The sequence below is a fragment of the Paraburkholderia sp. GAS32 genome, assembly GCF_050434225.1.
Classification (GTDB): domain Bacteria; phylum Pseudomonadota; class Gammaproteobacteria; order Burkholderiales; family Burkholderiaceae; genus Paraburkholderia; species Paraburkholderia madseniana.
Window position 1 is genome coordinate 114,283 of sequence record NZ_JBNPVS010000001.1, and the last position, 57,530, is coordinate 171,812.

Genomic DNA, 57,530 nt, shown 5'->3' on the forward strand with positions numbered 1-57,530 from the left:
GCGTGCGTGGCTCGTCCAGTTGCATGTGGAACTGCAGGGACGTCACTGCATCGATTGATTGCATCAGCGTGACACTGCACGGCACACGCTTGTGCGCGATGCAGCGACACGCCTTCGCTCGTTAGAACCGCAACAGCACCTTGCCCTTGCGCGCGCTCTTCCCGCTCACCGCTGCCGCTTGCGCCACGTCCTCGACATCGAAGACGGCTTCGACCGGCAGCTTCAACTCGCCCGACGCAGCGAGCCTCAGCAATTCGCCGATCATTCGCGCTTTATCCGCGCCCGAAGTGACCTCGAAAATCTTGCTCGCCCAGAAACCCTTGACGGTCGCCTGCTTGAAGATCGCATCGCCGGAGCTGAGGCGCATCGGCTCATTGGACATCGCGCCGAACGACACCAGGGTGCCGTTTTCGCCAAGCAGACCGAAGATGTCACCGCTAGCGTCGCCTCCCACGGAATCGACACCTGCCATGACCGGTGCATCGCCGACGATCTCACGAACCCGCTTCTTCCAGCCCTCGCTTTCGGTCGACACTGCATTGCCGATGCCGACCTCGGCCAATTCCGCAATGCCCGCCTCGCGCCGGACCAGATTGACCCCATTGATGCCGCGCGCGTTGGCGAGCATCGCCAGAGTCTTACCGACCGCACCGTTCGCCGTGTTCTGGATGAACCACTGACCGGGTTCGAGGTGCAGATATTCGAGCAACATGACCGCGCTCAACGGCATGGCGATCAATTGGCAACCTGTTTCGTCGCTGATCGCGTCAGGCAGCGGGACCACCGCTGCCGCCGGCGCCAGAACGTAATCGGCCCAGCCCTCGTAGATGCCGGCCACCACTACGCGTTGACCGGGCTTCAAGTGTTCGACACCTTCGCCGATCGCGTCGATCACGCCGGCGACTTCAGTGCCACCCACGGCCGGCAGTTTCGGCTTGTAGCCGTATTGACCGCGAATCGTCCAGATGTCGTGATTGTGAATCGGCGACAAGGTCGATTTGATGCGCACCTGACCCGCACCGGGATTCGGCGTGGGACGTTCCGCGACCTGCAGCACCTCGGCGGGATTGCCGAAAGAGGAATAGATAACGCTACGCACAGTCTGTCTCCTGAAATGTGCAACGATGAGGACTCCGTTCTGCGCGGAGTGAGGGGTTCTGCGAGTGCTTCTCTGGGTGCTTCTGCAAATGGTTTTCTGAGTGCTTCTGTTCGACGAGTCTCATCAGTACCAAGACCTCAGCCGCAGCCATGTCATGCCGCGCGCAGGACGCTCTGTGTGACCGCCATGGCTTGCGCCATCGCGCTTCCATCCTGTCGCAGCTTGGTGATGAGCGCCGCGCCGAGCCACATGTGGTACAGGAGTTCGGCCGCCTCCCTGGACCTGATCTCCGGCGAAAGCGAGCCGTCTGCCTGGCCTTCTTCGATCACAGAAGCAAGACGCACCATCAAGCGGTCGACGCCGTCGCGCAACACCACGCGCATCTCATCGGACAGGTCGCCGACTTCCGCGCTCAGCTTCACCACCAGACACTTTTCGTCGCCGTCCTGATCGAGCTGCTCCTGCTGCCAGGCAGCCCAATAGCTCAGCAGCTTGTCCCGGCCGTTGACACCGGGCCGACCGAACAGTTCGTCGAGACGGACCGCGTAGTCGGCGACGTACTGCTGCAGCAACTCGCTGCCGAACGATTCCTTCGAGCCGAAGTAGTGATAGAACGAGCCCTTCGGGATCTCGGCGGTCGTCAGAATCTCGTTCAGCCCGACCGCGACAAAGCCCTTGCGTGCGATCAGCGCGCGCCCGGCGTCGAGGATGTGCCGGCGAATGTGGGGATGGCTAGCTCTCATAGGAAGCGGATTATGGCCTCAATTAGACCAGTCGTCTAGAGCGCATTCTGGCGACTCGATCGTGGCCGCTTTGCGGGACGGACACACTGCTGTCATGCCCACGCCATAACAACGCGTCACCCTGAGCATGAGCTGTTCCGTCCTCACCCAGGAGACATGCCATGTTGACCGCCCGCGTTGGAATCGTGTCGCAATCCGCCGCCGTACCTTACACCGATGTCGTCCGTGTCGCGCAGGCACTCAACCTGCAGCTCAGCCGCGATCTCGCCCCGATCTGGAACGTGTCGGGCACCGTCGTCGCGCTCGAGTCCATCGACCATCTCGACCCAGGCGTCTGGCCGGTTTACGTGGTGGACGAGGTTCAAGCGGGGGCCGCCGGCTTTCACCTGACCGAGCACAACCAGCCGTTCGCGGTTGTCCTGGCCGGCAATACGTGGTCGCTGTCGGCGAGTCACGAGATACTCGAAATGCTGGTCGATCCGGGCGGCAACCGCCTCACCGCGGCCAATGCGGTGACGATCGTCGACAACGAAGTGCAGGACGGTGACGGCAAAGTCGAATATCTGGTCGAGATATGCGATCCGCCCGAAGACGCAACCTGCGCCTATCTGATCGACGACGTGCTGGTCTCGGACTTCTACACGCCTAACTATTTCGACCCTGCCGGCACGTCGGGCGCACGCTACAGTTTCAGTGGCAAGATCACGCGGCCCCGTCAGGTGCTGCCTAATGGCTACCTCACCTGGTTCAACCCGCAGAACAACAAGTTGCAGCAGGTCAGGCATTTCGGCGCACCCGAAATTATCGATCTCGCATCCGGGCAACCCGGTGGCGGATCGCTGACGGGCGGACGGTCGCTGCGCAGCTTCGTCGACGGCCTAACGCAGTTGCCTCAGCCGCTCTCGCAATTGAAAGCCAGCGCGCCGGCGGTGGAACGGCGAGACGCGCGCCGCATGATATTCGCCAGTGCGTTGCCAACCGGCGCGGCCCTTTTCTCGGCGGCGCTCGCCCGCCTCAAGACGGACTCTGCCGACACCACCGGTTCAGCACGGGAAACCCCGGCGATCGATATCCGGACCATGCTCGACACGCACGCCGAGTCGTTCCGGCAAGAGGGCGTGCTCTCCGTGCGTAGCGGCTTGCAATGGCCGGCGCCTGGACGCGCTGTCATGCGTGCCATTGTCGTCACCGTGGTGGCGGACAGGCTCACAGCACTGCAAGCGGCGCTGCCGAAGCAGATCGACGGCGTACCCGTCGATGTACGCGCTGCCGACGCCATGGAATCGATGCAGGCGCTAGACCCCTCGCGATATTGCGCACTGGCTGAAGCTCGCCATGAACTGCGGCAGCCCGATTTCGCGGACCAGGTGTTTTTCGATAGACAAGGCAACGTACTCGCGAGTCCGCCTGCGCCGCTCCAGATGTTCCTCGCTGCCCGTGCGCGCAAAGAGGAGATTCCGTACACACCGGCGCCCGGCGCGAGTCTCGATGCGGTGACGGAACAGGTCTCTCTGGTACTGCACGTGAGTCCCGATGCCGGATGGGCGGAGCTATCGAATTTCATCGCCGGCGTTCGCGAAGAACTGGTGGTGGGAATGTACGACTTCACCTCCGAGCACATTCTCACCGCAGTCGAGTCCGCGTTTTCCGGAGGCCAGAAGCTGACGCTTACGCTCGACCATCCCGCGAAGAATCCCACGGCCGACCAGACCGACGAGCAAACCCAAGCCGATCTCTCGACCGCGCTCGGCGAGCGCTTCGCCGGCACCTGGGCGCTCACCAATGCCGACCCGAAAGCCCCTGTCTGGATCTATCCGAACGCGTATCACATCAAGGTCGCCGTGCGCGAAGACGATACCTTCTGGCTCTCTTCGGGCAACTGGAACAACAGCAACCAGCCGGAGATCGATCTCTCGGACGTGGCTGCCGCGCGCAAGCTTGCCGAGAAGAGCGATCGGGACTGGCATGTGATTGTCACGAGCAAGGCGTTGGCGAGCACGTTTCGCTCGTTCCTGCAGAACGACTATGCGGTCTCTCGCGACGCGATAACTCAAGCCAAGGCAATGGGGATGGATATTCCGGGAGCCGGGACCGCCGCTCTCGACGTTCCGATCGAAGCGTTTGCAGCCGGCAAAGCCCCGCGCCAGTTCTTCGCGCCCAGGACTTTGAGCGATACCGTACAAATCCAGCCGCTACTGACGCCCGATAACTATCAGCCGCATGTCCAGGCGCTCATCGAGTCCACCCAGCAGCGCTTCTACATGCAGACCCAATATATCCATCCGAGCGGACGCCCGGACGATGCACAACACGACGCGTTGATTGCGGCGGTGAAGGCGCTCATCGACCGCAAACTCGACGTGCGCCTGATCACCAGTCAGTTTCAGAACGACGCATGGGTCGAAAAGCTGGTCGCGGCGGGCGTGCCGTCGTCGGTACTGCGCCGGCAGGCGAACGTTCACAACAAAGGAATCGTGGTCGACGGAAACGTCGTCATGGTCAGCAGTCAGAACTGGTCGGCGGACGGCACGCTGCGCAATCGCGATGCGGGGCTGATTATTCATAGCGCCGATGCCGCCGCTTACTTCGAGCAGATTTTCCTGCACGACTGGAATTATCTGGCTTCGCCGGTGGGGAGCTGAGGAGGCTGGCGAAGCTCGCCTGTCAGGTTCTGGAAACCTGCTCTGCAAAAACGGAAGCGGCACAACGTGCCAGGCGGATCGGGTGGGAAGCGGCTGGCGGTTCGACGTAATTTGTCCGTCACCTGCCAGCAATATGGCGATGTCATGATGATGCTTCGTACCCGCCCCGACGGCTCGAGAACTTGCAGCCGGATGCGCTGCAGTCCGACACCGCCCGGGCGGGCACGCCTTCCTCTAAACCCTGCATCGGCCGGGTTTAGCCCTTCGCGGGACGCCCCGTCTTCACCGTCTCGAGCGACGACACCGCGGCCAGCAGGCGCTGCGGCGCAGCCGATTCCAGCATCATCAGGCCTGCTCGCAACAGCTCGCTCTTCTTCACCGGCACGCCGGCGTCGAGACACTTTTGCTTGAGAGACGCGATCATGTCGTAGTCCGATTTCGGCATCGTGAAGCTGTCGCGCACGACTTTCTCTTTCTTCGGCTGCTTGGCTTTCCTGGCTTCCGGAGCGCTGGCAGGCGCGGCTTCCGCAGTTGCGGAACGCTTCGGCTTGGCTGCTTTCTTGGTGGTTTGCGCCGCTTCGGTAGTGGCCGCGGGCTTGGCTTTGGCTGCTTTCTCGACGACAGGCTTTGCTTCCGCCGCTGCCGAGGGCTTCGCTTTAGCTGCCTTTTTGACGACAGGGGCCGCTTCCGCTGTTGCCGAGCGCTTCGCTTTGGCTGGTTTCTTGACGGCGGCCTTCGCTTCCGCAGTCGCCGCGCGCTTCACTTTTTTAGCGGCTTTCTTGACGACCGGCGTTGCTTCCGCGGCGGCCGCGCGCTTCGCTTTGGACGCCTTTTCGACGGCAGGTGCCGCTTCCGCCGGCTGGTCCGCCGCGACTACCGGCTCGGCGCCATCTACTGCGTGCTTGGACGAACTCTTGGGGAAGTGGAACGCCTTCTTGGTGTGCTCTTTCGTAACGGGTGTTGTCATGTGGTCTCTCCGTGTTGATAACCGTATAAACAGTATATACCGTTTATTTTGCTATCGGACACGGAGCGGCATAGGCTGCCGTTTCAGTAATCGACTTACATAACAAGGGAAATAAAACTGTTCCGTGCCGGAACACGGACAACGCCTTGCATCAACGTAAAGTCGAACGCTCCGGTAACCGCGGCACGATGCTGTTACGCAATTGCGCCGCGGCCAGGGTTTTACGGCTTACTTCAGACGCGCCTGCAACTCGTTGGCAAGCTGCCTGGTTGCGGCTTTGGTCGGCGCGTCGCCGGCGAGTGCATTAAGCAAGCCAAAGTCGTGGATCGTGCCGTTGTAGCGAACCGTCGTGACTTCATCGCCCGCGGCGTCGAGCTTGCGACCATAGGCCTCGCCTTCATCGCGCAGTACGTCGGACTGCGCTACCTGGATCAGCGCCGGCGGCAAGCCCTTCAACTGATCACCTGAAGCACGCAGCGGCGAAGCGTAAATCTCATTGCGCTGCTTCGGATCCTTTGTGTACGCGTCCCAGAACCACTTCATCATCGGCCGGGTCAGGAAGTGGCCTTCCGGATAGGCGTTGTACGAACCGTCGCTGAAATTGTTGTCCGTCACCGGCCACATCAGGCCTTGAAAGCGGATTGCAGGGCCCTGCTTGTTCTTCGCCATCAGGGACACAACCGCGGCCATGTTGCCGCCGACGCTGTTGCCCACTACTGCGAGGCGGCTGCCGTCCACACCGATTTCATTGCCATGCTCCGCGACCCATCTGGTGGCCGCGTATGCCTGATTGATCGCCACCGGGTAACGCGCTTCGGGCGACGGCGTGTAATTGACAAACACCGCCACTGCTCCGGATTGCACGACGAGGTCGCGCACCAGCCTCTCGTGCGTCTGGAAGTCCCCAAGGATCCAACCGCCGCCGTGGAAGAACATGAAGACCGGCAGCGTGCCCGTGGCGCCTTGCGGCCGTACGATCGTGATCGGCACGCTGATGCCGTCCTGCTCGATGGTCTTGTTCGACACATCGATGCCGGACAGATCGACCTTCACGCTGTTCTGCGCGCCGACCAGCACCTGACGCGCCTGCGCCGGTGTCAACGTGTTGATTGCCGGTCCTGTGCCGCTGTTCAACGCATGCAGGAACTGGCTGGTCACCAGATCGGGCGAGGCGGGTGTTGCCGGGCTTGCGGCGATGGCGAGGGTGGCGCTGGTTGCAAGTACAGCGGCCAGCAGCAAAGGCTTGAAGGTCTTCATGATTTTTTCCAGGTTCGTGATGGTGAGAGACTGAGGCTTAGACGACCGTCAGGGTGACGTCGATGTTGCCGCGGGTGGCGTTGGAGTACGGGCAGACGATGTGCGCCTTGTCGACCAGTACCTGCGCCGCTTCGCGTGCCATGCCGGGCAGGGAGATCTTCAATTCCACTTCGATGCCGAAGCCGTTCGGGATCAGGCCGATGCCGACGCTTCCGTCAATCGAGACGTCCGCGGGGATGGCGATCTTGTCGCGGGCGGCGACGAATTTCATCGCGCCGAGGAAGCAGGCGCTATAGCCGGCCGCGAAGAGCTGTTCCGGATTGGCGCCCTCGCCGCCCGCACCGCCCAGTTCTTTCGGCGTGGTCAGCTTGAAATCGAGGTTGCCTGCTGGCACCACGGCGCGGCCATCGCGGCCACCGGTGGCATGAGCTTGAGCGCGGTAGAGGACTTTATCGAGTGACATGGTGAGGCTCCCTACAAGAGTGAGTGATCGAATTTACTATCTACTACTAGATAGATTAATCCGCAAAATTAAACTGACAAACCAGACTTTTCCTGGCTACGACATACTCCCCACTCATCTATCTACTCAGAGATAGATGAGTGCGCCAACAAAGAGGCGGCGTACCGCCTCATACCTGATTACCTGACTACCGCGGTGCGAGCTTCACTTCGCGATCCGCACCGTCGCCTCGACGTCTTCGAGCCGGGCCTTGGTGTGGAACAGACGGCTTGCGAGCACACTGCCCTGAAAAGCCGCGTACAGTGCCCGTGCCGCGTTTTCCGGTTTGCCGTTCACCGCCAGCGTCCCTTCCTGCACGCCTTGCGCGAGAACCTTGGCGAGCCAGCTTTCGTTCGCTTTAAAAAACGCTTGCACGGCCTGGCGGATGTTGTCGGGCAGTGATTCGATGTCTGCAGCCAGCATGCCGCACAGGCAGATCTGATTACCGTCACCGAGGGTCCTGCCGAACAGCTTCGCGTACTTGCTCAGCTTTGTGTCCGCGGCCAATGAAGCGTTAATGCCATGGAGCGCGCCCAATACCTCGTTGCTGTACGCATTAACCGCCTCCAGAACCAGATCGTCTTTCGACGGAAAGTAGTAATGGATGCTCGAGGTTTTTACGCCAACCAGACTGGACAGATCACGGTAACTGAACCCGTTGTAACCACGCAGCATGATGAGCGTGATTGCGTGGTCGAGGATCTGTTCGCGCACTGTCGTTGTCGGTTCCATGGGTTGAACTATATCTACTCATAGATAGACTGTCAAGCGCCTTCGCAATTTTTCAACCGACGCGACGTGGTTACCAGACATGAAGGCGGCGCCGCTGTGGCATAGACTGTTTTCTGTCGCCGGCTCAACCGTTGCCTATCCTGCGAAATACCGTGGGAGACAGGATCCGCAACTGGCACCTCCGGTGGCGCTGAAAACGGCATTCCGTCTATCCTTTGTTCCCGTTGGTCGACGAGATCTCATCATGGAATATATCGAAAGCCTACGCATTTTCCGGTCGGTGGTCGAACTGAAGAGTTTCACCCGCGCGGCGGATATTCATGGGCTGGCCCGGCCGGCGGTGTCGCGGGCAATCGCGGGGCTGGAAGAGCGGATCGGATGCCGGCTGTTAAACCGGACGACCCGGCAGGTCTCGCTCACCGAAGCCGCGGAACGATTCTACGAAGGCTGCGTGCGTATCCTGGACGACCTGGATCTACTCGAAGCGGACGTAGCCAACCAGACACGCGAAGCGGGTGGCGTCTTACGCCTTGTCGCCCATACGACGGCGACGGTAAGCCGGCTGGTTCCCCTGATCGCCGGATTCAAGCGGGCCCATCCGAAGGTCACGCTCGACGTGACGCTGACGGAGCGGCCCGTCGACCTGGTCGGCGACGGGTTCGACCTTGGCCTCGTTCTTCCGTACATGCTGACGAGCGAAACAACGGTCGTGCGTCTGCTCGAGCGCATTCCGGTTGTGATCGTCGCGACGCCGCAGTATCTGGAGGCGTCGTCAACGCCGGGAGATCCATCGGAACTGGCCGAGCATCTTTTTGTGCCGATGTCGCCGTCCATTCGCCGCCCCGCCATCGGCTTCCGGATTGGCGAGGACGAGTTGAGCGTTCCGCTTCGCTTCGATGTTTCGTCGAACAGCCCTGCCTTCAACCTGGAAATGGTGCTGCAGGGTTTCGGAATCGGTGTCGTGCCGGCAGCCCTTGTAGAGAACGAATTGGCCTCGGGAAAGCTCGTCCAGTTGCTCACCGGTTCGCGGCTTGCCGACGACAGCGTCGAAATCCAGCTCGCTTACAGCAACCGGACCCTGCTGCCTGCCAAGGTGCGTGCATTTATTGACTATGCGGCTGCCTTCTTCGAAACGCTGGCGACATCGCGCTAGTGCAGCAAATTCGAGCTGCGAAGCGCGTCGGAAACAAAAAAGGGCGCGATGAATCGCCGCTTTCGGTGTTCGGTGACGAGCCCGACTGGATCCGGCCCACGCAGCGTGCACCCGGTCGGCGCCCGGCCCACTTCCCCGTTGCTCCCCGGGCGATTGGTGCACGAAACGACAACAAACTGATAATCCGGCCAGCATCGCTTCCCGGCGGGGGCCGCATTACTCTGTGCGTATGCACTCAAACGATCTTCCGGACGACGACTGTTTCGCTCTTCGTCAAGCCTCCCGACATATTTCAAAGCTCTATGAGCGTCATTTGTCTGAGGCCGGCATCACGCCCACGCAGTTCAGCGTCCTCAAAACGCTGAGTCGTTGTACGAATCTGACGATGGCCGAGTTGGCCAAAGCGATGGTGATGGACAGAACGACCCTCGTTCGAGCGCTTAAACCCCTGCTTCGGCGTGGCCTCGTGGTTGCTCCTGCCGAACCGCAAAGCAATCGGCGACTGCGAGTCGTACTCACCAGAAGAGGGATAACGAAGCTCGACGAAGCGGCCGCTCATTGGGCAACGGCGCAGGCCAGTTTCGAACGTAGTTTTGGCCCGCAACAGGCAGCGCATCTGCGAAGTGAACTGTTTCGCATGACGAGCTACCTGTCCGAAAGATAACCACAACGCAACAGATTGATTCACTGCGGTAGATCGATCAGTGAAAAATTAAACGCTAATGTGTGCATATGCACTTCAAGTGAAGAAAAGACATACAACCCAGATGAGCCAAAGGAAAACGGAAACCATCATGAATCACGACCGACCCCAGCTCCGAGCGAGCGCATGGGCTGCCACGATAGCCTCGGCGGTGGCGGCGCTTGGCCTCGCCGGATGCGTCAACTACGCCGGCATCAAAAGCGACAAGCAGATTGCCCCACCCACCCAGTATGAAACGAAGGAGAGCTTGCCTGCCGAGGGCGGACAGTGGCCTGCAATGGATTGGGCCAAGCAGTTCGGCGATGCGCAGCTGCCCAGGCTGATCGACGAGGCACTGGCCGGCAATCCAACGATCGATCAGGCACGTGCACGCATTGAGAAAGCCTCTGCCTCAGTCGGCACGGCCCATTCCGCACTCTATCCAAACGTGACGGGAAGCTATTCATGGACGCGCGAGCGCTATAGCGACAATGGGTCCGCTCCACCGCCGGTCAACGGCACCTGGCAGAGCGAGAACAACGTGCTCGCCAGTGCTTCGTTTGATCTCGACCTGTGGGGCAAGAATCGCGAACGGCTTCGTCAGTCTGTCTCGCAGGAGAAGGTCGCCGAAGCCGAAGCCGAGCAGGTGCGCATCTCTTTGGCCGCGTCGGTGGCCAGCACCTACAACCATCTTGCGCAGCTCTATGCGCTGCGTGATATCGAGGCTCGCGAAGTGAAGAATCGCGAGGATATCGGCCGAATCACGGATGGGCGCGTGGGTGCGGGGCTCGACACCAATGTTGAGCGGCAGACCGCATACGGCGAAACCGCAACGAGCCGCTCCAGCGTCAGTGACCTCGATGGACAGATCACGACCGTCCGCTACCAATTGGGTGCCCTGCTCGGCGAAGGACCGGATGGCGGCCTCAAGATCGCCAACCCGTCGCTTGGAGAGGGCGCCGGCGTCGCGCTTCCCGACAACCTGCCCGCCGACCTGATTTCGCGGCGCCCGGACATCGTTGCGGCCTATTGGCAGGTGGATGCAGCAATCCACGATGTAAAGGAAAAAAAGGCCGAGTTCTTTCCGGACGTCAATCTTTCCGCATCAGCTGCACTGGACGCGTTTGGCTGGGGGCGATTCCTGACGGCTGGAAGCGGCCAACTTCAGGCAGGACCCGCGATTCATCTTCCTATCTTCGACGCTGGTGCGCTGCGCGCCCAACTGAAGGGCCGCTACGCGGACTTCGATTACGACGTCGCGACGTACAACCAGACGTTGATCAGCGCTTTATCCGATGTTGCCACGCAGGTCACGCAGATCCACTCGGCCGACCGTCAACTGGTCGATGCGCAGCAGGCCCTGGATGCACAGACCAAAGCCTACCAACTGGCGCTCGTTCGATACAAGGCTGGCTTGAATCAGCAACTGCAGGTACTGAACGCCGACGACAACCGGCTCGCAGCCGAAACAGCCGTCGTGAACCTCGAAATGAATCGCCGCGGCATGCAAATCGGGCTGATCAAGGCACTAGGCGGCGGATTCGATGCTTCGCAGGCTGGCCTTGCCGCAAACACGGAGACACCGATTCCTGCGCCGTCCGGCAGCACGGCAACTCACTGAACGACCAGATCGGCACTCGGGCGTATCGGCCTGAGCGCGACCATCAAACTTTATTGGAGCTACCCATGAACGCACCTCAATCACTGTCGGATAAAGAGCCGGAAAAGAAGCCCGGCAAACGCAAACTCCTGCTTTCGCTGCTTGTCGCTTCGCTCGCGATCGCAGGCGCTGCGTATGGCGCTTTCTATTTCGTCGACGCCCGTCACCATGTGGACACCGACGACGCATACGTCAACGGCAACGTCGTGCAAATTACGCCGCAGGTCACGGGAACCGTCATCGGGGTCAATGCGGATAACACGCAAATCGTCAGGAAGGGCGAACCGATCGTCCAGATCGATCCCGCGGACGCCAGGATTGCGTTGCAACAGGCCGAGGCCAATCTGGGCCAAACCGTTCGCAGAGTCCATGGCCTATATGCCGACGACGACAGATACCGCGCAGATATCGCTGAACGCCAGTCGGATCTTTCGAAGGCGCAGGACGATCTGAAGCGCCGGCTTGCCACTGGCATGACGGGGGCGGTGTCGGACGAGGAAATCTCACATGCACGTGACGCGGTCCGGTCGGCTCAGGCTTCGCTTGAGGCAGCCCGGCAGCAGCTTGGCGCCAATCGCGCGCTGACGGCCAACACGTCGGTCGAGAAGCATCCGGACGTACTGGCAAGCGCCGCCCACGTTCGCGACGCCTACCTGGCTTATGCGCGCACCACGTTGCCGGCCCCCGTGACCGGATATATCGCACAGCGCTCGGTTCAGGTCGGGCAGCGCGTGTCACCCGGCGCAGCGCTGATGTCGGTGGTGCCGCTAGAGCAGGTCTGGGTCGATGCGAACTTCAAGGAGTGGCAGCTTCGTCACATCCGGGTTGGGCAACCAGTTGAGCTGACAGCCGACGTCTACGGCTCCGCGGTCGTCTATCACGGCAAGGTGGTGGGCTTTACGCCAGGCACTGGTTCGGCACTGGCGCTGCTGCCGGCGCAGAACGCGACGGGTAACTGGATCAAGGTGGTGCAGCGGCTGCCGGTGCGCATCGAGATTCCACCCGCGGAACTGGAAAAGCATCCGCTGCGAGTGGGTCTGTCAATGAACGTGGATGTCAACGTCAAGGACCCTGCCGGCGCCCAACTCGGTAGGCAGTCTACGTCCGCCTATAAGACCGACGTTTTCGCAAAGTACGGCGACGAGGCCGATGCCGCGATCGCGCGGATCATCGCCGAAAACGAATGACCGCCGCTCATTGGACCGCGGCACGTGAAAGATGCCGCGCCTTTCTTGCCAGACACAGGACAGCCGTATCACCATGAACACCAACCATCCCAATCACCCGCCGCTGACCGGGGCGACACTCGCTCTGGGTTCCCTGAGCGTTGGTCTCGCGGGCTTCATGACCGTGCTTGACTCATCGATCGCCAACGTCGCCATTCCAACCATTTCCGGCAACCTCGGCGTATCGGTCGACGAAGGCACGTGGGTCATCACCGTTTTTGCCGCTGCGAATGCAATCGCGATTCCGTTGACTGGCTGGCTGACGCAGAGGCTGGGGCAGGTCCGGCTGTTCGTCGGCTCGATATTGTTGTTCGTGTTCGCATCCTGGCTGTGCGGTATCGCGCCAACGTTGCCGATCCTGTTGCTTGCGCGTGCGCTGCAGGGAGCCTTTGCCGGGCCGCTCATCCCGATGTCGCAGGCGTTGCTGCTCAGTTCGTGGCCAAAGGCGAAATCCTCGCTGGCACTCGCGCTGTTCTCGATGATCGTGGTGACCGGGCCGATTGTCGGGCCGTCGCTCGGCGGCTGGGTAACGGACAGTTATAGCTGGTCGTGGATCTTCTATATCAACATCCCGGTCGGGCTGTTCGCCGCCGCGATGGTCTGGCTTCTCTATCGCAAGCGCGATACGCCGGCCAGAAAGCTGCCAATCGACGTTGTCGGGCTGGTGCTGCTCATTGTTTGGGTCGCGTCGCTTCAGGTGATGTTGGACAAGGGCAAGGATCTCGACTGGTTCTCGTCGAGCACGATCGTCGTGCTGGCTATCGTTGCCGCGGTCGGTCTCGCGGCATTCATTATCTGGGAGCTGACGGAAAAGAATCCGATCGTCGACCTGACGCTGTTCAAGCAGCGCAACTTTCTCGGCGGCACCGTTTCGATTGCCGTCGCGTATGGCATCTTCTTCGGCACGCTGGTGCTGCTTCCGCAGTGGATGCAGGAGTACCTGGGATACCGGGCTGTCGACGCAGGGCTTGCTACGGCGCCACTGGGCATTTTCGCGGTGATCGGCGCCCCCATCATGGGCAAGATTCTGCCGCGTTCCGATGCGCGCATTATCGGCACGTTCGCGTTTATCGGATTCGCGATTGTCTACTTCATGCGCACGTATTTCTATACCGACATCAGCGAAGGATACATCATCCTGCCGACCCTGTTGCAGGGTATTCCGATGGCGCTGTTCTTTGCTCCGCTCACCGTGATCATCCTGTCAGGACAGCCGCCCGAAAAGGTGCCGGCCGCGGCCGGGCTGTCCACCTTCGGACGCGTGTTCTTTGGTGGTATTGGTACGTCGCTGGCGAACGTCGTATGGAACAACCGGACGATCATGCACCATGAAATCCTGACACAGCAGTCGAGTCCGACTAACCCGATTTTCAATGCGCAAATGAACACCTACCACTCGGCGCTTGGCCTGAGCCAGCAGGCTTCGTATGCGTTGTTCGATCATACGGTGCAGTCGCAGGCCGCCATGTTGGGGCTGAATGACGTGTTCTATGGAGCCGCGATCATCATGATCATCATCATTCCGCTCATCTGGATCACGAAGCCAGGCAAGGCTGGCGGTTCGAGCGACGCGGCCGCGGCTGCGCATTGAAAGGCGGTCCGGTACCGTCGTCCGTACCGGACACCATCCCACAAACCGTATAGGTACTGTACCGGCGTGGTTCGCTAGAATGCTCCGAGGGTCTCAATGACCAACCTCGGAGCCACCCATGTCCATGTCCTACCTCAGTCTCAGCGCGCTGCCCGCCGGCATTCTGTTCGCGCTCGTCACCACGATCACGCCCGGTCCGAATAACACGATGTTGCTGGCCTCCGGCGTCAACTTCGGCTTTCGCCGCACGCTGCCGCATCTTTCGGGGATCAGCGCCGGGGTCGTGCTGTTGATGCTGTCGGTGGGGATTGGTCTGGGCGAAGCCTTCGTGCACTTCCCGGTGCTGTACACGGTGCTCGAAGTCGCAAGCGTCGCGTACCTGCTGTACCTCGCGTGGAAAATCGGCACGTCGGGCGAACTGAAGGTCAAGAAAGGCGAGCGCCGGCCCATGAAGTTTCATGAAGCCATTGCGTTCCAGTGGGTCAATCCGAAAGCGTGGATGATGGTGCTGACCGCCGCCACGACGATTCACCTCAGCGAGAGCGCCAGCGTGAACGCGATCGCAATGGCGGTGATCTTCTACGTGATCGGCTTTCCGTGCATCTGCCTGTGGGCGGGTTTCGGCACCGCGATGCGCAAAGTGCTGTCGGACCCGAAGCGGCTGCGCATCTTCAATGTCGCCATGGCGCTGCTGCTGGTGCTCTCGCTGTATCCGATCGCGCTCAAGCTGCTCGGCCAGTCCGTTTAAGATCGAGTCCGATTAGATCGCACCCTGCCCGACTCGCTCGATGAAGCGCCACAACGCGTCGTCGGTCGAGTACGGGGCGTTGAAACGGAACCAGGCGCTCGGGGCGTCGTCGGGACGGAAATAGGAGCCAGGTGCGAGCCAGATACCGTGCTGGAGCGCGGCCGTCGCCACCTCGCCCGCGCGCTCCGCTTCGATCGGCAGACGAGCCCACAGGAACAGGCCGGCTCGCGGCCGGTGAAACAGTTCCAGGCCGAGCGAATCGAGACGCTCTTCGACGGTCGCATGCGCGAGTTTGAGCCGCTCGTTCACGGCTTCGACGTGACGCGCATAGCGCCCTTCGAGCAACACCTTGTCGACGATCCGTTCGATCGCTTCCGACGAGGTCAATCCCACCGCCATCTTCGTGCGTGCCAGTTCGCGCAGGACTGCCCGCTCGGCGACCACGTAGCCGCAACGCAGCCCCGGCGTCACCGTCTTCGAAAAACCGCCGACGTAGAGCACGCGCTGCAAGCCTTCCATGGCGGCAAACAAAGGCGCGCCGGACGGCGCCAGTTCGCGGCTGACGTCGTCTTCGATCACCCACATGCGCTGACGCTCGGCGATCTGCAATAGACGGAACGCCGCCGACATGCCGAAGGTCGCGCCGGTCGGATTCTGCAGCGTGGTGTTGACGAAAATCGCCTTCGGCTTGTGCTGCGCGACCAGCGCTTCGAGCACATCCGTATCGACGCCAGCCGGAGTGCGCGGCACCCCATGCACCACCAGCCCCGCTAGCTTGAGAATCTGCAGCAGATTGCAGTAACCGGGATCTTCGACGATCACGGCGTCGCCCGCACGCAGCAGCGTGCGGACGATCAGATCCAGCCCTTGCGTCGCGCCCTGCGTGAGCAGCACGTTGGAGACGTCCACCGGCAAACCGCGCCGGTCGAGTTGCTCGGCGATCCGCTCGCGCAGCGGCGCGAAGCCGTACGGATGCCCGTAGTCGCCGAGACGCGCCGCCGGTACCCGGCTCATCGCACGCAGCGCATGCTGCAAACCCGTCTCGTTGATCCACTCGTTCGGCAGCCAGCCGCCGCCTGCCTTGATCGGCACCGAATGGTCGGCGAACACGTCGGACAGCAGCCAGGTCGCGGTCAGGCTCGGCGGCTGCCAGTCGGTCGGGGCCGCCCGCGCGGACTGCGCGCGCGCCGCCACCCGATAACCGGAACCGCGCCGCGCCACCACGAGACCCATCGACACGAGCCGGTTGTAGGCCTCGGTGACCGTGAAGGTGCTCAGCTCGTGGCTCTGCGCCAGTTGCCGCACCGACGGCAACAGCGCGCCGGCGCGCAGCGACTGCGCCTCGATGGCGCGCGCGAAGCCCTGTACGACCTGCTCGACGAGCGTGGGAGCGGCGCGTCGGTCGCGCTCAAGTTGTAGTTCGATCATGGTTCGGACTGAAAGGCCGGTCGCGACGGCCGGCTGCGTTGCCAGAAAGATGGCCCGGAAGACGCCAGATAAAGCGTCAAGTTAAGTCACCGCGGCATCATCGCGCGATCGACACAGTTAGCGCAAATCCACCAACACAGTTAGCACCACACTGCGTCAACTGTTTATGCCGCCATTAAACCGCGGACGCTACAGTTTCGCTACCACTTCGAGGAGAAAACCATGACTTCGCGCCCCGTCATCGACGACCTGTCGTCTTTCTGGATGCCCTTCACCGCCAACCGCCAGTTCAAGGCTGCGCCGCGCCTGCTGGAATCGGCCAAGGGTATGTACTACCGCACCACGGACGGGCGTGAAGTGCTCGACGGCTGCGCGGGTCTCTGGTGCGTGAACGCCGGCCACGGCCGCGACGAAATCGTCGCCGCGATCACCGAGCAACTGTCCACGCTCGACTTCGCGCCGACCTTCCAGATGGGCCACCCGTTGGCGTTCGAAGCGGCCACGAAAGTCGCCGAACTGATGCCGGACGGCCTCGACCGCATCTTCTTCACGAACTCCGGCTCGGAATCGGTCGACACCGCCCTGAAAATCGCGCTGGCGTATCACCGTTCGCGCGGCGAAGGTCAGCGCACGCGTCTGATCGGCCGCGAGCGCGGCTATCACGGCGTGGGCTTCGGCGGCATTTCGGTCGGCGGCATCGCGCCGAACCGCAAGACGTTCTCCGGCGCGCTGCTGCCGGCGGTCGATCATTTGCCGCATACGCATAACCTCGAACACAACGCGTTTTCGAAGGGCCAGCCGGCCTGGGGCGCGCATCTCGCCGACGAACTCGAGCGCATCGTCACGTTGCACGATGCATCGACGATCGCTGCCGTGATTGTCGAACCGGTGGCCGGCTCGACGGGCGTGCTGATTCCGCCGCAAGGCTATCTGCAGAAGCTGCGTGAGATCTGCACGAAGCACGGCATCCTGCTGATTTTCGACGAAGTGATTACCGCATTCGGCCGCGTCGGCAAGGCGACCGCGAGCGAATACTTCGGCGTGACGCCGGACCTGATCACGATGGCCAAGGCAATCAACAACGCTGCGATCCCGATGGGCGCAGTGGCCACGAGCCGCACGATCTACGACACGATCGTCAACAGCGGCGCACAGGGCGCGATCGAACTGTTCCACGGCTACACGTATTCGGCCCACCCGGCCGCGGCCGCGGCCGCCGTTGCGACGCTCGACCTATATCGCCGCGAAGGCCTGTTCGAGCGTGCGGCGACGATGGCGCCGAAATTCGAAGCCGCCGCTCACTCGCTGCGCGGCGCGAAGCATGTGAAGGACGTTCGCAACCTCGGCATGATCGCGGGCGTTGAACTCGAGTCGCGCGACGGTGCTCCGGGTGCGCGTGCTTACGAAGCGTTCGTGAAGTGCTTCGAGGCGGGCGTGCTGCTGCGCTTTACCGGTGACATCCTCGCGTTCTCGCCGCCGCTCATCATTGACGAAGAGCAGATCGCGCACATCTTCAAGACGGTGGGCGACGTGCTGGCGACGGTGCAGTAAGACTGCTGGAGAGATGCGGGTATTCGCGCGGGCGCCATCGGCGGCATGGTTAGACGTCGGGGGCGCTCGTTGCGGCGCAGCGAAATCTCAGGAAATTGCCCTGCAATGCTCGCGCCTGCCGCCTGGACGGCGTATGGTGATGGCAAGGGTTGGCGCCGTGGTCCGGCCCGACGGGAGACTTCCATGAAGATACCTACCGTTCGCGCAGGCGCGCATATCGAAGGCGTGCATTGGGTTGCCGAGTACGCTGAAGACGTTCACGAGATTCGTATATTCCGCGAAGGCCAGGAAGTGGATGTGCATAATGCGCCGTCCTCGTTGTTTGGCGATGAGGAAAATGCAGGGTCGAAAAGCACCGCTGATCATCGGGCGGTGGAAGCCGCTGTGCTGGCTTATTTGCGGCGGTTTGTGATTGAGCATGATGCGGAGGAGTAGGGGGTTTTTTGCCTGCGCGGCGGCATTGGCCGTGTTCTTGGGGCTTTGGCCTTTCCTTGAATTGGTAGTGGTCTATTAGCGTTGCCCCTGTGCGGGGCGGCACCTACTTTTCTTTGCATGCCGCAAAGAAAAGTAGGCAAAAGAAAGCGGCTCAAACCGCTACTACTAAGCGGGTACCGTGGTCTGCTACGGGTAGTGGTGCATCTGGAATCCGTGTTCTCGCACATTCCGCGTTAGTGACAAAGGACTCATCAGCTCCCACTCCGCACTGCGTGCGTCGCGGACGGGTCTGCATGGGAAACCACCGGCTTCGGTTCCGCGCCGTGGGGGCCGTCGGCTTCGCCTCGGCGACGCGCCTCTGCACTCTCCGGGGAAGCCCGCCTCAAACGATATGTCGGTGCGCTGCAATCACAGTCCCGATCACGATCACAGTCCCGGTTGCGGTTCCAATCACAATCCCGGTGGTGGGGGTGCAATCACGGGCCACCATCCCGTGGCGAGGCGTGAACGCCAAAACGTAGCGATCGGTTTTATGAACTGCTCTTCGGCGCGCGCGGCGCCGCCGGAAGTATGACGCCCTTGTCACTGGCGTATGCACGGGCACGAACACAGATTCCAGATGCACCACTACCCGTTGCAAACCACGGGACCCGCTTAGCAGGAGTGGTTTGAGCTGCTTTCTCTTGCCTACTTCTCTTTGCAGCCGGCAAAGAGAAGTAGGTGCCGCCCCGCACAGGGGCAACGCTAATAGACCACTAACAATTCAAGGAAAGGCACCAAAGCCAGATCAAGGAAAGGCCAACGCCTTAAGAACACGGCCAATGCCGCCGCAAAAGGCAAAAAACGAAACCTTATTCCCCCGGCCGCAACTTCTTAACCTCCGCATCCGAAGGCTGCACACTCGCACCATCGATGTAACGATACGAAGTCATCACACCCTTACCGTCCTTAAGACCGGTAACCCCCACAAACGCCCCCATCGTCGACTGATTATCCTGCCCCCGATAAGTAATCGGCCCGAAGGGCGTCTCCACCCCTAGCCCCTTGAACGCAGCAGCCAACTTATCCGGATCGGTAGAACCAGCCTTCTTGATCCCCGCCGCAATCGACATCAACGCCGAATACCCCACGACCGACCCCAGTCGCGGATAATCGTGATACTTCGCCTGATACGCATCGACAAACTTCTTGTTCGCCGCCGTATCAATCGAATACCACGGGTACCCCGTCACGATCCACCCCGTCGGCGCCTCCGCACCCAACGGGTCGAGATAGTCCGGCTCGCCCGTCAACAACGACACCACGCTGCGATCCTTGAACAACCCGCGCGTATTGCCCTCGCGCACAAACTTGCCGAGATCGGCACCAAACAGCACGTTGAAAATCGCATCCGGCTTCGCGTCGGCGATCGCCTGCGACACCGCGCCCGCATCGACATTGCCCAGCGGCGTCGCCTGCTCGGCGACAAACTCCACGTCCGGCTGCGCCGCCGTCATCAGCTTCTTGAACGTCGCCACCGCCGATTGCCCGTACTCGTAGTTCGGATACACAAGCGCCCAACGCTTCTTCTTCAGCTTGACCGCCTCCGGCACCAGCATCGCCACCTGCATATACGTCGAAGGACGCAGACGGTATGTGTATTTATTGCCGTCGGCCCAAACGATCTTGTCAGTCAATGGCTCGGCCGCGAGGAAGAAAATCTTCTTCTGCTTCGCAAAGTCGGTCAACGCGAGACCCGTGTTCGACAGGAATCCGCCGAACAGCAATTGCACCTGCTCGCGTGCAATCAACTCCTGCGCGACGCGAATGGTGTCGCCCGGATTGCCGTTGTCGTCGCGCGACACCACTTCAAGCGGTTTGCCGAGTACGCCACCCGCCGCGTTCACCTGCTCGAGCGCGAGATTCCAGCCGTTCTTGTAAGGGCCGAGAAAGGCGGGCTGCGCCTTGTAGCTGTTGATTTCACCGATCTTGACGGTCTGCTGTGCACTCGCGCCAACGGCCGCGAGCGATAGAACCGTTGAAACCGTGAAGCGAGAGATCCATCCTGCGCGCGTGGTCATGCTTTTCTCCGTTATCAAAAGGATTGCGGGAATGCGTTCGTTTTTATCAAGCGTTGAAGCGTTCGGCGATTCGTTCGGCAAACCGTGTTGCGAATTGTGCTGCCAGTGGTGCTGCAATGCGTTTGGCGACTTCACTCTGCCCGCGCCATCGCGCGAATTCTCGCGACGCTCGCCGTGACGTCCTGCCATGCCGGCTTGCCGCCGGCGAATTGCTGACGCAGGTAGCTCACGAGTTCGGCGACCTGGGCGTCGTTGAAACTGTCGCGGTAAGCCGGCATCGTACCGAGTTCGGGCCGTGCCGGCGAGCCGATACCATCGAGAATCACGCGAATCAGATTATCAGGCGTCGTGCTATGCAGATTCGTGTTAAGCGCCAGCGACGGATGCGCACCGAACAATTGCGGTCCACTGCCAGTGTGATGACAGGCTGCACACGCGCCGTCGAAGAGACGTGCACCAAGCCCTGTTGCCGTGCCCGTAATCGTGCTGGCCTGCTCGTATTGACGCGCCATCGCCACAGGATCCGCATTGGGCTCCAGCGGACTCAAAGACGCCAGATACGTGGCCATCGCGCGAATATCGCTGTCGGGTAGCGCCGCCAGATCGTTGACGACCGGCGCCATCGGCCCGGCCGCGACGCCATGCAGCGGCGCATGACCGTAGCGCAGATAGCTGAACAGTTCGTCTTCGCTCCAGGGTACGGGCGCGTTGGAAAGCGTCGACAGCGCGGGCGCTTCCCACCCTTCCGCCACGCCGCCGCCCATGAAGGCGGCGCCGGTTTTCTCGGCGCCGAATGCATTGCGCGGCGTATGGCATGCGCTGCAATGGCCGAGGCCGTTCACGAGATACGCCCCGCGATTCCATTGCGCACTTTGCGTCGCACTGGCGGTAAACGTATTGTGTCCGAGGAAGAGCCCGTTCCATGCAGCCATCAAGTGACGCACGCTGAATGGAAAGGCCAGCTTCGTTTCCGGCGGCCTGGAGCGCACCGGCGTTTGCGCCATCAGGTACGCGTAGAGCGCTTTCAGATCGTCGTCGGACGTGTTCCTGAACGACGTGTACGGGAACGCGGGATACAAATGATGGCCGTCGCGGCTGATACCTTGCCGCATCGCCCGCACGAATGCGTCGAGCGACCATGTGCCGATCCCCGTCTGTCCATCAGGCGTGATGTTGGTGCTGTAGATCGTGCCGAATGGCGTATCGAGTGGTTTGCCGCCGGCATTCGGCACGCCGTTGTGCGCGGTATGGCAAACCGCGCAATTGCCCAGCGCCGCAAGCAGTTTGCCGCGTGCCACCAGTTCGGGTGCAAATGCGCTCGCGAGCGGCGGCGTAATCGGCGCAATGGCTTGTGGCGTCAAGGCCAATGCACCTAGCCAGCCGGCAGCGCCCGCAGCAATTGCGCCGAGAAAACCCAGCCGCCAGCGCTTCTTTTTGCGCGCCGCCGCTTCTTCCGCTTGTGCATCGGCTAGTGCGGCGCGAATCGTCTCCGGTGTGAACGGTGGTCTGCGAAAACGCACACCTGTCGCGTCGTACAGCGCGTTGGCGATCGCCGCGGCGCCAGGCAGCGACGCCGATTCGCCTGTGCCCATCGGTGGCTCGCCGTGGCGCGGCATCATCACGACGTCGATCACCGGCACTTCGCGAAACGTCAGAATCGGATACGCGCCCCATTCCTGGCTCGTGACCGCGTTGTCGCCGAACGTCACGCGTTCTTTCAGCGCACGGCTGGTCGCCTGAATCACGTTGCCGTGTATCTGATGACGAACGCCGTCAGGATTCACCATGGTGCCGGTGTCCTGGCCCACCACCACGCGCGTCACGGCGAGCTCGCCGCTCTTGCGATTGACTTCGATGTCAGCGACCCACGCAGACCATGCCGCGCCGAAACCGGGAAATTTGCTGTGCACGTAGCGGGCGTAGGCAAAGCCTCGACCGCGCGCAATGTCGCCCTCTTCCTGATCATCCTTCAAGGCGACGTTACGAGGCTCCCAGCCAGCTTTCTCGGCCACAGCCATCACGAGATCGATCGCGCGCGGATCGGTCAGATGCTTCAAACGAAACTCGACTGGATCTACGCCCGCCTCAGCAGCGAGTTCGTCGATAAAAGATTCATGCGCAAAGGTGTTCGGCAACGCCGACACGCCCCGCAGCCAGGACGCGCGCACGATCGGCGGCGTGTCGTCGCAGACAATGCGCATGGTCTGGTAGTCGTATGGCGGCACGGACGTGCGGTCGCCCATTTCGAAGACCTGCGGCTGTGCGGAGATGGTTCCAGTGAGCAGCAACGCCAACGTGGGGGCGTCGTTCGATGGATAGCGCGTCGCGAAGTCGTACGCCGCGAGCTCGCCTTCGGCATCCAAAGCGCCGCGCACATCCATCAATTGCGCTGCGCCTTTGGGCTCCCATGCATGCTCGTCTTCGCGCGATAGTTGTACACGCACCGGACTGCCGGTTGCGCGCGATAGCAGCGCGGCGTCGGCGGCGACATCGTCCGCACAATTGCGGCCGTAGCAACCTGCCGCGTCCATGCGCACGATTTCGATGTGCGCTTCATCCTGTGCCATCAGCAAGGCGAGATCGGCACGTAACGAATGAGGGTTCTGCGTGCCCGACCAGACTTTCAGCTTCGCATCCCGGTAATCGGCCACCGCGCACGACGGTCCAATCGACGCATGCATCTGAAACGGCCATACGTAGGTGCGTTCCAGCGTTCGGGCAGGGTCTTGCGCGAGTGCTGCGTCGACATCGCCTTCGATCACCAGATCGCGCCGAATGGCCGGATTCGCTCTTAGCGCAGCTTCCACTTCCTCGCTGGTTTCGAGCGCAGGCAAACCCTCTACCGCTTTCCACTGCACATGCAAGCGCTTCACCGCCTGCTGCGCGACCTCTTCACGCTCAGCCACGATGCCGACGAAATCGCGGATCACCACGACCTTGACGATTCCGGGCAAATCGCTGACCGACGCTTCATCGACATGCAACAGACTGTTGCCCATGAAGTCGCCCTGCGCGACACCGGCATAGGGTGGACGGACAACGCGCCCGTGCAGCATGCCAGGCACACGCACGTCATGCACAAAACTCAACTCACCGGTCGCCTTCGCCGGAATATCGACACGCGGTGTGCTCTTACCGACGATCTTGTATGCGTCCGGCGATTTCAAAGGCGCATCGGCGGCAAGGTCCAATTCGATGCGCCGACCGGTGATCAATTCGCCGTAGCCAATGCTCTTTTCCGTGCCACCGTCGCGCGTGAAAATCACACCGTCTCGCACGTCGAGTTGCTCAGTGCTGACGTTCAAGCGCGCGGCTGCTTCCGCCAGAAGGAACTGACGCGCTTGTGCCGCTGCATGCCTGAGTGGCACCGCCGATATCTGGATCGTCGCGCTTGCAATCGTCGGCCCCTGATTCGGCGCCTCGCTGGTGTGGCCGAGTACGACCGACACGCGCGTCAACGGCACGTCCAGTTCTTCCGCAACGATCTGCGCGAGCGCGGTGCCAATGCCGGTACCAAGATCGACGTGACCGTTGAACGCCACGACGCTGCCGTCGTCGCGCACCACGAGAAACATGTCCGCCTCGGTCGGCACGAACGACGAGCGCGACCCCGGCTGACCGATCGCAGGCTTCACCGGCGCCTGCGGCGGCCGCGTGATGATGAGCACGCTCTGCGCGTCATAGAGCTGTCGTCGTGACAGCGGCGCGGAACGTCGATCGACGCTGAAATCCGGCCCTGTCATGCGCGCACTCCTTCACGCGCGGAGGTTTGCGCAGCGAGCAGTTCGGCCGCGCGCTGCACCGCGCGCACGATCTCGACATGCGTGCCGCACCGGCAGAGGTTGCGCGACAGTTCCCGCCGGATCGTCTCGACGCTCGGATGCGGATCGCGATCGAGTAACGCTTTGGCGGTCATGATCATGCCGTTCAGGCAATAGCCGCACTGCGCGGCCTGTTCTTCGATAAACGCCTGCTGCACCGGATGCAGTGCGACACGCGTGCCCAGTCCTTCGAGCGTGGTGATCTCACGCCCCAAGGCAACCTTCGCGGTCGTTACGCACGAACGCGTCGGCATGCCGTCGAGCAGGACCGTACACGCACCACATTCGCCAAGTCCGCAGCCGAACTTCGGACCGTTTAGCGCGAGGTCGTTACGCAGCAGGTAAAGCAGGGGCGTGTCCACGCTGGCGTTGACAAGATGCGTCACGCCGTTGACATTCAGCGTAAGCGGCGCCGAGCCGTTCATGACAATGCCGGCCACGCCGTGCGGTGCGCGTTCAAAGCACCACCGGCACTTCGGTCGCCGGTGGCGTATTGCGGCTGCGCCGGCAGCGGATCAAGCCGTCGATCATCACCATGCCGACACCAGGGATATCGCCGAGTTGCACGCTCTCAAGCAGCGTATCGGCGGCCGTGTGCTGCGCGCGGTCCATGAAGACGAGGTCGGCGGGACGGCCCACTTCGATCAGCCCTTGCCGCAGATTGCGTTGCCGGGCGGTATTGCCTGTCGCGAAGCAGAAGGCGATTTCCGCGGGGACGTCGGCGAGACTGGAGATCAGCGCGATCATCCGCAGAATACCGAGTGGCTGCACGCCGGAACCCGCCGGACTATCGGTGCCGAGAATGATCCGATGCGGACACTTCAATTCGATCGCATGACGTGCGGTGAGCAGCGCAATCCGTTCGTTGCCGTTGTGAACGATCTCCAGCGCGCGGCTCGATTGCTCGCACAGATCGCATACGTGCCGATAGGACAGCGACGTATGGCCGCCATTGATGTGGCCGATCACGTCCGCATCGGCGGCGAGCACCACGTCTCGATCGATCAGGCCAGAGCCCGGAATCGACGGGCCACCGGTGTGAATCGTGCTTTGAATGCCGTATTTGCGAGCCCAGGCGACCATCTGCGCCGCTTCCTCGCCGCCCTTCACGCTGCCAAGGCCCACTTCGCCGAGCAGCTTCACACCCGCTTCCGAGAGCTCCTTGAAGTCCTCCTCGACCATGCCTTTCTCGATCACCGGCGCACCCGCCATGACTTTCACGCCGCCACCAACACCCGCGCCACGCATCCCTTCGAACGAGCGTTGAGCGGTAATGGCAAGCGCCTTTACGCCAACCACGTCTTTCGGACGGCCAGGTAAATGCACTTCGCCGGCGGAAATCATCGTCGTCACGCCGCCGTTCAGATTCGATTCGATCCAGCCCATCTGATTCTGGCGCGGTGTCCAGTCGCCGAACACCGGGTGCACGTGCGAATCGATCAGGCCTGGGGCGACCGTGGTGCCTTTACAATCGACGGTGGTCCGCGCACCTTCGAGGTCGCAATCTTTCTCGCGGCCGATCGCGACGATCACGCCGTCGTCGATCACCAGCGTGTTCGCGTCGAGAATCGGCTGGTCGATATCGCCGGATAGCAGCAGACCAATGTTCGTTATCGCGACCTTTCCCGACAAGCCTGTCAACGTCTCTGCTGCCATCTGCTTCTCCTTTCGCACCGACTGCCCGGCGCCGCATGCGTGCACAACCTGCACGCATGCGGCGCCAATGGAATCACACGCTCAGATAAGCGCGCCTGACCGTTTCGTTCTTTGCGAGTTCGCCGATCGTGCCGCTGAAGCGGATCTGCCCTTTTTCAAGGACGTACGCACGGTCGCTGACCAGCTCGGCGAAGTGTAGATTCTGTTCCGACAATAGAATCGACAGCCCTTCGCGCTTGAGTTCGAGAATCATGTTGGCCATCTGCTCGACGATCACGGGCGCCACGCCCTCGGACGGTTCGTCGAGCAGCACCAGATACGAATTGCCCATCAGCGTGCGGGAGACAGTGAGCATCTGCTGCTCGCCGCCGCTCATCTGTCCGCCGGGACGTTTTGGCATTTCACCGAGATTGGGGAAAAGGCGGAACAGCTTTTCCGGCGTCCACTCGGGCGCGCCTTCGCGTGGCGGCTGACGGCCTGTATCGAGGTTCTCCATCACGGTCAGATCGGAGAACACGCGGCGATCTTCAGGGACGAAACCCATGCCCATGCGGGCGATCCGATACGGCGGCAACGCCGCGATGTTTTGCCCGCGAAAACGGACCTCTCCCTGACGGCGTGGCAGCAGACCCATCACGGCTTTCATCGTCGTCGATTTGCCGGCGCCGTTGCGGCCCATCAGCGCGACCACTTCGCCGCGGCCGACTTCGAGGCCAACGTCGAACAGAATGTGCGCGCGGCCATAGAACGCGTTGAGGCCGGCGACTTTCAGCATCGGCTCGCTCATTGCAGCGCTCCTTGTCCTTGATGGCCGCCTGCCGCTTCATGCAGCGGCGCGCGTGGCTGGAAGGTCTTGCCAGTGCCGAAATAGACTTCCTGCACGCGTGCGTCGTTGCGGATCGTTTCGGCGTCGCCCTCGGCGATCAACTTGCCGCGCGCGAGCACGATCATGCGATCGGCGTACGCGAATACAACGTCCATGCTGTGCTCGGTAAACAGCACGCCGATTTTGTGCTCGGTGACGAGTCGCTTGGTGAGCGCCATCAGTTCGTTGCGCTCCTTTGGCGCCATGCCGGCAGTGGGCTCGTCCATCAGTAGTAGCTTCGGGCGGTTTGCCAATGCGATAGCGAGTTCAACGCGTTTGACGTCGCCGTATGCGAGCACGCCGCAGGCGCGGTTCGCATCGGCGCCCATGCCGACCTGTTCGAGCAGCGTCATGGCTTCATCGGCATAGCGCGAGCCCGCGGGTTTCCAGAGGCCGAAAGTCTTTCGTTCACGCGAGACCAGCGCCATCTGCACGTTTTCGAGCACGGTCATCGAATTGAAAGTCGCGGCAATCTGGAACGTGCGGCCGACGCCCAACCGCCAGATATCGCGCGGCCGCATGCCGACCAGTTCATGATCGTCGAGACGAATCGAACCAGACGACGGCTGCAGTTGCCCGTTGACCATGTTGAAGCAGGTCGACTTGCCCGCGCCGTTCGGACCCAGCAGCGCCAATAGTTGGCCGGCTTCGAGATCGAAGGAAACATCGTCGACCGCTTTCAGGCCGCCGAACGATTTGGAGAGACCGGAGACGCGCAGCAAGCTCATAGCCCCTCCTTGATCGCCGTGCCCTGCGATTGCGATTGCGATGGAACACGCTCTTCCGCCTTATCCACCGTATCGTCACCAAAACGCTCGCGAATGAAACCGACGATACCCTGCGGAAACGCGATCACCAGCAGCAGAATGGCGAAGCCCAGCAACGCCTGCCAATAATCGGTTTGCCGCGCGACGGTGTCCTGCAGCCACGTGAACACGGCCGCGCCGACGATCGGGCCAGTCAACGTCTGCAAGCCGCCGAGCAACACCATCACGAGGCCATCTACTGAACGGCTGACGCTGATCACCTCCGGCGAAATCGTCCCTTTGGAGAAGGCATATAACGACCCGGCAAGCCCGCAAAACAACGACGCGACGACGAAGGCCGCCCACTGCACGCGTTTCACATCGATGCCGATCGCCTCGGCGCGCAACACCGAATCACGCGACGCCCGCATCGCATAGCCAAGCGGCGAGAACAGCATCTTGCGCAACAGCCACACACCGATCACAGCGCAGACGAGCGTCAGATAATAAAAAGCCACCGGCGACGCCAACCAGTTCGACGGCCACAAGCCGAGAATGCCGTTACTGCCGCCCGTCACGTCGTCCCACTGGAACACGACCGACCAGACGATCTGTGCGAATGCGAGCGTCAGCATCGCGAGGTAGACGCCTGAGAGACGCACGCAAAACCAGCCGAACACGAGCGCGCCTGCCACGGCGAGCAAGGGGCCGAGCAGCAACGCGGCTTCCATCGGCAGATTCAAAACTTTGAGAAACAGCGCGGCGCCATATGCGCCCAGCCCGAAATACGCGGCGTGGCCGAAAGAATGCATGCCGCCAGGGCCCATGATGAAATGCAGACTCGTCGCGAACAACACGGCGATCAGAATTTCAACCAGCAGCACAGGCATATAGGGAAACGCATTGGCCGCAAGCGGTGCGAGTACCAGCACCAACAAAGCGATTGCGGCCAACCACTTCAGGCGCTTGCCTGCTGGCCTTAATGGCGCTTCAGGCGCGGCCATGCCACGCACCGCAGCGCTCGCCTTCCCTAACAAGCCCCAAGGCCGCACCACCAGCACCACCGCCATCACGACAAATTCTGCAACCAGCGTAAAGCGGCTCAACGACAGATCGATACCGAACACCGACACATGGCCGATGCCGATGCACAGCGCCTTGATCTCCGCGATCAGCAACGCCGCGACGAACGCGCCCGGAATCGACCCCATGCCGCCGACCACGACGACAACAAACGCATTGCCGATGGTCTCCAGATCGAGCGACAGATTCGCTGACATGCGCGGCCCTTGCAGCGCGCCGCCCAGGCCGGCGAGAAACGCGCCGACGAAAAACACGCCGGTGAACAGCCACGCCTGATTAATACCGAGTGCGCCGAGCATCTCGCGATCCTGTGTCGCGGCGCGCACCAGCGTGCCCCACCGTGTACGCGTCAACGCATACCAGAGCAGCAGCAACACCACCGGCCCGATCACGATCAGCGCGATATCGTAGGTCGGCAGCGGATGGCCGAGAAAACTAACTGCGCCAGCCAGATGTGGCGCACGCGGTCCGAACAGATCTTCCGGACCCCACAGCCATAGCGCGGCATCGCGAAAGATCAGCACCAGCGCGAATGTCGCCAGTAGATGAAACAACTCCGGGGCCTGGTAGATGCGCCGTAACACGATCATTTCAACCAGCGCGCCAAGCACCGCGACAACCAGCGCGGCAGCCAGTACCGACAGCCAGAACCCGCCCGCCGTGTGGCCAAAGCGGCTCGCGATGCTATACGCGACATAGATGCCGAACATATAGAACGAGCCATGCGCGAAGTTGACGATGCGCGTCACGCCGAAGATCAACGACAAACCGGCGGCGACGAGAAACAGCGTCGACGCGTCGGCGAGTCCGTTGACTAGCTGTACCAGCAAATTCGAAAGCATCGCGACCCTTAAAGTAACTCAGCGCAAACCGTCTTCGCCTTTGATCTCACTCACCTGCAAGCCGCCGATACGCGGTAACGGCCGGCCCGAGGCCGTCACCGCGACCGCCACGACAATTTCGTTGGCGCGCGGCGCGTCCGACACGCGCGCTTCGATTGCATCGAAATGGCTGCGCACGAAGGCGGCGTCCTTGTGACCCAGCGGGACATCGATCGCGGTGCCAAGCGTACCCATTTTTTTCGCCGACGGCACCAGCGCCGCGCCCTTCTCGACTGCTACCCGCAGCGGCGCACCCAGCTTGGGGTGCAGAATCGCCGCCGCATGCTCGAGTTCACCTGCTTCGCCGACAATCGCCGCCTTGCCGTAGCTTTGCGCGTCGCCCGGTTTGATACCCAAGGCTTCGACGCACTTGTTGCCGAGCAAGGCTCCAAGCTCCTCACCGGCTTCGATCAGCGCGTCCAGCTTCGCCTCATAGCGGCCCGCGTAGGGATTATCGATCACCGCAATCGCGACTGCACGGCGTGTCGGCGGCTCGATGGCCTGCCCCATTTCAATGCGTGTTTCATCGACCTGCACGACCAGCTTGCGAAGCTTGATTGCCATTTCGATCTCCGGGTTTCGATGCGTGTTCTGCTTAGTGTTTTACTTACTCGCCGCAACGCATTGCTTCAGCTCCGCGCTTCGACTCATTGTTTCATTGCAATGCTTCAGCGCATTGCGTGACTCAGGCGCCGCTCAGCGCAAGCCGTCCTTGCCCACAATCGCCTCTTTCGCCAAGCCGCCGACGCGCGCATGCACGCGCTGCCCCGTGCTCATCACGAGGATATACACCAGCTCATCCGCAGCGGGCGCGCCGGGCACACGCACTTCGATCGCGTCGAAATGGCTGCGCACGTAGCTCGCGTTGACATGCGTCAGTGGCACATCGAGCGCGGTGGAAGGCGCGCCGACTTTCTTCGTCGACGGCACGATCGCGTTGGTCGGCACGCCGTTTTTTTCCAGCAGTTCGCGCATCGCATAGCCGCCGGGGACGTGCCACAACGCGCCATGCTCGAGCTCGCCGCGCGAGCCGACGATTGCACCCTTGCCGTAGCTTTCGATCGCCGCGTGCGGCACGGCCATCGCCGCCAGCAGCCGTTGCGCCATGTCGAAACCGATCGGCTTGAGCGCTTCCATGGCGTGTTCGATTCTGGCTTCGTAGCGGCCGGCGAACGGATTCGTCATCACTGCGGCGATCGCACCGCGCCTGAGCGGCTGCGCGGGCGCGGGACCGAACTCGTGGAAAATGTCTTCGACGTGCGTCAGCACGCGGCGTATTTCGAACACGGAGCCTCCGTTGTTATCCGGGCGCGCTGTATAAATAACGCGCCATTCTGATAGGTACCACCGGTCACACGTGCCCGCCCTTGCAGGAACAGTGCGGCGCCTTCGATCAAACCTTGTTCGTGCAAGCGCTGCGCGGCGTCGACACCGCGTGCCAGCGCGAAATCGATCAGCGCTTGCGGCAAGGACGGCACGTCGACGGTCACGAGCAGGTCACCGAGATCGCTATCGTCCTTCAACGAGGAAGCCGGGCTGCGCACGATGCCGGCATGCTCCAGATTGACGGCGTTGGCGATCATCGTGGCGGCGGCATCGGCGGTGGCGGCGTTGCGGGCGAGCACGGTCACGCTGTCGGCGATCCCCAGGCTGAAGCTGCGGCCGCGCCAGCCGCTCGTCGCGACGCCGCGAATCGGCATGGCGGCGTCGAGCGTCAGGTTAGCGTCCAAAGCCAGATCGCCTGAAGCCTTCTCACCGGAGAACGCCGCCAGATCGGCGAACACGCCCACGCGGTACTGCTGTCCTTCGGTCAAATGGAGTGCAATGTCGCCACCGTTGTTGATGAAGGCGCGCGAGATGCCTTCGCGTGCAAACGCCGTGATCAATTCGTCCGCGACGCTGCCCGCAACGGCCGCCATCGGCGTGATATAGCGAGCGCGGTGGGGATAACATGCGCTCCACATGCGCCGGGCCACGGCGCCCTTCAACGTGCAATCGCTATGCGCCGCGTCGCCCTGCACAGGCTGCCGAAGCAGCGTCAACTCGCCGACCAACTCGGGCAATACTTCCACAAAGCGCGCCCAGCACGCCACGTATGCAGCCTGCACTGCCGAGGGCTCGCCGTCCGCGCTGAGGATCAGATCGATCGGGCCATACTGCCAATGCCAGCGGGCCGCGTCGAGCCGGGTTCGGGTTGGGTTCATCGTGTGCGTCGCGTTCGTCGTGTCGATTGTGCCGGTGGTGGCGCCGCCGTTAGCCTGGCATTGGCGGCATAGCCGGCGGCCACGGATTGTCGGGATGACGCGCGATAGTCCTGCGCGCGAGCGGTGCCCCTTCCGTATGCTCCGGTCCATTCGCCAGCACGCTTTCCAGTGAACGCACCGCGTCGAGATGGCCGCCGAGATCGCGATACGCGTCATACGTCATGGTGAATTCGATCGGCGCGACGATCGCGGGCGTAGGTACAGTGCCAAACGATCGATCGGGCATGCGCGAGACATCCACCATCACGGTGATGCCGCCACCCGGCCACACATAGGTTGGCGCGCCACCACATGTTACGTTCACCAGCCTCTGTTTGATCGCGCGCGTGAGCAGGACCGGATTCTCCGTGGCCCCCGCTCGCAGGCTGCCGCCCGCGCCGCCGAGAAACAGCACCGTAGCAAGCGACGGCTCGCAATTCTCGCCAATTCGTTCGACCGTGCCGCGCACAGCGTCCGGCATCGCTGCGATGCGCGGCACGAGGTCCCGATCGAGTTCATACCACTGTGCGTGTTCGCCGGTGGTCGACACCATCAGCAAGCGCATGCCCGGTTTCGCCACCGCGGGATCGAAGCTTTCGACAATCGCCAGCGGGTCCTGAATGTCGGTGCCGCCCCAACCGGTGCCGGGGTTCGCCACCTGGAAATAACGGCCAGGCGTCGATTTGCGTCCGCGAATCTTCAGACCTGAGGGCGTCATGCCGAGGCAACGGCCCGCCTGGTGCTCGGTGAGTACGCCGGTGATGTGATCGTCGACCACCACCACTTCGTCCGCGTGACCGAACCATTGTTTCGCAAAGATGCCGATGGTGGCCGACCCACAACCCACCCGCATACGCTGTTCTTCGACGCCGTCGACAATCGGCGCCGCGCCCGCACGAATCACCAGACTCGCGCCGCCGTCGATGGTCAACTCCACCGCTTCCTTGTTGCCGAGCGCGAGCATCATGTCGCACGTCACGCGGCCTTCTTTCTTGCTGCCGCCAGTCAGGTGGTGAACACCGCCGAGGCTCAGCATCTGCGAGCCGTACTCCGCCGTGGTCACATGGCCGACGATCTCACCATGGCAGCGCACGTTCGATTGCTCCGGCCCGAGAAAGCGGTCGGTATCGATTTTCACCTTGAAGCTGCAATAGCTGAAAATGCCCTCGGTGACGACGGTGACCATGTCGACGTCGTCCAACTTCGAGGAAACGATGAAAGGCGCGGGCTTGTAGTCGGGATACGTAGACGATGCGCCAACGCCGGTAACGAACAGCGCCTGTTCCGCGGCAGGATCGTGCACCCCGGACGATGCACCAAATTCGACCGTGGTACCCACATTGCTAGTGATCGCTTCAGACGAACCCGCGGCGCGTGAAAGAAACACCACAGGGTCCACGCGAATCAACCGCCCGTCCGCATTCGCATAACGATCGCACGCGCCGGTGCGGCCTTCCGAAATCTGGCACAACACCGGGCACGCATTGCATTCGATCTTGTTCGACGCCATCCGCTCGCTGCGCGGCGCCGCTTTCTCGAGCACGGTCGGACCCGGCGTCGAGGCGGTTTCGCCGTCGACGCGCTCCGCACCGAAATCGACCTTCGTATGTTCTGTCATGGTGGGGTTCCATACGACGACATTACAATCGGTCCTGCCCGGCTGACAAATAATCCCTGTTTTAAGGGACTTTTGCGTGACCCGTATTTTTCCATGTTGCGGTCACTCACCGTTCGTGTAGCATCCACTACACCAAACTTGCTTGAAATCTACTCGATCAAAATAGACTGCGCAACGAGTTTCCCGGTATCCATCTGAATGCTGCGGCGCGGCATCCCCGCAGGGATTACGAATCAATCTACCCCGAAGCACATGAGCTTGCAGGGCATTTCGTCGCGCGTGATATGGGCTGTATGATGAAGGCGCGCCATACCTGAGCGCACCAAGCGGCTGCGGCGCATGCCGTTCAACCTGACGCTAACAAAGAGATCCGAGACCGCCATGAGTCCCACTGCCGCCCGCAAGCCGGGCGCTATCGGCATCCGAGCGAAGCAGGCGCAAGACACGCGCGCCAAGATTCTCAAAGCGGCAATCAAGGTCTTTGCAAAGCAAGGCTATGCAAGCGGCCGGGTCGAAAGTATTTCGAAGGCCGCGCGTTCGCACGACCGGATGATCTATTACTACTTCGGCAGCAAGGAACAGTTGTTTGTCGAAGTGCTGGAGACCATCTACACGCAGTTCAACGAAGCCGAAAGCAAGCTCGATCTCGATCTGGACGACCCCGTGCACGGCCTCGAACAGATGGTCGAATTCGTCTGGCAGTATTACCTCGATCACCCTGAGTTCGTCACCCTGCTGTCGAGCGAGAATCTGCATCAGGGCAAGCACGCGAAGAAATCGTCAAAGCTGAAGGAGATTTCGGGCTATGCGATTTCGGTCGTGCAGAAGTTGCTGGACGCGGGCAAGGCGCAAAACGTCTTTCGTGCCGACGTCAAAGCGCGTGATGTGTACCTGATAATCGCGTCGCTCGGTTATTTCTATAACGCCAATCAGTACACGCTAGGGGCGTTTCTCGGCGAACCGCTGATGGACAAGGCCGCACTCGCGCATTGGCGCGAGGTCATCAAGGATACGGTGTTGCGCGCCGTGCGCTTGCAGTTGCCTGCGGACACGGCAGTGATGGATAAGAGCAGAACGGCCTGAAGCGCGTTTTGTCTGACGTACGCTTCAGGCTCCACATCGCGTCATTCCGGTGGAAGGCGGCAGGCAGGACTCGCGTGACGGCGTGACGCGCGGCGAATGCCGGCATGGTTACACGCCACACCAGTCGTCGAACGTCGTTACGGCTTTGCCGCTGCGGCGTCGTCTTCGCGGAACAGTTTATCGGCCAGGTGGAACGCCGAATTGGCAGCCGGCACACCGCAATAGATTGCGGTTTGCAGCAGCACTTCCTTGATCTGCTCGCGCGTCACGCCGTTGTTCTTCGCGGCGCGCAAGTGCAATGCGAGTTCTTCGCTGCGATTGAGCGCGACCATCATCGCGATGGTCAGCAGGCTGCGCGTGTGACGCGGCAAGCCTTCACGCGTCCAGATTTCGCCCCACGCATAGCGGGTAATAAAATTCTGGAACTCCTCCGTCAACTCGGTGCGGTTCGCAAGCGACCGGTCGACGTGCGCGCTACCCAGCACCTCGCGGCGCACCCCGAGTCCGGCTTCGTAACGGTCTTCGTCGTTCATTTCTGCTCCGTCAGGAAGTCGAGCACGGTCTTCGTGAAAGCCTCGGCCTTCTCGATGTTGGAAATATGCGAGGCGTCCAGTTCGACATAACGCGCGCCCGGAATCGCTTGCGCCAGTTCGCGGCCTTGTGCCGGCGTTGCGGCCAGATCGTGCGTGCCACTGATCACTAGCGCAGGCACCTTGATGCCGGGGGTTTCAGGGCGCAGATCGGTGGCGTCGATGGCGTCGCAATTGGATGCGTAGCCTTCCTTGTCGGTATGCACGAACACGTCTCGGATCATGGCGAACACCACCGGTTCACGTTCGATAAAGTCGGCGGTGAACCAGCGCGGCAGAACCACGTCGGCCAGTGCGAGCATGCCTTCAGTGCGGGCTCGTGCAGCGCGCGGCACCCACACTTCCGGCGAACCGATGCGCGCCGCCGTATTGCTCAGCACCACGCGCTCAAGACGATTCGAGTGACGCGCGGCCAACGCGACGCCGGTGAGGCCGCCCATCGACACGCCGCAGAAATTCGCGCGCACGATCTTCAGCGTATCCATCAGGCCGAGCACGTCGCCGGTCAGTTGTTCGATCGTGTACGGACCCTTCGGTGCTTCCGAGTGACCATGACCGCGCGTGTCGTAGCGCAGCACGCGGAAGTGTTTGGACAGCGCCGCGACTTGCGGCGTCCACATCGACAGATCGCTGCCGAGCGAATTCGACAACACGATCCACGGCGCATTGCCGTGACGGTCACCGTCGATTCGATAATGCAGCTCGGTCCCGTTGACTGCGGCGTAGGGCATGCCGGTTACTCCTTGGAAGTGGCGCGTTTGGCGCGCGTGTGATGAAGGGCCAGCGCGGCGTCCACATAAGCGTGCGCCTGGCCGACGTATTGAGCAGGATCGAGCAGTTGCTTCAGGCGATCGAGCGAAAGATGTTCGATCACGGCGTGGTCCGCCGAGAGCACCTCGAAGAGCGTCTTGCGCTCGGCGATTGCCGCTTTCGATGCGCGCTCGACCAGATGATGCGCATCGAGTCGGCCGATGCTGTCGCCGAGCGCGAGCATCACGGCTTCGCCGAGAATCAATCCGTGCGTGACGTCGAGATTGGCGGCAAGGCGCGGAACATTCACGTTGAGACCCGTGGCGATCTGCTCGATGTTGGCGAGCGCTCCGCCTGCAAGGCGCGCGAGGTCCGGCAACGAATCCCACTCAGCTTGCCAGCCGCCGAGCGCGCGCTCGTGCTCCTGCACCATGCCGGCGAACACCGTGGCCACCAGCCCCGGCGCGCGAGTCGCGGCCGTCAGCACCGCGGCGCAGCCGACCGGGTTGCGCTTGTGCGGCATCGTCGACGAACCGCCCTTGCCTGCCGCGGCGGGCTCGGCCAGTTCGTCGATTTCGGTTTGCATCTGCAGCGAGATATCGCGCGCGATTTTGCCGAGCGTGCCGATCAACATGCCGAACAGCGCCGCTGTTTCAGCGATGCGATCGCGCTGCGTGTGCCATGGCAAGGTGGGCACAGCGAGCTTGAGTTCTTGCGCCAATGATTGGGTAACTTGCGGCGCCGCGTCACGCAGACTCGCCAGCGTGCCCGCCGCGCCACCGAATTGCAGCACCAGCACACGCGCGCGCAACGCATCGAGCCGCTCACGATGACGCAGCAACGCGTCGAGCCATTGTGCGAATTTCAGACCGAGCGTGATGGGCAGGGCTTGCTGCAGCCAGGTGCGGCCGATCATCGGCGTCGCGCGATGGGTGGCCGCGAGTTTCGCGACTGCATCGCATGTGGCTTCTAAGCCGCTGTCGAGCAGATCGAAGGTCTCGCGCAGTTGCAGCACCGTTGCCGTATCGATGATGTCCTGGCTCGTCGCGCCCCAATGGACGTACTTCGACGCTTCGGCGTCCGCCGCTTTGACACGCGCGGTGAGTTGTTTGACGAGGGGAATCGCGAGGTTGCCGCCGAGCGCCGCGTCGCGCGCAAGTGCGTCGGCGTCGAGTTGATCGGCCTGGCAGGCGCCCTCGATCGCGGCCACGGCGCTGTGCGGAATCACGTTATGGGCAGCCGAAGCGCGCGCGAGCGCTGCTTCGACCTCGAGCATCCGTTGCAGCGTGGCACGCGGCGCCCAGATGTCGTTCATCGGCTGTGTGCCGCAAAGAAGGCCGGTCAGACGGGCGCTGGAGTCGAGCATGATGGCGTCGATGAGGGTGTCGGAAGTGAAGGTTTCGCCGCGGCGATCCGGGCGTGCTGCGAGGCGCGCCCTTGGCGCTTTCTATCGAGAGCGTACCGCACACGGCGTTACGGCGCATTCTGTTCCGAATGCTGCCGCGTCGGCTCGCTGTAACAACGTGACGCCGTGGCATCGGGTCACGCGCATGAAGCTTGCCTCATGCGCGCTGCGGACATTGGCGGATGCACGGTTTGCGCGACCCGCGTATTGGTGGCTGCACGCTGCACGGCTTGCTCATCGGCGACGGCACGTTGCGCGCGCGCACATTTGTGGCAGCACGCTGCGCGGCGTGCGCGTTGCCATCGCCCGGCCAGCGGTTTGACTCGCCACAGGCCTTCGTGCGGACGGCTGCCGCGCCCGTGCTTAGGCCGCGCGTGCCGCCTGAGTGCCGTCGATCAGCGGCACGCCGGTCAGTTTGTGCAGCGCATCGAAGTCGATGTCCGAGAAGATCTCGCGCACCACGAGGCCCTTGTCGGTGACGTCGATCATGGCCAGGTCCGTATAGATGCGGTCGACGCAGTTCACGCCCGTCACCGGGTACGTGCATTCCGCCGCGATCTTGCTTTCGCCCTGCTTGGTCAGGTGCTCCATCATCACGTAGACCTGTTTCGCGCCGATTGCCAGGTCCATGGCGCCGCCGACAGCCGGAATCGCGTCGGGCGCGCCGGTGTGCCAGTTCGCCAGGTCGCCCTTCGCCGACACCTGGAACGCGCCGAGCACGCAGAAATCCAGATGGCCGCCGCGCATCATTGCGAACGAATCCGAGTGATGGAAGTAGGCACCGCCCGTAAGCAGCGTGACGTGCTGCTTGCCGGCGTTGATCAGTTCGTCGTCTTCCTCGCCCTTCGCGGGTGCCGGGCCCATGCCGAGCAGGCCGTTTTCGCTGTGCAGGAAGATTTCCTTGTCGGCACCAAGGTGGTTGGCCACCAGCGTCGGCACGCCGATGCCGAGGTTCACGTAAGCGCCTTCAGGGATATCCTGGGCAACGCGCTTGGCCATTTCATCGCGGGTCAGTTTTTTCATGTCGGTCTCCTCAGGCGGCGTTCGCGGATGCAAGTTCGGCTTGATGCGCAGCTTGCGGCACTTCGATCACGCGTTGCACGAAGATGCCTGGCGTGACGATGTTTTCCGGATCGAGTTCGCCGAGCGGCACCACTTTCGACACCTGCACGATGGCCGTTTTCGCCGCGCTCGCCATGATCGGACCGAAGTTGCGGGCGGTCTTGCGATAGACCAGATTGCCCCAGCGGTCGCCCTTGAACGCTTTGATCAGCGCGAAGTCCGCGTGCAGCGGCGACTCCAGCACGTAATGCTTGCCGTCGATCAGACGGGTTTCCTTGCCTTCGGCGAGCTTGGTGCCATAACCCGTGGGCGTGAAGAACCCGCCGATGCCCGCGCCTGCCGCGCGAATACGTTCCGCGAGGTTGCCTTGCGGCACCAGTTCGAGTTCGATTTCGCCAGCGCGATAGAGCGCGTCGAACACATACGAATCGCTTTGGCGCGGGAACGAGCAGATGATCTTGCGCACGCGTTTGGCGTTGAGCAGCGCCGCGAGGCCGATGTCGCCGTTACCGGCGTTGTTGTTGACGATGGTGAGTTCGCGCGCGCCCTGTTCGATAAGCGCGTCGATCAGCTCGGACGGCATGCCGGCCGTGCCGAAGCCGCCGATCATGACGGTCGCGCCATCGTGGACATCGGCGACCGCCGACTGAAGTGACTCGAAAATCTTGTTGATCATGTCGAATTTCCTTTTGGGGCGCTGCGTATCGCCAGGCTGTTTGCCTTTGCAGGCAAGGGCTTGTGCGGGACGGTCTCCGGGCCGGGGCTGACGCTTTTGGTTTGTTCACTTTCGATTTGTTCGATATACGAACATGGATTCGGTTAGCGAACGTTCAGGGCGATTATGGTTGCGCTTTGGGCTGGTTGTCAAGGCAGGGGATTCCCCCTAAGGATAGGTTTTTCGCCTGCTCGGCGGGGGCGGTTTTGGTTTTTTTGGGGTGTGGGCTGCTTGTTTGTGTGTTTGCCTGATCGGCGCTTTTTGTCAGGGTTCGTAGGGCTTTGGCCTTTCCTTGTTTTGTTAGTGGTCTATTAGCGTTGCCCCTGTGCGGGGCGGCACCTACTTTTCTTTGCCGGCTGCAAAGAGAAGTAGGCAAGAGAAAGCAGCTCAAACCACTCCTGCTAAGCGGGTCCCGTGGTCTGCTGCGGGTAGTGGTGCATCTGGAATCTGTGTTCGTGCCCCTGCATACGCCAGTGACAAGGGCGTCATTCTTCCGGCGGCGCTGCGCGCGCCGAAGAGCAGTTCATAAAACCACTCACTACGTTTTGGCGCTCCCGCCTCGCCACCGGACCGTGGCTCGTCACTGCATCTACATATCGTTTGAGGCGGGCTTCCCCGGAGAGTGCAGAGGCGCGTCGCCGAGGCGAAGCCGACGGCCCCCACAGACCTCAACCGAAGCCCGTGGTTTCCCATGCAGACCCGTCCGCGACGCACGCAGTGCGGAGTGGGAGCGGATGAGTCCTTTGTCACTAACGCGGAATGTGCGAGAACACGGATTCCAGATGCACCACTACCCGCAGCAAACCACGGTGCCCACTTAGCAGTAGCGGTTTGAGCTGCTTTCTCTTGCCTACTTCTCTTTGCAGCCGGCAAAGAGAAGTAGGTGCCGCCCCGCACAGGGGCAACGCTAATAGACCACTAACAATTCAAGGAAAGGCCAACACCCTAAGAACACAGACAAAAACCGCCGAGCAGGCAAAAAACCACTATCCAAAACCAAGATTATTAAACTACCCTCTATCCAGATTCCAAATACCCCCGCAGCGCCGCAGGCAAAAACCACCATGCCCGACACCCCCCTGGACCTAAACCTAATCCCCTACCTGGTAGCAATGGAAGACACCCGCAACGTCAGCCGCGCAGCGGAGCAACTAGGTGTCAGCCAACCCCGCGTGAGCACCGCGTTAGGCCGCCTGCGGGAATACTTCGACGATCCGCTCTTCGTGCGAACCTCGAAAGGTATGGAACCCACGCCGCGCGCGCTCGCCATCCTCCCCGCCGCCCGCGACGCGCTTCTGCGTATCGAAAAAGGCATGCTCGACGTGCAGGACTTCGATCCGGCCACCAGCACTCATACCTTCTCCCTCGCGCTCTCCGACGTCGGCGAAATCGTCTTCCTGCCGCGGCTCCTGCAACTCTTTGCCGAACGCGCCCCGCATGCGAATCTGCGCTCGGTGTCGCTCTCGCCCTCGCAGGTGGAACGTGGACTCGAATCGGGCGACGTCGATCTCGCCGTGGGCTATTTCCCCGATCTGTCGGGCAATAACTTCTTCCAGCAACGGCTCTTCACCCATCGATTCATCTGCCTGATGCGCACGGGACACCCCCTTGCGAAGGCGCCCCTCACGCTGGCGCAGTACGTGGCGTCGGGCCACGCCGTCGTGCGTGCCGAAGGACGCAGCCAGGAAGTCCTCGAACATTACCTGGAAAAGAAGCGCATCAAGCGCCGCGCCGTACTCGAAACGCCGCACTTCATGAGTCTGCCGTTCATCCTCGCACGCACCGATCTGCTCGCCACGGTGCCGCACGCTATCGGTTTCGCGTACGTGTCGGAACATGCGTCGATCACGCTGGTCGAGCCGCCGCTGCCGTTGCCGCGCTTCGATCTGCGGCAGCACTGGCATCGCAAGTTTCATAACGATCCGCGGGCGAGCTGGCTGCGCGGTATCGTCGCCGAACTCTTCAACGACGACATGGACGAGTGGCCAAAGTAAGCACACGCCCCGACCGCGAGAGGGGGCATCGACACGATGCGGCGTAAAACATGGAACAATGGCCGCACTCATTGAACCCGCGCGCTCCGTTTAGCGTCGACGCGCAATCCCAGAGGAGCGACGGATGGCCAGCAGTAAAGCGAAGAAAACCAAACCCGAGGCCGCAGTGGACCGCCCCAGCCGCGAAGAAGCTGAAGCAGCGGTACGCGTGCTGCTGCGTTGGGCCGGCGACGATCCCGAGCGCGAAGGCCTGATCGATACGCCATCTCGCGTGGTGCGTTCTTATGAGGAGTTCTACGCGGGTTATCAGATCGATCCGCGTGAGATCCTCGCCCGCACCTTTTCCGAAGTGGACGGCTACGACGAAATGATCGTGCTGAAAGATATCCGCTTCGAAAGCTATTGCGAACACCACATGGTGCCAATCATCGGGCGGGCGCACGTTGCCTATCTGCCTGGGCATCGGGTGGTCGGCATTTCGAAGCTGGCACGTCTCGTCGATGCATTCGCCAAGCGCCTGCAGATCCAGGAAAAGATGACGGTGCAAATCGCCGACACGTTGAACGACGTGCTGCAACCGGCGGGCGTGGGTGTGATTCTCGAAGCGGCGCATCAGTGCATGTCCACCCGGGGCGTGCACAAGGCCGGGGTCACGATGGTCACCTCGCGCATGCTGGGCACGTTCCGCACCGATCCGTCGACACGCCGCGAGTTTTTGTCGATCGTGGGCAATCCGGGCGTGGTGGCCGTCGCCAATACCTGATAGCGGTTGGGTCGCACCGCGAATCAGGCTGCGGCGTTGGCCGCCGCCTCACGCCGTGCTGTGCGCGATACGCATCTGGCCGAAGGTGGCCAGCAACACCGCGCCAAGCACGCATGCAACACCCGCAAGTTGCGCCGCACTCACTGGCTCCCGCAACACGACAGCGGCCAACGCCACCGCGCTCACCGGCACGAGCGCGGTCATGAGCCCAGCTTCCGCGCCGCTGATGCGCGCAGCCCCCGCATACCAGAGAACAAAGCCAGCCACGGTCGGCACGAGCGCGTAGTACAGCACACCGTTCAGGGCGCTCGCATTGAACGGCATACTCCAGGGCCTTTCGAAACATGCCGGCACGAGCGCCACTGCCAAACCGATGCCGCACATCAACGCCGATAGCGGCAGCGGCGCGACCCGTGTGTGCAACTTGCGATTAAGCAGGATAAAGAGCGCCTCGCACACGATCGCCGCGAACACCAGCGCGTTACCTGTCAGCGAACTGGCGGCATGCGGCGTGGTGAAATCGTCGATACGCACGGTACACACCAGCACGCCCAGGGTGGCGAGGCCAATCGCACCGATCAACGCGGGCGCGGGGCGCTCGCCCAGCGCAAGCATGGCGACCACTGCCGACACCGCCGGCAGCGTGCCGGCAATCACACCGGCATCGGCGGCCGAGGCGAGCTTCATGCCACTGATGAGCAACACCGTATAACCGACGCTGCCCGCCCCCGCCTGGGCGATCACGAGCAACGTATCGTGTCGATCGAGACGTGGCCAGCGTACGCCACGCCAGCGCATCACCAGCACAAAGAGGGGGAACGCGATGGCAAAGCGCAGTGCGGTCGCGCTGAACGGCGGCAGTCCGCTGGCGATCGATTTGCTGACGACCACCGTGCTGCCGACGCCGATCATCGCCAGCGCGCAAAACAGGTATCCGACGTACCGTGAGCTCATGCTACTGTCCTGTTCCGTTGAACGAGCAGACACATTAGCGGCGGCACGCGCGCGCGGTCTTGAACGAAATTGCAGAGAAAGCGCCCGCCAGGGAAACAAGGAACGCCGTCAGTTCGAACAGGCGTCCAGCTCCACGACTTACCGGCGCGAATCCGACTTGCGCTCAGGCAGGACAGCCCGGCGCTGTACCTGGGCTCATCTAGTATCCTGATCGAAATAGAATCCCACCTTGGACACGAACCGAACGCGCGCGTAGAAAAACGCGCCCAGGAACACACCTTGCAGCCCGGCAAAACAAGCTTCGGCCGCAGCGCGGCCCAACCGTCACAACAGGAGTTCCGCAATTGGTAGAGTTTCCGTCGTCGGCGGTGTCAACCTGGGGCGGCGTGTTCGTTTTTGTGAACGTCCTGTTGACACGGCTCGGCCTGCCGATCCCCGCGGTCCCCGTGCTGCTCTTCGCGGGCTCGGCGATCGCCGCCGGCACACTGTCTTTCTGGCCGATCCTGTTCGCCGCCGTGCTTGGTGCGCTGATCGGCGACGGTACGTGGTTCGCCGCCGGCCGCATCTACGGCCGCAGACTGATCGCCGCCCTGGGCCGGATCTCCCCGGCGATCGATTCCAGGGTCGACAAGGCCCGCGCGCTATTCGAGCGCTTCGGCGTGGCGCTCGTGTCGATCTCGAAGTTCGTCCCCGGACTAGGACTCATCACCCCACCGCTCATGGGCACGACAGCGGTGGACAGTCGCATCTACGCTTTGTGGGACCTCGCCGGCGCTCTGATGTGGGCCACCTTCTGGCTACTCGGTGGCGCCGCGGCGGAAAGACAGTTGCATATGCTGCTCGCGTTCGTCAAAGCGCGTGGCGGCACGGTACTCGACATTCTGCTGGCCGCAGCGTTGGCCTATCTGGTGTACCGCCTGCAGCAGCGGCGGCGCGAACGACGCCGTCTCGCGGACGCGGCCCCCGCGGCTGCGTCGCAAGCGACACTCGCTGGATGGCGCCGCATCACGCCGCCCAAGGTCCTGGATGCCCGCCCACCCGCCTCAACTGGTGAAGCGCTACACCCCATCCCCGGCGTGCTGGCGCTCGACCCGCACTCGCCTGAACAGATCGACGGCGCGCTGCTCGTCCATGACATGGTGATTTATTGCATTTGCCCGGACAGCGCGACCGCCGTCGAGATCAAGCAACGGATGCGCCTGAACGGCTACACGCGGATCCGCGCACTGAGGGGCGGCCTCGACGCCTGGCAAAGGCGCGGGTTTCCCGTCGAACCTATCCCGCTGACGGACGAATCGACCACCCGCAAACGCAAGCCGGAGCCCTACGGTGAAGTTCGCGACGCGGTAACGCTGCGCGGGTTTGCCCCACGACGCGACTAAACCACCTGGGCAAACCGCATCACAGTTTGCGCAACAGTCCTGCCGCCGCGCGCATCCGGCGTTTGCGCTCCTTCTTCAGCCAGTCAAGCGTTGCATCGGTGTCGCCGGATCCGGCTAGCAAGCTCATATTGTCGCGCAGCAGCATCTCGCTCGCGACAATATCGTTCAGCGTGCCGAAACGCTTCTGAATCTGCTTCAACCGCTTCAGGACACGTTTGTGGCTGCCGCTCAGAATGGGCTCGAAAAACTCGAGCAGATAGCGCACTTTCTTTCCCGCCTTCCTGACGTCGTGAAATGCGGCGTAGTTGGAGCGCTTCGCTTGAGACGCACGCTTTATACGTTTGTTAAGCGAACGTTCGGAAGCGGTCACGCGCTTGTCGGCGAATTTTTGCAGCGGCACGCGCTCACGGGCGGTGTTCAATTCCTTATTGGCGCTGGTCAAGGCGTCTTGCAGCAAATGTTTGACGTCCGCGTTCGAAAGCGTTTCACGGCTCGTCGCCAACGCGCCGCTGCGCGCCGCCTGGAGCGTCGGCGTTATCTCGCGCGCAACGCGCTCGTCCTGCGCAATCAGTTCGATCAGAATGTCCCAATCCCGCGTCTTGCCGGCTGCCGTCGCCAGATACTTATACAGCGCCCGTTGGCGCGTATTCTCGCCTTTGTCCAGCAAGGGTTCGAACGCCCACCACAACGAACGCAATCGCCGCAGCGACACACGCAGTTTGTGCAGCGCTTCCGGCGACGCGTCTTCGCGCACCGCATTGGCTAGTTCGATCGCGTCATCGACGAGGGGCGCCGCGTACGACGCAAAGGCTGCCTCCGCTGAGGGTTCCGCGCCGGCCGGCTTGCTGTCCGCAGCCTGTTTGTCGATTTTCCGGCTCGCCCGCTTCATCGGATGTCCTTCAGAAGGTCCTTTTATGTCAGCCTAGCAAAAAAAGGTCCTGGTGGATATCCGCCGACGCGTCGCCTAAACTGCACCAGGATGGCCGCAAGACAATGCGCGTTGCATGGACTGCAATCCGTCGCATTGTGGCGACGACCTGGGTCGCGCGAGTCCACGCAAGTCTGTATGCGACCTTGGCGGCAGTTGAACCGGGAAATCCGCTCCGCTGCAGAGGCGCAGTTCGCGCATAGTTCTTTTCGGACCGCTTATCGTTCTACCCCGCCGCGCAAGCGGCAGCCTTTCCTGTAGCGTCAATCTGTACCTACCTTCCCGCGAACGCCCGTCCCGCATAGCTGTCACGCCACTGTCATCGTTACGACACACAGGCACCGCAGGATCGTCAGTTCCGCGACAATCTTTTGGGGCTCACGCCATGCCGGAACTTTCGTACCCGCAACCGGGCGCTGCAAGTGGAAAGGGGCGCAATATCGGCCTGATCATCTTCCTCGCTGTGATTGCGATCGGCGCTGCTTATTGCGCCATGCATCTGGCGGACGATTTGCAATCCGTTCGCGAAGCCTCGTTTTTGCCCTACCTGCTCCTTGGCATTGCGCTCGTGATCGCGCTCGGCTTCGAATTCGTCAACGGTTTTCATGACACAGCCAACGCGGTCGCCACCGTGATCTACACGCATTCGCTAGCGCCGAACATTGCGGTGGTCTGGTCCGGCGGATGGAATTTCCTCGGCGTGCTTACTTCAACGGGCGCGGTTGCGTTCGGTATTCTGCAGCTTCTGCCCGTCGAACTGATTCTGCAAGTGGGCAGCAGCGCGGGCTTCGCAATGGTCTTCGCGCTGCTGATCGCGGCGATCATCTGGAATCTCGGCACGTGGTACTTCGGACTGCCGTCATCGAGCTCGCACACGCTGATCGGCTCGATCATCGGCGTCGGTCTGATGAATCAGCTGATACATGGCGCGAACGGCACGAGCGGCGTGGACTGGAATCAGGTGCTCGGCGTGGGCAAATCGCTACTGTTTTCGCCGCTGATCGGCTTTCTTGCCGCCGGGTTGCTGCTGCTGATCCTGAAAGCAGTGGTGCGAGTTCCCGCGTTGTATGCCGAGCCTAAAGGCAAGGAGCCGCCGCCGTTCTGGATTCGCAGCCTGCTGATTCTGACCTGTACGGGCGTTTCGTTCGCACACGGTTCGAATGACGGGCAGAAAGGCATGGGGCTCATCATGCTGATCCTGATCGGCACCGTGCCGACGGCCTACGCGCTGAACAAGGCGGTCACGCCGGCGGAAACGCAGACCTTCATCGCTGTGGCACAACAGACCGCCGACACGCTCGGCAAATACACGCACGGCGCGGCACCGTCTGCCAATCCGCGCGACGAAGTCGAAGCGTACGTGCGCACTCGTCAGTTGACCCCTGCCACCGTGCCGGCCTTGCAGCAACTCACCGCTCTGATCGGTCAGCAGGTCGGCGCATCGGGATCGATGGCCGCCGTGCCGCAAAATATCGTCGATAACGTACGCAACAATATGTATGTCGCCTCCGAAGCGATCCGCCTGATGAAGAAGAGCAAGCAGCCGGCCTTCTCACCGGAAGATGCCAAAGCGATCGACAACTTCAAGGCGCAAACCGATCACGCCACCAAGTTCATTCCGACGTGGGTGAAGGTTGCCGTCGCTATCGCCCTCGGTCTCGGGACGATGGTCGGATGGAAGCGCATCGTCGTTACCGTCGGCGAGAAGATCGGCAAGCAGCATCTGACCTATGGACAGGGCGCGTCGGCTGAATTGGTGGCGATGCTGACGATTGGCGCGGCCGACATGTACGGCTTGCCGGTCTCGACAACGCACGTGCTGTCCTCAGGCGTGGCCGGCACCATGGCGGCCAACGGCTCCGGCTTGCAATGGGCCACCGTGCGCAGCCTGATCCTCGCGTGGGTGCTGACGCTGCCGGTCTCAATCGCGCTGGCCGGGGGCTTGTACTGGGTGTTCCGGATGGTGTTCTGAAACGGCTGAAACCGCTGCTGCCGGGTGCAAGTCCGGCAACGGCGAAGTTAAAAAAGCGCGGTTTTTGCCGCGCTTTTTTCATTTCATCGAGCAGAGATCGATCAATAAATTTCAGGCACGATCATCGACGACGGCACCGGCTGGCGGCTGTATTCGTCGTGATAGACACGCGCCGGCAACTCGACGCGCGAATGCTCGATCTCGTGATACGGCACCTGGCTCAGCAGATGATGAATGCAGTTCAGGCGCGCGCGTTTCTTGTCGACCGCCTGCACGACCCACCACGGCGCCTCGGGAATATGCGAGCGCTGCAGCATGACTTCTTTCGCCTGCGTATACGCTTCCCAGCGGCGCCGGCTTTCCAGATCCATCGGACTCAGCTTCCACTGCTTCAGCGGATCGTGGATGCGGTTCTGAAAGCGGATTTCCTGTTCTTCGTCCGTGATCGAAAACCAGTATTTGAGAATCTGCACGCCGCTTCGTGCAAGCATCTTTTCGAATTCCGGCACCGAGCGGAAAAACTCTTCGTACTCGTCATCGCTGCAAAAATTCATCACGCGTTCGACGCCCGCGCGGTTGTACCAACTGCGGTCGAACAGCACCATTTCGCCGCCAGCGGGCAGATGCGATACGTAACGCTGGAAATACCATTGCGTGCGTTCACGGTTGTTCGGCGCCGGCAATGCCGCCACGCGGCACACGCGCGGATTGAGCCGCTGCGTGATGCGTTTGATCGCACCGCCCTTGCCCGCCGCATCGCGTCCTTCGAAAATCACCACCAGCCGGTGCCCGGTCTGCACGATCCAGTCCTGCAGTTTGACAAGCTCGCCCTGCAAACGGAACAGCTCGCGGAAGTACACCTTACGCGCCTCGCGATGCTCGGGCGTGAAGCCCTCCGCGCCGTCGATGATACGGTCGTCGACCTCCATTTCGAGTTCCTCGTCGTACGCATCGATAAGGTCCTCTTCGAAACGGCGCTGCCGTTCTGCCATGACTTCGGCCTCGGGTCTCGGATCCAGCTCTTTCATTGCGACTCTCCTGGCAACGGAAATGGTTAGGCGCGCGGCGCATGCGCGTCGCGAACGGGCTCGATTATCGAAGCGCGAGGTGTCAGCCGTGTTACCGGCGCGGCGGCCGCACCTTGGGACACGGGTGCTCGCCGGCGGCTTGCACGCCTTATAGCCCATCCATGATAGCGAGTTTAGCGCGGCCGCCCGGCGCTAACGCAACGGCTTCGCGAAGCTGAGTTCGTGGCCATCGGGATCGGTGATGTGGAAATAGCGCTCGCCCCACGGCGCATCGGACGGTTCGAGCGATGGCTTCAAACCCGCCGCCAGCGCCTTCCGGTAAAGCGCGTCGACGTCCGAGACATAAATGATCACGCGGCCCCACCAGTTGACTGGCGCACGCGTATCGACGATCAGGTTCAGATACGAACCGCCGAATGCAAACGAGGTAAACGCTTCCTGCGAACCACCGAATTTGATCGGAAAACCGAGCGCTTCGTAAAACAGCACCGCGCGGGGCATATTGCGGGTGGCGAGCGTGATGGCGCTGAGGGACTCGATGCGCGGCTCGGTTGGTTCTGTCGAGTCGGTCGGCGCGCTCGAGGCGCTCGCCGAGGCAGAGGCTGCGGCGGAAGTGGTGGGCAAGTTCATGGCGGCTGTCTCCCTGGTATGGCGGCGCCTGGCGGGCTTCTATGGCGTCGGCCCGGACATCGCGGGTCTTGGCGCGGACCTTGGCGCCGGCGTTGGTCCGGGCATTGGCCGGCGCTTCAGCCTCTACGACGACCCCCGCTTTGGCGTGGGCTGACACTAGAAAGTGTCTCACAAGCAGCCTCGAGCGCGCCGCCTCGCCCGCACTTGAAAAACCCGCCCGCCGCCCCGCATCTGGATTCCCGTTTATCCGGAGCATCGCCATGGGAAGCCGTCCACGCTTCATCGATGACCTGTCGCGCGCCACATCCGACGCCCCCGGGTCCGATCCACTCACCGCTTTATCCGACGACGCCTTGCTCGACGCCTATTCCCGCACCGTGATCGGCGCGTTGGAACGCGTTCAGCAGGCGGTCGCCTTCATTTCCGTCGAACGCCGGCTGCCCGGCGCGCCGTCCGGGCGCGACAGCCGCGGCGCGCGTGGCGGCACAGGCTCGGGTTTTCTGTTCACGCCTGACGGCTATCTGCTCACCAACAGCCACGTTGTGCACGGCGCCACGCATATCAAGGTGACGCTCGCCGACGGCGCGAAATTCGACGCCGATCTGGTCGGCGACGACCCCGGCAGCGATCTGGCCGTGCTGCGCATCGGCTCGCCGGAGCCGCTGCCACACGTCGAACTCGGCGAATCGTCGAAGCTGCGCGTCGGCCAGATCGCGATCGCGGTCGGCAATCCGCTCGGCCTCGCGCAAACCGTGACGACCGGCGTGGTCTCGGCGCTCGGCCGCTCGCTGCGTTCGAATTCGGGCCGCATGATCTACGACGTGATCCAGACGGATGCCGCGCTCAATCCCGGCAATTCGGGCGGCCCGCTGATCAATTCGGCCGGTCAGGTGATCGGCGTGAACACCGCGATCATTCCCGGCGCGCAGGCGATCTGCTTCGCCACCGCGATCGATACGGCCAAGTGGGTCATCATGCAGATCTTCGCGCACGGCCGCGTGCGGCGTGCGTACATCGGCGTGGCCGGCACCACAAGACCGCTGTCGCGCCGCGTGCAGCGCTATTTCGGCCTGAGCTCGGAGAGCGGCGTGCACGTCATGGAAATCGTCAAAGGCAGCCCGGCCGCGTTCGGCGGTCTGCGCACCGACGACACGATCGTCGCGATCGATGCGCTTGCGGTGCAAGACGTCGATAGCCTGCAACGCACGCTCGATGTGTCGCGTATCGACAAGCCGGTCAACGTGACCGTGTTGCGCGGCGCGCAGCGGCTCGAATTGACCTTGACGCCGGTCGAGCAGACGATCTGATTCGCTCGACTGCCTGTGGAGGAAAGGGCCTCGCATTCAATCAATCTCACGGATAAAAAAGGCCTCGCGCTCAATTTGAGCGCGAGGCCTTTTTTCTGCATGCAGCGCATCCGTAAAGACGCGCCGCTCAGATGCACTTAAACGATTGAAGTCAAACGCTTACTGAATCACCCGCGTCACGCCACGCCCACGCGGATCGGCTGCGGCTTCCGGCGTATCGCCATTGACCTTGATCGCCTGGATGTCGCCGCTGAAATCCTGCCCCGTCAGCGTGTAACCCTTGGCTTCGATCTGCTTGGCGAGTTCGCCGTCGATCGGCTTGTACGGCTCCCAGAAGATCGTGTTCGGCGGCAACAGTTGGTGATGGAAGCGCATCGCGCCCACGGCTTCCTGCAACGGCATGTTGAAGTCGTAGACGTTGTTGATCACCTGGAAAATCGACGTGAAGATGCGCGAGCCGCCCGGCGTGCCGATCACGAGCGACACCTTGCCGTCTTTGGTCAGAATCGTCGGGCTCATCGACGACAGCGGGCGCTTCTTCGGTGCAATCGAATTCGCGTCGCTGCCCACCACACCGAACATGTTCGCAACGCCCGGCTTAGCGGAGAAGTCGTCCATCTCGTCGTTCAGCACGATACCCGTGCGATCCGCCACCACGCCCGAGCCGAAATAGCCGTTGATGGTGTACGTGTTCGACACCGCATTACCCCACTTGTCGATCACGGAGAAGTGCGTGGTTTCCGCTTTCTCCGGCATCGAGGTGCCGAGGCCGGCCTGGATGCTCTTCGTATCGGACGGTGCATTCGGATTGACTTCGGCGGCACGCTTGGCGATGTACGCGTCGTCGGTCAATTGCGCGACCGGCACCTTGTAGAAGTCCGGATCGCCGAGATACTGTGCGCGATCGGCGAATACACGCTTCTCGATTTCAGCGATCAGATGCACGTATTGCGCGGAATTGAGCTTGACGTCCTTGAAGTCGGGCGCATTGTCGGCCTTCATCTTCAGCAACTGCACGAGACCGATACCACCCGAGCTCGGGGGCGGCGCGGTAATCACGCGATAGCCGTTCCAATCCGCCTGGATCGGCTGACGCCACACCGCCTTGTACTGCTGCAGATCGGCCTTCGTAATCAGACCGTGACCGCGCATGGACGCCGCGATCAGATCAGCCGTCTTGCCCGAGTAGAAGTCTTTCGCGCCCTGATCCGAAATGCGCTGCAGCACGGCGGCGAGATCCGGTTGCTTGAAGTTGATGCCCTGCTTCAGATTGCCGAAGTAGGTATCGAAGTTGGTCTTGCCGGCAAAATCTTTCGCGGCGTCGTCGCGGCGTTGCTGCAATTGCTCGCTGACCTCGAAGCCATCGCGTGCGTAATGAATGGCCGGTGCGAGCACCTGCTTCCATTTGAGCTTGCCGAAGCGGCGCTGCGCTTGCCACATGCCGTCGACGGTGCCCGGCACGCCCACCGCGCGATAACCGAACAGGCTCATGCCCTTGATGACCTCGCCCTTGTCGTCGAGGTACATGTTCTTTGTCGCGGCCAGCGGGGCGCGTTCGCGATAGTCGAGGAAGTATGGCTTGCCATCGACATACAGCGTCATGAAACCGCCGCCGCCGATATTACCCGCTTCTGGATACGTCACGGCAAGCGTGAAGGCGATCGCGACTGCCGCGTCGACGGCGTTGCCACCTTCCTTGAAGATCTGTTCTGCTGCGTCAGCGCTGTACTTGTCGGCGACCGCAATGGCGGACGCCGTGAGAATTGCCGGCTGCGCTTTCGCGGGCGCTTTGGCAAAGGCTGGAGTGGCTTCGAGAAAGCCGCTTGAAACAGAGACGAGTGCGACCAGTGCAAGTCCGCTAACGGACGATTTGGCGTTTTGAAACAACTTCATTGGGCATCCTCCAAGACGACGCTTTCATCTGATAAAACGAAAACTGTCTTGGGCTTATAACATGGCGGCCCGCCGTTTGCGAAGCTGTTGCACGCATATGGTGCATGCTGCAGCACACAAAAACCGCCCCATTTAACAACACTAATTACCGCGTGTAGCCATGCTCGAATCGGCATCGAACACAGTCAGTGCGCCGCACCACGAGACCCAGCGCACCGAGAGTTGAACACTCAGGCGCTACCGCGGTTGCCGCGTGCGATTTCGTCGCCGGCGCCTTGCGGCAAGCGCGCGGTCACCGGAATCGACAGGAACGAGAACAGGCCGACCACGAGGAACGCCGGCCAGAAGTCGGAGAACACGATGGTCGAATGACCCTGCACGTTATGCGAGATTTGCAGCACGATGCCAGCAATCGTCACGCCGAGCCCCAACGAGATCTGCTGGATCACGCTCGCCACGCTCGTCGCGCGGCCAACGTCGCGGCTCGGAATATCCGCATACGCCAAAGTATTCAACGAGGTGAATTGCAACGAAGGGAAGAAGCCGCCGAACAGCACCACACACCAGATCAACCAATGCGGTGTACCGGGAAAGAACAGACCGTAGACGGCAATCGCAAGGCCCGCGCAACCGGCATTGAACATCAGCACCGTGCGAAAACCGAACCGTTCGAGAATGCGCGACGCGGCCGCCTTCATGAAGATCGAGCCGAATGCGGACGCGCAGGTGATCGACCCCGACTTGAACGCCGTCATGCCCAGACCTTCCTGCAACGCAAGCGGCAACAGAAACGGCACCGCGCCGAGGCCGATGCGAAACAGCGAACCACCCACCACGCTCGCGTGAAAACTCGGAATGCGCAACAGCCGCAAATCGAGCACCGGCAATTCGACGCGGTTCGCGTACCGCACGTACACCACCAGCAGCAGTACGCCGAACACACACATGCTGACCGATACCGAGTTGGACACCAGTTCGCCGCCTACCAGCGAGAGCCCCAGCATGAACAGCGACGCCCCGCTCGCCGACAACACGAAGCCGGTCCAGTCGAGCCGGCCGGGATGCGCTTCACGCACGTTGGCGATGTGCTTGTTCGCAAGCCAGATACCCAGCAGGCCGATTGGAATGTTGATGAAGAAGATCAGGCGCCAGTGCAGATAGGTCGTGATGAACCCACCCAGCGGCGGCCCAACTACCGGCCCGAGCAACGCGGGCACCGTCAGATAGTTGACCGCGCGAATGAAGTCCGACTTCGGCACCGAGCGGAAAATGATGATGCGCCCCACCGGCACCATCATCGCGCCGCCGATGCCTTGCACGAAGCGCGCAACCACGAAGGTGCCGAGTGACGTGGACGCCGCGCACATCAGCGAGCCGGCCATGAAGATACCGATTGCCGTACGAAACACCGTGCGGGAACCGAAGCGGTCAGCGACCCAGCCGCAAATCGGAATGAAGACGCCAAGGCCGATGACATAAGCCGTCACGGCGAGCTTGAGGGTGATGGGGTCCTGGCCGAGATCGCGCGCCAGAACGGGCAGCGACGTCACGATGACCGTGCCGTCTACGTTTTCCATGAACATCGCACACGCGACGATCAGCGGAACAATGAAAGCGCCTAAAGCGAGAGGCATTGGCATGACGACGGGTTGCAAGGCCGCCGGTGTAAAGCTGCGATTATGGCATCGCATCGACAACGGATGTTGTTAAGCGAAGCCTTTTCGTACTGGCGCGGACGACGCGTTGATATGCGCCGCCCAATAGTTGAGCGCGCAACGAGACAGAACGGCTTTCAAAAAACAGGCGCGAAAAAGAAGGGAAAATAACGACGCGATGGTAAGCCGGCATACAGCCGGCTCACCATGCAATACAGCGGCAATTCAGGAGCAGGACTTAACGCGATGCACTGACCAGCGGTTGCAACTGCGGCAGAATCTCGGTGCTTGCGCGAGCAACGTCGTTCGGGAAGTCGATCTCGATCCACGGCGCGCCGGTCACGTCGGCCGTGTCGAATACCTGACTGCGCTCCAGCAGCAGGTCGCGCACCGCTTCTTCGTGCGGCATGTTGGCCCGGCCGCTATCCACGTAGCCTGCAACGATCTGCGCGAAACGTTGTGCGGTTTCCTGGCGGAAGCGGAAGAAGCCCACCGATTCGCCGATGGTGTCGTACTCGAGATTGACGGCGAGTTGCTTGCGCAATTCGACCGGCACGCCGTCTTTCAGGCACAGCTTGACGGGTTCGTCGCCGGCTTCGAAATCACGGTCGATCAATAGGCGGTTGACCGTCCCGCCCTCCACGAGCGCGCTCAGAATGCGCTCGTCGTAGAGCACGTCGGCGTCCATCAGCAGCACGTCGCCGCCGCGCGTGAGCGACTCGGCCACGGTGTGCACCGTCAGCACGCTGCCCAGGTCGTAACGCGGGTTCAGCACGGTTTCCACTTTATGCGGCCAGTTGATCCGCTCCAGTTCCGCCTGCACCGATTCAGGCTGAAAACCGAGCGCCAGCACGACGTCGGTCACGCCGGCGGTTTCCAGCATTTGCAGATGCCGCTCGAGCAGGCTCATGCCGTCGAACTGCAACAGGCACTTCGGGAACTGTGCCTGCGGCGGTTGCTGGAGACGCAGGCCGAGGCCCGCTGCGAGGATGATGGCACGCATGCGCAGTCCTTTAAAAATTCGGAGATTAATCGACAACCGGCACGCGCGTGGTGGCGCGCCGCCGTTGCCAGCTTCGTTCGCTGAAGTGCAAAACCAGTAGGCCAGGCAAACCGAGCAGGATTTCACGTGCGCGCTTGGCGAGCGACAACGCCAGCGCCGCGTCCGGCGGCAAGCCCACGAGTGGCGCGAGCAGCAGATAACCCCCTTCCTGCACGCCGAGTGAGCCTGGGATCATGAACGCCGCGCCACGAATCGCCTGCCCGAGACTTTCGAGCAGGAGCGCGTCGACCCAGTCGACCGGATGGCCGAGAAAGCGCAGCGCGAGCCACACCTCGACCGTGCCGACGATCCAGCCCACCAGACTCAGTGCGAAGCTTGCCGCGACGCGGCCGCGCTCGCGGTAGATCGCCTGCACGGCGGCGTCGACGGCTTCGGCGCGCGTCATCAGCGACGACCAGTCGCGCTTGCCGAACAGCTTCGACACCACGCCCAGCAAACGGCCGAACAGGCCGTGCCGCTGCGCATAGTAGAAGCCCGCAATCATCGCACCCAGCACGCCGGTGGCAATCAGCGTAGCGGTTCGCAGATCGTGAAGCGCACCGTGCGCGGCATAGGCGCCGAACAGCAGCAGCCCGAGCAACGCGAAGACGATTTGCGCGACCGCCTGCGCCGTGGTGCTGACGGTGACGGCGGCGGCCGCGTCGCGCATGCGCATGCCGCGCTGGGACAGTTGCCGCACCATCACCACCGGGCCGCCGATCTGGCCGGCCGGCAACAGGCTATTCACCGATTCGCCGATCCAGCGTGCGAACAATGCGTCGCGCACCGTCGCGTCGCGATGCACGCCGTCGCGCTGACGCTGGAACAGCACCGAGATTGCGCCGGCGTCGAGCACCAGCGGCACAAGGTGAAACGCCGCGACAAGCACGAGCCCCCAGCCGGCCGCGGCCAGCGCCGAGGCCACGGAGCCGAAACCCTGCCAGGCGAGCAGGCCGACAAAGAGCGCCGTCCCGATCGACAGCAGAATCAGGGCCGCGCGTGTCATGCGGGGTCCTTGCGGCGTTTCGTCATCTGACGGAAAACCTGGCGGAAACCGAAGTACGCGATCGCGTCCTTCATGTTCGAGATGAACCGGCGCCACGGCCGCATGTTCGGGTCGGTGACGTATTCGAAGGTGAGCGACACGCGCATTTCGTTTGCGCCGGCAGGCGTGATGCGATGACGCAGCTTGTCGCCGTCGAAGAACACCAGGCCGCCCGGCGGAATCTGCACCGAGCCGGGTTGATCCGCCACGTCCGGATTGCGCGTATGCAATTCGTAATCGAGCCGGCACGACGATTCGTCGATCACGCCGAGCAGCAGCGTATAACGGCGGCCGTCATAGTACGAAGTATCGTAGTGCCAGCCGATGTGGTCGCCGGCCCGCGTGTAGTAGTACAGCGCATAGGCGTGCGGATCGTCCGCAGGCGACACTTGCAGCTTGTCGCCGCTGAGTTGTTCTAGCCAGCCGATCAGTTCCTTCGAGCGATACAGTTCGGCGATGAACGGCGCGAGACGGTCGATCGTATGACGGCTGACGCTGCCGCCCTGCTTGTGTCCCGGCAGATAGTTGCGGTTCACTTCGTCGAGGAGGCCGCGCGCGCTCTGCACGAGCTGGGCGGTGACTTCGGGCGCGAGGAAATCTTCCAGATACAGGAACGCGCCCTGATCGGCGAAATCCTTTGAGAGACGCCGTGTGTCGAACGTGAGCGTGCGGCTCGCTACGGCGCGATCGGCATTCGGCGCAGACACGGCCGACGAGGCCAACGAAGAGGCCGGCGAACGTTCAACTGAGATTGGTGCGATCACGTCGTGTTCGGCGTGCATACTCATTCACTGGCCCACATTTGACTGGTTTCAGACGCCTTGGCAGGGGCGGCCGCCGAGCGCTCGGCGCGGCGCGCGACGCGCCAGTAATCGACCACCACCCAGACGGCAAACAGCGGCGCGCCGATTGACGCGACCACAACGAACGGCATGACGACGCTCGTCAGCGTGACGATGGGAAGCAGGTACAGCACGTCTTCGGTTTCGAAACCGCCGACCGATGCCTGCTTTGTACCTGCCTTGCCCGCCATCTCCTCGATGCGCATGCGCAGGAAGAAAATCAGCGCGACCGCAACGCCCGCCACGGCACCCAGCCAGCCGGGTGAAACTTTCAATGAGCCGACATGCGTCGAACCGACACCCATGCCGACGAACAACATGACGGTCACGAGTGCGTCGCAAGCCAGGTCGTAAAAATGACCGATCCGGCTCGACTTTCCGCCGATGCGCGCGAGTTCGCCATCTGTGTGGTCGACAAAGTTCGACAGCACGATCAGAGAGGCGCCCGCATTGGCCCAGGCAAATCCGCCGTGAGCGAGACAGAGCGCGCCGGCAAGCCCGATCAGCAGGCGCAGCGTGGTCAGATGGTTCGGCGTGACCCAGGTGTTGACAAGCGGCGTGACTAGTCGGCGGGCGAGTCTCGCATCCCATGTTCTGGGGGCCGGAACGTTAATTGGAATTGGTGGTCGCGAATTCATAACCCGGAAATATATACGGGATCGTAAAAGCTTGCTTCCTTCCTTAACGTTTTCTTAAGGGCTCATTGTTGCCGATGCGTGCCAGGCGCCGCGCAAGATATGCCGAATCACGTTAAAGTGCGAATCCAGTTGCGCCTGTCACACCAGATCACGTCGATGCGCAATGTCTTTTCGGGGTGCGGCGCATCGCCGCCACTCGTTGCGAACTCACTACATCGAACGCGGGTCGCCATTCACGTATATGAAACGCTTCTTTTCATCCGTACTCCTTGCGCTGGCCGCCGCCGCGCTGCCGCTCAGCAGTCATGCTGCCGCTCTCGACGCACCGCTCACCTGCAATGAGAGCGGTCATCAGTTCATTGCCGATCTCGCCCAGCAGCAGTTGATCGATCCGAAGCCAATGCGGGTCGAAAGCAACTCCATCAATGCGTTTTCGCCGGTGCAGGGCGCCGACCTGACCGCA

51 protein-coding genes (2 of these 51 only partly in view) are annotated in these 57,530 nt (G+C 62.0%); 18 read left to right on the forward strand and 33 right to left on the reverse strand.

The genetic code is table 11. The features are described from left to right. A protein-coding gene (locus P3T25_RS00520; RefSeq protein ID WP_429357237.1) for a hypothetical protein crosses the window boundary here: on the forward strand, nt 1-58 show its final stretch. 284 nt of this gene lie to the left of the window's left edge; the window shows 58 of its 342 coding nt (coding positions 285-342); its start codon lies beyond the left edge, outside the window; its stop codon occupies nt 56-58. A gap of 63 nt (nt 59-121) precedes the next feature. Here the strand turns inward: P3T25_RS00520 and P3T25_RS00525 are convergent, their stop codons facing one another. Further along, nucleotides 122-1,099: a zinc-binding dehydrogenase gene (locus P3T25_RS00525; protein ID WP_429357238.1), complete on the reverse strand. Its 978-nt coding sequence runs from the start codon at nt 1,097-1,099 to the stop codon at nt 122-124. 152 nt (nt 1,100-1,251) lie between these two features. Next, nucleotides 1,252-1,842, reverse strand: a complete 591-nt coding sequence (locus tag P3T25_RS00530; protein WP_266239832.1) for a TetR/AcrR family transcriptional regulator — start codon at nt 1,840-1,842, stop codon at nt 1,252-1,254. A 161-nt stretch (nt 1,843-2,003) separates the two neighbouring features. On the opposite strand from P3T25_RS00530, the gene P3T25_RS00535 reads away from it, so the two are divergent. Beyond that, complete coding sequence (locus P3T25_RS00535) at nt 2,004-4,484, forward strand: phospholipase D-like domain-containing protein (RefSeq protein WP_429357239.1); 2,481 nt, start codon at nt 2,004-2,006, stop codon at nt 4,482-4,484. Nucleotides 4,485-4,740: 256 nt separating this feature from the next. Here P3T25_RS00535 and P3T25_RS00540 read toward each other — a convergent pair whose 3' ends face one another. The 4 genes from P3T25_RS00540 to P3T25_RS00555 form a co-directional block, all read right to left on the reverse strand. Then, complete coding sequence (locus P3T25_RS00540; RefSeq protein WP_154562829.1) at nt 4,741-5,451, reverse strand: hypothetical protein; 711 nt, start codon at nt 5,449-5,451, stop codon at nt 4,741-4,743. Nucleotides 5,452-5,679: 228 nt separating this feature from the next. After that, nucleotides 5,680-6,708 (reverse strand): alpha/beta hydrolase, encoded by a 1,029-nt coding sequence (locus P3T25_RS00545; protein ID WP_154567432.1) that lies wholly within the window; start codon nt 6,706-6,708, stop codon nt 5,680-5,682. A 37-nt stretch (nt 6,709-6,745) separates the two neighbouring features. After that, nucleotides 6,746-7,171, reverse strand: a complete 426-nt coding sequence (locus P3T25_RS00550; protein WP_429357240.1) for an organic hydroperoxide resistance protein — start codon at nt 7,169-7,171, stop codon at nt 6,746-6,748. Nucleotides 7,172-7,375: 204 nt separating this feature from the next. Continuing rightward, nucleotides 7,376-7,942 carry a TetR/AcrR family transcriptional regulator gene (locus tag P3T25_RS00555; protein ID WP_154567434.1) on the reverse strand — a complete coding sequence of 189 codons (567 nt, stop codon included), beginning with the start codon at nt 7,940-7,942 and terminating at the stop codon, nt 7,376-7,378. A 244-nt stretch (nt 7,943-8,186) separates the two neighbouring features. Between P3T25_RS00555 and P3T25_RS00560 the strand changes: the two genes are divergently transcribed. The 6 genes from P3T25_RS00560 to P3T25_RS00585 all read left to right on the forward strand — a co-directional run bounded on the left by P3T25_RS00560 (nt 8,187) and on the right by P3T25_RS00585 (nt 15,002). Next, on the forward strand, nt 8,187-9,095 hold the full coding sequence (locus P3T25_RS00560; RefSeq protein WP_154567439.1) for a LysR family transcriptional regulator: 909 nt from the start codon (nt 8,187-8,189) through the stop codon (nt 9,093-9,095). A gap of 229 nt (nt 9,096-9,324) precedes the next feature. After that, complete coding sequence (locus P3T25_RS00565) at nt 9,325-9,759, forward strand: MarR family winged helix-turn-helix transcriptional regulator (protein ID WP_154567440.1); 435 nt, start codon at nt 9,325-9,327, stop codon at nt 9,757-9,759. Nucleotides 9,760-9,889: 130 nt separating this feature from the next. Next, nucleotides 9,890-11,398, forward strand: a complete 1,509-nt coding sequence (locus tag P3T25_RS00570; protein ID WP_154567435.1) for an efflux transporter outer membrane subunit — start codon at nt 9,890-9,892, stop codon at nt 11,396-11,398. 65 nt (nt 11,399-11,463) lie between these two features. Next, entirely contained in the window at nt 11,464-12,624 is a 1,161-nt protein-coding gene (locus tag P3T25_RS00575) for an HlyD family efflux transporter periplasmic adaptor subunit (RefSeq protein ID WP_429357241.1), read from the forward strand. A 73-nt stretch (nt 12,625-12,697) separates the two neighbouring features. After that, nucleotides 12,698-14,254, forward strand: coding sequence for a DHA2 family efflux MFS transporter permease subunit (locus P3T25_RS00580; RefSeq protein ID WP_154567437.1), 1,557 nt, complete (start codon nt 12,698-12,700; stop codon nt 14,252-14,254). Nucleotides 14,255-14,378: 124 nt separating this feature from the next. Then, nucleotides 14,379-15,002 carry a LysE family translocator gene (locus P3T25_RS00585; RefSeq protein WP_054040326.1) on the forward strand — a complete coding sequence of 208 codons (624 nt, stop codon included), beginning with the start codon at nt 14,379-14,381 and terminating at the stop codon, nt 15,000-15,002. A gap of 12 nt (nt 15,003-15,014) precedes the next feature. On the opposite strand, the gene P3T25_RS00590 is transcribed toward P3T25_RS00585, so the two are convergent. Then, nucleotides 15,015-16,430, reverse strand: coding sequence for a PLP-dependent aminotransferase family protein (locus P3T25_RS00590; protein WP_054040324.1), 1,416 nt, complete (start codon nt 16,428-16,430; stop codon nt 15,015-15,017). 222 nt (nt 16,431-16,652) lie between these two features. On the opposite strand from P3T25_RS00590, the gene P3T25_RS00595 reads away from it, so the two are divergent. Then, a complete protein-coding gene (locus P3T25_RS00595; RefSeq protein WP_154567438.1) occupies nt 16,653-17,981 on the forward strand; it encodes an aspartate aminotransferase family protein in 1,329 nt (442 codons plus the stop codon). A 183-nt stretch (nt 17,982-18,164) separates the two neighbouring features. Continuing rightward, nucleotides 18,165-18,416: a hypothetical protein gene (locus P3T25_RS00600; RefSeq protein ID WP_154567441.1), complete on the forward strand. Its 252-nt coding sequence runs from the start codon at nt 18,165-18,167 to the stop codon at nt 18,414-18,416. A gap of 851 nt (nt 18,417-19,267) precedes the next feature. Here the strand turns inward: P3T25_RS00600 and P3T25_RS00605 are convergent. From P3T25_RS00605 to P3T25_RS00655, 11 genes are all read right to left on the reverse strand, one after another. Beyond that, nucleotides 19,268-20,476, reverse strand: a complete 1,209-nt coding sequence (locus tag P3T25_RS00605; RefSeq protein ID WP_154566921.1) for an ABC transporter substrate-binding protein — start codon at nt 20,474-20,476, stop codon at nt 19,268-19,270. A gap of 131 nt (nt 20,477-20,607) precedes the next feature. After that, nucleotides 20,608-24,219, reverse strand: coding sequence for a molybdopterin cofactor-binding domain-containing protein (locus P3T25_RS00610; RefSeq protein ID WP_429357242.1), 3,612 nt, complete (start codon nt 24,217-24,219; stop codon nt 20,608-20,610). Then, nucleotides 24,216-24,722, reverse strand: a complete 507-nt coding sequence (locus P3T25_RS00615; protein ID WP_154566923.1) for a (2Fe-2S)-binding protein — start codon at nt 24,720-24,722, stop codon at nt 24,216-24,218. The genes P3T25_RS00610 and P3T25_RS00615 overlap by 4 nt, the downstream gene beginning before the upstream one ends. A gap of 31 nt (nt 24,723-24,753) precedes the next feature. After that, a complete protein-coding gene (locus tag P3T25_RS00620; protein WP_154566924.1) occupies nt 24,754-25,953 on the reverse strand; it encodes an amidohydrolase family protein in 1,200 nt (399 codons plus the stop codon). 73 nt (nt 25,954-26,026) lie between these two features. Continuing rightward, complete coding sequence (locus tag P3T25_RS00625) at nt 26,027-26,740, reverse strand: ABC transporter ATP-binding protein (RefSeq protein ID WP_429357243.1); 714 nt, start codon at nt 26,738-26,740, stop codon at nt 26,027-26,029. Next, nucleotides 26,737-27,546, reverse strand: coding sequence for an ABC transporter ATP-binding protein (locus P3T25_RS00630; RefSeq protein ID WP_154566925.1), 810 nt, complete (start codon nt 27,544-27,546; stop codon nt 26,737-26,739). Before P3T25_RS00630 ends, P3T25_RS00625 begins: the two co-directional genes overlap by 4 nt. After that, on the reverse strand, nt 27,543-29,489 hold the full coding sequence (locus P3T25_RS00635; protein WP_154566926.1) for an ABC transporter permease: 1,947 nt from the start codon (nt 29,487-29,489) through the stop codon (nt 27,543-27,545). The genes P3T25_RS00630 and P3T25_RS00635 overlap by 4 nt, the downstream gene beginning before the upstream one ends. 18 nt (nt 29,490-29,507) lie before the next feature. Then, nucleotides 29,508-30,092 (reverse strand): amino acid synthesis family protein, encoded by a 585-nt coding sequence (locus P3T25_RS00640; protein ID WP_054043300.1) that lies wholly within the window; start codon nt 30,090-30,092, stop codon nt 29,508-29,510. A gap of 132 nt (nt 30,093-30,224) precedes the next feature. Then, on the reverse strand, nt 30,225-30,815 hold the full coding sequence (locus P3T25_RS00645; protein WP_429357244.1) for an amino acid synthesis family protein: 591 nt from the start codon (nt 30,813-30,815) through the stop codon (nt 30,225-30,227). Continuing rightward, nucleotides 30,791-31,732: a UPF0280 family protein gene (locus P3T25_RS00650; RefSeq protein ID WP_154566927.1), complete on the reverse strand. Its 942-nt coding sequence runs from the start codon at nt 31,730-31,732 to the stop codon at nt 30,791-30,793. Before P3T25_RS00650 ends, P3T25_RS00645 begins: the two co-directional genes overlap by 25 nt. A 49-nt stretch (nt 31,733-31,781) precedes the next feature. Further along, complete coding sequence (locus P3T25_RS00655) at nt 31,782-33,389, reverse strand: 6-hydroxynicotinate reductase (RefSeq protein WP_154566928.1); 1,608 nt, start codon at nt 33,387-33,389, stop codon at nt 31,782-31,784. Between the two features lie 381 nt (nt 33,390-33,770). Here P3T25_RS00655 and P3T25_RS00660 point away from each other — a divergent pair, with 381 nt between their 5' ends. Further along, nucleotides 33,771-34,472, forward strand: coding sequence for a TetR family transcriptional regulator (locus P3T25_RS00660; RefSeq protein WP_154566929.1), 702 nt, complete (start codon nt 33,771-33,773; stop codon nt 34,470-34,472). A 137-nt stretch (nt 34,473-34,609) separates the two neighbouring features. On the opposite strand, the gene pcaC is transcribed toward P3T25_RS00660, so the two are convergent. From pcaC to P3T25_RS00685, 5 genes are all read right to left on the reverse strand, one after another. Next, entirely contained in the window at nt 34,610-35,005 is a 396-nt protein-coding gene (pcaC, locus tag P3T25_RS00665; RefSeq protein ID WP_154566930.1) for a 4-carboxymuconolactone decarboxylase, read from the reverse strand. Continuing rightward, nucleotides 35,002-35,793 (reverse strand): 3-oxoadipate enol-lactonase, encoded by a 792-nt coding sequence (gene pcaD, locus P3T25_RS00670; RefSeq protein ID WP_429357245.1) that lies wholly within the window; start codon nt 35,791-35,793, stop codon nt 35,002-35,004. The genes pcaC and pcaD overlap by 4 nt, the downstream gene beginning before the upstream one ends. A 5-nt stretch (nt 35,794-35,798) precedes the next feature. Further along, nucleotides 35,799-37,178, reverse strand: a complete 1,380-nt coding sequence (locus P3T25_RS00675) for a 3-carboxy-cis,cis-muconate cycloisomerase (protein ID WP_154566932.1) — start codon at nt 37,176-37,178, stop codon at nt 35,799-35,801. Nucleotides 37,179-37,580: 402 nt separating this feature from the next. Next, nucleotides 37,581-38,240, reverse strand: a complete 660-nt coding sequence (locus P3T25_RS00680; protein ID WP_093647594.1) for a 3-oxoacid CoA-transferase subunit B — start codon at nt 38,238-38,240, stop codon at nt 37,581-37,583. A gap of 10 nt (nt 38,241-38,250) precedes the next feature. Further along, nucleotides 38,251-38,955, reverse strand: a complete 705-nt coding sequence (locus P3T25_RS00685; protein ID WP_154566933.1) for a 3-oxoacid CoA-transferase subunit A — start codon at nt 38,953-38,955, stop codon at nt 38,251-38,253. Between the two features lie 1,103 nt (nt 38,956-40,058). On the opposite strand from P3T25_RS00685, the gene P3T25_RS00690 reads away from it, so the two are divergent. Beyond that, entirely contained in the window at nt 40,059-40,988 is a 930-nt protein-coding gene (locus tag P3T25_RS00690) for a LysR family transcriptional regulator (protein ID WP_154567888.1), read from the forward strand. A gap of 124 nt (nt 40,989-41,112) precedes the next feature. Beyond that, a complete protein-coding gene (gene folE, locus P3T25_RS00695; RefSeq protein WP_154567886.1) occupies nt 41,113-41,751 on the forward strand; it encodes a GTP cyclohydrolase I FolE in 639 nt (212 codons plus the stop codon). 48 nt (nt 41,752-41,799) lie between these two features. On the opposite strand, the gene P3T25_RS00700 is transcribed toward folE, so the two are convergent. Further along, entirely contained in the window at nt 41,800-42,705 is a 906-nt protein-coding gene (locus tag P3T25_RS00700) for a DMT family transporter (protein WP_154567884.1), read from the reverse strand. Nucleotides 42,706-43,049: 344 nt separating this feature from the next. On the opposite strand from P3T25_RS00700, the gene P3T25_RS00705 reads away from it, so the two are divergent. Beyond that, nucleotides 43,050-44,087, forward strand: a complete 1,038-nt coding sequence (locus tag P3T25_RS00705) for a VTT domain-containing protein (protein WP_408384365.1) — start codon at nt 43,050-43,052, stop codon at nt 44,085-44,087. Nucleotides 44,088-44,106: 19 nt separating this feature from the next. On the opposite strand, the gene P3T25_RS00710 is transcribed toward P3T25_RS00705, so the two are convergent. Beyond that, nucleotides 44,107-44,976 (reverse strand): CHAD domain-containing protein, encoded by an 870-nt coding sequence (locus P3T25_RS00710; protein WP_154567112.1) that lies wholly within the window; start codon nt 44,974-44,976, stop codon nt 44,107-44,109. A gap of 424 nt (nt 44,977-45,400) precedes the next feature. On the opposite strand from P3T25_RS00710, the gene P3T25_RS00715 reads away from it, so the two are divergent. Next, nucleotides 45,401-46,987, forward strand: coding sequence for an inorganic phosphate transporter (locus P3T25_RS00715; RefSeq protein ID WP_154567111.1), 1,587 nt, complete (start codon nt 45,401-45,403; stop codon nt 46,985-46,987). A 101-nt stretch (nt 46,988-47,088) separates the two neighbouring features. On the opposite strand, the gene ppk2 is transcribed toward P3T25_RS00715, so the two are convergent. Together ppk2 and P3T25_RS00725 are read right to left on the reverse strand one after the other, a co-directional pair. Then, nucleotides 47,089-48,015, reverse strand: a complete 927-nt coding sequence (gene ppk2 / locus P3T25_RS00720) for a polyphosphate kinase 2 (RefSeq protein WP_154567110.1) — start codon at nt 48,013-48,015, stop codon at nt 47,089-47,091. A 192-nt stretch (nt 48,016-48,207) separates the two neighbouring features. After that, on the reverse strand, nt 48,208-48,645 hold the full coding sequence (locus tag P3T25_RS00725) for a VOC family protein (RefSeq protein WP_216674397.1): 438 nt from the start codon (nt 48,643-48,645) through the stop codon (nt 48,208-48,210). Here P3T25_RS00725 and P3T25_RS00730 point away from each other — a divergent pair. Further along, nucleotides 48,536-48,799, forward strand: coding sequence for a hypothetical protein (locus tag P3T25_RS00730; protein ID WP_171928733.1), 264 nt, complete (start codon nt 48,536-48,538; stop codon nt 48,797-48,799). The two genes, P3T25_RS00725 and P3T25_RS00730, sit on opposite strands and share 110 nt — an antisense overlap. A gap of 106 nt (nt 48,800-48,905) precedes the next feature. Further along, complete coding sequence (locus P3T25_RS00735; RefSeq protein ID WP_154567107.1) at nt 48,906-49,952, forward strand: S1C family serine protease; 1,047 nt, start codon at nt 48,906-48,908, stop codon at nt 49,950-49,952. Nucleotides 49,953-50,111: 159 nt separating this feature from the next. Here the strand turns inward: P3T25_RS00735 and ggt are convergent, their stop codons facing one another. The 6 genes from ggt to P3T25_RS00765 all read right to left on the reverse strand — a co-directional run bounded on the left by ggt (nt 50,112) and on the right by P3T25_RS00765 (nt 57,067). Continuing rightward, nucleotides 50,112-51,845, reverse strand: a complete 1,734-nt coding sequence (gene ggt, locus P3T25_RS00740; RefSeq protein ID WP_154567106.1) for a gamma-glutamyltransferase — start codon at nt 51,843-51,845, stop codon at nt 50,112-50,114. Between the two features lie 230 nt (nt 51,846-52,075). Next, nucleotides 52,076-53,479: an MFS transporter gene (locus P3T25_RS00745; RefSeq protein ID WP_154567105.1), complete on the reverse strand. Its 1,404-nt coding sequence runs from the start codon at nt 53,477-53,479 to the stop codon at nt 52,076-52,078. A gap of 259 nt (nt 53,480-53,738) precedes the next feature. Further along, nucleotides 53,739-54,503, reverse strand: coding sequence for an NTP transferase domain-containing protein (locus P3T25_RS00750; RefSeq protein ID WP_154567104.1), 765 nt, complete (start codon nt 54,501-54,503; stop codon nt 53,739-53,741). Between the two features lie 25 nt (nt 54,504-54,528). Then, the gene (locus P3T25_RS00755; RefSeq protein WP_154567103.1) at nt 54,529-55,548 is read right to left on the reverse strand and encodes a flippase-like domain-containing protein; all 1,020 of its coding nucleotides are present in this window, start codon (nt 55,546-55,548) and stop codon (nt 54,529-54,531) included. Further along, nucleotides 55,545-56,375: a HalD/BesD family halogenase gene (locus P3T25_RS00760; RefSeq protein WP_429357246.1), complete on the reverse strand. Its 831-nt coding sequence runs from the start codon at nt 56,373-56,375 to the stop codon at nt 55,545-55,547. Before P3T25_RS00760 ends, P3T25_RS00755 begins: the two co-directional genes overlap by 4 nt. Next, nucleotides 56,372-57,067: a CDP-alcohol phosphatidyltransferase family protein gene (locus P3T25_RS00765; protein ID WP_154567101.1), complete on the reverse strand. Its 696-nt coding sequence runs from the start codon at nt 57,065-57,067 to the stop codon at nt 56,372-56,374. Before P3T25_RS00765 ends, P3T25_RS00760 begins: the two co-directional genes overlap by 4 nt. 241 nt (nt 57,068-57,308) lie before the next feature. On the opposite strand from P3T25_RS00765, the gene P3T25_RS00770 reads away from it, so the two are divergent. Next, nucleotides 57,309-57,530, forward strand: partial view of a hypothetical protein gene (locus P3T25_RS00770; RefSeq protein WP_154567114.1) — the 5' portion only. The gene runs 213 nt beyond the window's last position; 222 of the gene's 435 nt are visible here — the first part of the coding sequence; its start codon is at nt 57,309-57,311; its stop codon lies beyond the right edge, outside the window.

Excerpts from the sequence above, each read along its gene's own strand:
- P3T25_RS00530 (WP_266239832.1), bottom strand. The coding sequence starts at position 1,842 with ATGAGAGCTAGCCATCCCCACATTCGCCGGCACATCCTCGACGCCGGG.
- P3T25_RS00535 (WP_429357239.1), top strand. The coding sequence starts at position 2,004 with ATGTTGACCGCCCGCGTTGGAATCGTGTCGCAATCCGCCGCCGTACCT.
- P3T25_RS00540 (WP_154562829.1), bottom strand. The coding sequence starts at position 5,451 with ATGACAACACCCGTTACGAAAGAGCACACCAAGAAGGCGTTCCACTTC.
- P3T25_RS00545 (WP_154567432.1), bottom strand. The coding sequence starts at position 6,708 with ATGAAGACCTTCAAGCCTTTGCTGCTGGCCGCTGTACTTGCAACCAGC.
- P3T25_RS00550 (WP_429357240.1), bottom strand. The coding sequence starts at position 7,171 with ATGTCACTCGATAAAGTCCTCTACCGCGCTCAAGCTCATGCCACCGGT.
- P3T25_RS00555 (WP_154567434.1), bottom strand. The coding sequence starts at position 7,942 with ATGGAACCGACAACGACAGTGCGCGAACAGATCCTCGACCACGCAATC.
- P3T25_RS00560 (WP_154567439.1), top strand. The coding sequence starts at position 8,187 with ATGGAATATATCGAAAGCCTACGCATTTTCCGGTCGGTGGTCGAACTG.
- P3T25_RS00565 (WP_154567440.1), top strand. The coding sequence starts at position 9,325 with ATGCACTCAAACGATCTTCCGGACGACGACTGTTTCGCTCTTCGTCAA.
- P3T25_RS00570 (WP_154567435.1), top strand. The coding sequence starts at position 9,890 with ATGAATCACGACCGACCCCAGCTCCGAGCGAGCGCATGGGCTGCCACG.
- P3T25_RS00575 (WP_429357241.1), top strand. The coding sequence starts at position 11,464 with ATGAACGCACCTCAATCACTGTCGGATAAAGAGCCGGAAAAGAAGCCC.
- P3T25_RS00580 (WP_154567437.1), top strand. The coding sequence starts at position 12,698 with ATGAACACCAACCATCCCAATCACCCGCCGCTGACCGGGGCGACACTC.
- P3T25_RS00585 (WP_054040326.1), top strand. The coding sequence starts at position 14,379 with ATGTCCTACCTCAGTCTCAGCGCGCTGCCCGCCGGCATTCTGTTCGCG.
- P3T25_RS00590 (WP_054040324.1), bottom strand. The coding sequence starts at position 16,430 with ATGATCGAACTACAACTTGAGCGCGACCGACGCGCCGCTCCCACGCTC.
- P3T25_RS00595 (WP_154567438.1), top strand. The coding sequence starts at position 16,653 with ATGACTTCGCGCCCCGTCATCGACGACCTGTCGTCTTTCTGGATGCCC.
- P3T25_RS00600 (WP_154567441.1), top strand. The coding sequence starts at position 18,165 with ATGAAGATACCTACCGTTCGCGCAGGCGCGCATATCGAAGGCGTGCAT.
- P3T25_RS00605 (WP_154566921.1), bottom strand. The coding sequence starts at position 20,476 with ATGACCACGCGCGCAGGATGGATCTCTCGCTTCACGGTTTCAACGGTT.
- P3T25_RS00610 (WP_429357242.1), bottom strand. The coding sequence starts at position 24,219 with ATGACAGGGCCGGATTTCAGCGTCGATCGACGTTCCGCGCCGCTGTCA.
- P3T25_RS00615 (WP_154566923.1), bottom strand. The coding sequence starts at position 24,722 with ATGAACGGCTCGGCGCCGCTTACGCTGAATGTCAACGGCGTGACGCAT.
- P3T25_RS00620 (WP_154566924.1), bottom strand. The coding sequence starts at position 25,953 with ATGGCAGCAGAGACGTTGACAGGCTTGTCGGGAAAGGTCGCGATAACG.
- P3T25_RS00625 (WP_429357243.1), bottom strand. The coding sequence starts at position 26,740 with ATGAGCGAGCCGATGCTGAAAGTCGCCGGCCTCAACGCGTTCTATGGC.
- P3T25_RS00630 (WP_154566925.1), bottom strand. The coding sequence starts at position 27,546 with ATGAGCTTGCTGCGCGTCTCCGGTCTCTCCAAATCGTTCGGCGGCCTG.
- P3T25_RS00635 (WP_154566926.1), bottom strand. The coding sequence starts at position 29,489 with ATGCTTTCGAATTTGCTGGTACAGCTAGTCAACGGACTCGCCGACGCG.
- P3T25_RS00640 (WP_054043300.1), bottom strand. The coding sequence starts at position 30,092 with ATGGCAATCAAGCTTCGCAAGCTGGTCGTGCAGGTCGATGAAACACGC.
- P3T25_RS00650 (WP_154566927.1), bottom strand. The coding sequence starts at position 31,732 with ATGAACCCAACCCGAACCCGGCTCGACGCGGCCCGCTGGCATTGGCAG.
- P3T25_RS00655 (WP_154566928.1), bottom strand. The coding sequence starts at position 33,389 with ATGACAGAACATACGAAGGTCGATTTCGGTGCGGAGCGCGTCGACGGC.
- P3T25_RS00660 (WP_154566929.1), top strand. The coding sequence starts at position 33,771 with ATGAGTCCCACTGCCGCCCGCAAGCCGGGCGCTATCGGCATCCGAGCG.
- pcaC (WP_154566930.1), bottom strand. The coding sequence starts at position 35,005 with ATGAACGACGAAGACCGTTACGAAGCCGGACTCGGGGTGCGCCGCGAG.
- pcaD (WP_429357245.1), bottom strand. The coding sequence starts at position 35,793 with ATGCCCTACGCCGCAGTCAACGGGACCGAGCTGCATTATCGAATCGAC.
- P3T25_RS00675 (WP_154566932.1), bottom strand. The coding sequence starts at position 37,178 with ATGCTCGACTCCAGCGCCCGTCTGACCGGCCTTCTTTGCGGCACACAG.
- P3T25_RS00680 (WP_093647594.1), bottom strand. The coding sequence starts at position 38,240 with ATGAAAAAACTGACCCGCGATGAAATGGCCAAGCGCGTTGCCCAGGAT.
- P3T25_RS00685 (WP_154566933.1), bottom strand. The coding sequence starts at position 38,955 with ATGATCAACAAGATTTTCGAGTCACTTCAGTCGGCGGTCGCCGATGTC.
- P3T25_RS00690 (WP_154567888.1), top strand. The coding sequence starts at position 40,059 with ATGCCCGACACCCCCCTGGACCTAAACCTAATCCCCTACCTGGTAGCA.
- folE (WP_154567886.1), top strand. The coding sequence starts at position 41,113 with ATGGCCAGCAGTAAAGCGAAGAAAACCAAACCCGAGGCCGCAGTGGAC.
- P3T25_RS00700 (WP_154567884.1), bottom strand. The coding sequence starts at position 42,705 with ATGAGCTCACGGTACGTCGGATACCTGTTTTGCGCGCTGGCGATGATC.
- P3T25_RS00710 (WP_154567112.1), bottom strand. The coding sequence starts at position 44,976 with ATGAAGCGGGCGAGCCGGAAAATCGACAAACAGGCTGCGGACAGCAAG.
- P3T25_RS00715 (WP_154567111.1), top strand. The coding sequence starts at position 45,401 with ATGCCGGAACTTTCGTACCCGCAACCGGGCGCTGCAAGTGGAAAGGGG.
- ppk2 (WP_154567110.1), bottom strand. The coding sequence starts at position 48,015 with ATGAAAGAGCTGGATCCGAGACCCGAGGCCGAAGTCATGGCAGAACGG.
- P3T25_RS00730 (WP_171928733.1), top strand. The coding sequence starts at position 48,536 with ATGGCGCTGAGGGACTCGATGCGCGGCTCGGTTGGTTCTGTCGAGTCG.
- P3T25_RS00725 (WP_216674397.1), bottom strand. The coding sequence starts at position 48,645 with ATGAACTTGCCCACCACTTCCGCCGCAGCCTCTGCCTCGGCGAGCGCC.
- P3T25_RS00735 (WP_154567107.1), top strand. The coding sequence starts at position 48,906 with ATGGGAAGCCGTCCACGCTTCATCGATGACCTGTCGCGCGCCACATCC.
- ggt (WP_154567106.1), bottom strand. The coding sequence starts at position 51,845 with ATGAAGTTGTTTCAAAACGCCAAATCGTCCGTTAGCGGACTTGCACTG.
- P3T25_RS00745 (WP_154567105.1), bottom strand. The coding sequence starts at position 53,479 with ATGCCTCTCGCTTTAGGCGCTTTCATTGTTCCGCTGATCGTCGCGTGT.
- P3T25_RS00750 (WP_154567104.1), bottom strand. The coding sequence starts at position 54,503 with ATGCGTGCCATCATCCTCGCAGCGGGCCTCGGCCTGCGTCTCCAGCAA.
- P3T25_RS00755 (WP_154567103.1), bottom strand. The coding sequence starts at position 55,548 with ATGACACGCGCGGCCCTGATTCTGCTGTCGATCGGGACGGCGCTCTTT.
- P3T25_RS00760 (WP_429357246.1), bottom strand. The coding sequence starts at position 56,375 with ATGAGTATGCACGCCGAACACGACGTGATCGCACCAATCTCAGTTGAA.
- P3T25_RS00765 (WP_154567101.1), bottom strand. The coding sequence starts at position 57,067 with ATGAATTCGCGACCACCAATTCCAATTAACGTTCCGGCCCCCAGAACA.